57 protein-coding genes, 2 tRNA genes and 4 pseudogenes (1 of these 63 only partly in view) are annotated in these 54423 nt (G+C 70.5%); 33 read left to right on the top strand and 30 right to left on the bottom strand.

Annotated elements, in window-relative coordinates:
- Positions 1 to 249, top strand: partial view of an RICIN domain-containing protein gene (locus P3T34_RS01850; RefSeq protein ID WP_280664179.1) — the final stretch only. 264 nt of this gene lie to the left of the window's left edge; the window shows 249 of its 513 coding nt (coding positions 265–513); its start codon lies off the left edge, out of view; the stop codon is at positions 247 to 249.
- Positions 250 to 341: 92 nt separating this feature from the next.
- Here the strand turns inward: P3T34_RS01850 and P3T34_RS01845 are convergent, their stop codons facing one another.
- Positions 342 to 1061 carry a Tn3 family transposase gene (locus P3T34_RS01845; RefSeq protein ID WP_280671773.1) on the bottom strand — a complete coding sequence of 240 codons (720 nt, stop codon included), beginning with the start codon at positions 1059 to 1061 and terminating at the stop codon, positions 342 to 344.
- 593 nt (positions 1062 to 1654) lie between these two features.
- A pseudogene (locus P3T34_RS01840) lies at positions 1655 to 1858 on the bottom strand (DUF4158 domain-containing protein); the annotation flags it as partial.
- Positions 1859 to 1862: 4 nt separating this feature from the next.
- On the opposite strand from P3T34_RS01840, the gene P3T34_RS01835 reads away from it, so the two are divergent.
- Positions 1863 to 2126: a hypothetical protein gene (locus P3T34_RS01835; RefSeq protein WP_280664178.1), complete on the top strand. Its 264-nt coding sequence runs from the start codon at positions 1863 to 1865 to the stop codon at positions 2124 to 2126.
- A 174-nt stretch (positions 2127 to 2300) separates the two neighbouring features.
- Here P3T34_RS01835 and P3T34_RS01830 read toward each other — a convergent pair whose 3' ends face one another.
- Positions 2301 to 2894 (bottom strand): helix-turn-helix domain-containing protein, encoded by a 594-nt coding sequence (locus P3T34_RS01830; RefSeq protein ID WP_280664177.1) that lies wholly within the window; start codon positions 2892 to 2894, stop codon positions 2301 to 2303.
- Positions 2895 to 3023: 129 nt separating this feature from the next.
- Here P3T34_RS01830 and P3T34_RS01825 point away from each other — a divergent pair, with 129 nt between their 5' ends.
- Entirely contained in the window at positions 3024 to 4133 is a 1110-nt protein-coding gene (locus tag P3T34_RS01825) for an NAD(P)/FAD-dependent oxidoreductase (protein ID WP_280664176.1), read from the top strand.
- Between the two features lie 116 nt (positions 4134 to 4249).
- Here the strand turns inward: P3T34_RS01825 and P3T34_RS01820 are convergent, their stop codons facing one another.
- From P3T34_RS01820 to P3T34_RS01800, 5 genes are all read right to left on the bottom strand, one after another.
- Positions 4250 to 4750, bottom strand: coding sequence for a flavin reductase family protein (locus P3T34_RS01820; RefSeq protein ID WP_280664175.1), 501 nt, complete (start codon positions 4748 to 4750; stop codon positions 4250 to 4252).
- On the bottom strand, positions 4747 to 4908 hold the full coding sequence (locus P3T34_RS01815; protein WP_280664174.1) for a hypothetical protein: 162 nt from the start codon (positions 4906 to 4908) through the stop codon (positions 4747 to 4749). Before P3T34_RS01815 ends, P3T34_RS01820 begins: the two co-directional genes overlap by 4 nt.
- Before the next feature lie 633 nt (positions 4909 to 5541).
- On the bottom strand, positions 5542 to 6003 hold the full coding sequence (locus tag P3T34_RS01810) for a universal stress protein (RefSeq protein WP_280664173.1): 462 nt from the start codon (positions 6001 to 6003) through the stop codon (positions 5542 to 5544).
- Positions 6004 to 6104: 101 nt separating this feature from the next.
- Positions 6105 to 6455: a hypothetical protein gene (locus P3T34_RS01805; protein WP_280664172.1), complete on the bottom strand. Its 351-nt coding sequence runs from the start codon at positions 6453 to 6455 to the stop codon at positions 6105 to 6107.
- 92 nt (positions 6456 to 6547) lie between these two features.
- Positions 6548 to 7402, bottom strand: coding sequence for a LysR family transcriptional regulator (locus tag P3T34_RS01800; RefSeq protein ID WP_280664171.1), 855 nt, complete (start codon positions 7400 to 7402; stop codon positions 6548 to 6550).
- 126 nt (positions 7403 to 7528) lie between these two features.
- Between P3T34_RS01800 and P3T34_RS01795 the strand changes: the two genes are divergently transcribed.
- From P3T34_RS01795 to P3T34_RS01785, 3 genes are all read left to right on the top strand, one after another.
- A complete protein-coding gene (locus P3T34_RS01795) occupies positions 7529 to 8260 on the top strand; it encodes an SDR family NAD(P)-dependent oxidoreductase (protein WP_280671772.1) in 732 nt (243 codons plus the stop codon).
- A gap of 198 nt (positions 8261 to 8458) precedes the next feature.
- On the top strand, positions 8459 to 10582 hold the full coding sequence (locus P3T34_RS01790) for a hypothetical protein (protein ID WP_280664170.1): 2124 nt from the start codon (positions 8459 to 8461) through the stop codon (positions 10580 to 10582).
- A gap of 291 nt (positions 10583 to 10873) precedes the next feature.
- Complete coding sequence (locus P3T34_RS01785; protein ID WP_348534607.1) at positions 10874 to 13621, top strand: PKD domain-containing protein; 2748 nt, start codon at positions 10874 to 10876, stop codon at positions 13619 to 13621.
- A 19-nt stretch (positions 13622 to 13640) separates the two neighbouring features.
- On the opposite strand, the gene P3T34_RS01775 is transcribed toward P3T34_RS01785, so the two are convergent.
- Entirely contained in the window at positions 13641 to 13793 is a 153-nt protein-coding gene (locus tag P3T34_RS01775; protein WP_280664169.1) for a hypothetical protein, read from the bottom strand.
- Positions 13794 to 13866: 73 nt separating this feature from the next.
- Between P3T34_RS01775 and P3T34_RS01770 the strand changes: the two genes are divergently transcribed.
- The 3 genes from P3T34_RS01770 (at position 13867) to P3T34_RS01760 (ending at position 17388) form a co-directional block, all read left to right on the top strand.
- Positions 13867 to 14817: an ABC transporter ATP-binding protein gene (locus P3T34_RS01770; protein WP_280664168.1), complete on the top strand. Its 951-nt coding sequence runs from the start codon at positions 13867 to 13869 to the stop codon at positions 14815 to 14817.
- Positions 14814 to 16184 (top strand): ABC transporter permease, encoded by a 1371-nt coding sequence (locus P3T34_RS01765; protein ID WP_280664167.1) that lies wholly within the window; start codon positions 14814 to 14816, stop codon positions 16182 to 16184. Before P3T34_RS01770 ends, P3T34_RS01765 begins: the two co-directional genes overlap by 4 nt.
- A gap of 205 nt (positions 16185 to 16389) precedes the next feature.
- Positions 16390 to 17388 carry an asparaginase gene (locus P3T34_RS01760; RefSeq protein ID WP_280664166.1) on the top strand — a complete coding sequence of 333 codons (999 nt, stop codon included), beginning with the start codon at positions 16390 to 16392 and terminating at the stop codon, positions 17386 to 17388.
- A gap of 44 nt (positions 17389 to 17432) precedes the next feature.
- Here the strand turns inward: P3T34_RS01760 and P3T34_RS01755 are convergent, their stop codons facing one another.
- On the bottom strand, positions 17433 to 18749 hold the full coding sequence (locus tag P3T34_RS01755; RefSeq protein ID WP_280664165.1) for a Tat pathway signal protein: 1317 nt from the start codon (positions 18747 to 18749) through the stop codon (positions 17433 to 17435).
- A gap of 132 nt (positions 18750 to 18881) precedes the next feature.
- On the opposite strand from P3T34_RS01755, the gene P3T34_RS01750 reads away from it, so the two are divergent.
- Positions 18882 to 19451, top strand: a complete 570-nt coding sequence (locus P3T34_RS01750; RefSeq protein WP_348534747.1) for a tetratricopeptide repeat protein — start codon at positions 18882 to 18884, stop codon at positions 19449 to 19451.
- A gap of 8 nt (positions 19452 to 19459) precedes the next feature.
- On the opposite strand, the gene P3T34_RS01745 is transcribed toward P3T34_RS01750, so the two are convergent.
- Positions 19460 to 20155 carry a lytic transglycosylase domain-containing protein gene (locus P3T34_RS01745; protein WP_280664164.1) on the bottom strand — a complete coding sequence of 232 codons (696 nt, stop codon included), beginning with the start codon at positions 20153 to 20155 and terminating at the stop codon, positions 19460 to 19462.
- A 531-nt stretch (positions 20156 to 20686) separates the two neighbouring features.
- Between P3T34_RS01745 and P3T34_RS01740 the strand changes: the two genes are divergently transcribed.
- The 3 genes from P3T34_RS01740 to P3T34_RS01730 all read left to right on the top strand — a co-directional run bounded on the left by P3T34_RS01740 (position 20687) and on the right by P3T34_RS01730 (position 23672).
- Entirely contained in the window at positions 20687 to 21361 is a 675-nt protein-coding gene (locus P3T34_RS01740) for an SUMF1/EgtB/PvdO family nonheme iron enzyme (RefSeq protein WP_280664163.1), read from the top strand.
- Between the two features lie 186 nt (positions 21362 to 21547).
- Entirely contained in the window at positions 21548 to 22645 is a 1098-nt protein-coding gene (locus P3T34_RS01735) for a MerR family transcriptional regulator (protein ID WP_280671768.1), read from the top strand.
- Positions 22646 to 22703: 58 nt separating this feature from the next.
- Positions 22704 to 23672 (top strand): aminoglycoside phosphotransferase family protein, encoded by a 969-nt coding sequence (locus P3T34_RS01730; RefSeq protein WP_280664162.1) that lies wholly within the window; start codon positions 22704 to 22706, stop codon positions 23670 to 23672.
- Positions 23673 to 23689: 17 nt separating this feature from the next.
- Here P3T34_RS01730 and P3T34_RS01725 read toward each other — a convergent pair whose 3' ends face one another.
- Positions 23690 to 23860 (bottom strand): hypothetical protein, encoded by a 171-nt coding sequence (locus P3T34_RS01725; RefSeq protein ID WP_280664161.1) that lies wholly within the window; start codon positions 23858 to 23860, stop codon positions 23690 to 23692.
- On the opposite strand from P3T34_RS01725, the gene P3T34_RS01720 reads away from it, so the two are divergent.
- Entirely contained in the window at positions 23859 to 24914 is a 1056-nt protein-coding gene (locus tag P3T34_RS01720; RefSeq protein WP_280664160.1) for a porin PorA family protein, read from the top strand. The two genes, P3T34_RS01725 and P3T34_RS01720, sit on opposite strands and share 2 nt — an antisense overlap.
- A 7-nt stretch (positions 24915 to 24921) precedes the next feature.
- Here the strand turns inward: P3T34_RS01720 and P3T34_RS01715 are convergent.
- Positions 24922 to 25326, bottom strand: a pseudogene (locus P3T34_RS01715) (CHAP domain-containing protein); the annotation flags it as partial.
- A 12-nt stretch (positions 25327 to 25338) separates the two neighbouring features.
- Positions 25339 to 25545, bottom strand: a complete 207-nt coding sequence (locus tag P3T34_RS01710) for a hypothetical protein (protein ID WP_280664159.1) — start codon at positions 25543 to 25545, stop codon at positions 25339 to 25341.
- Positions 25546 to 26136: 591 nt separating this feature from the next.
- On the opposite strand from P3T34_RS01710, the gene P3T34_RS01705 reads away from it, so the two are divergent.
- Complete coding sequence (locus tag P3T34_RS01705; RefSeq protein WP_280664158.1) at positions 26137 to 27126, top strand: transposase; 990 nt, start codon at positions 26137 to 26139, stop codon at positions 27124 to 27126.
- Positions 27127 to 27249: 123 nt separating this feature from the next.
- Positions 27250 to 27341, top strand: a tRNA-Gln gene (locus P3T34_RS01700).
- Between the two features lie 265 nt (positions 27342 to 27606).
- Here P3T34_RS01700 and P3T34_RS01695 read toward each other — a convergent pair.
- The gene (locus P3T34_RS01695) at positions 27607 to 28092 is read right to left on the bottom strand and encodes an NUDIX hydrolase (RefSeq protein ID WP_280664157.1); all 486 of its coding nucleotides are present in this window, start codon (positions 28090 to 28092) and stop codon (positions 27607 to 27609) included.
- On the bottom strand, positions 28089 to 28826 hold the full coding sequence (locus P3T34_RS01690; RefSeq protein ID WP_280664156.1) for an NUDIX domain-containing protein: 738 nt from the start codon (positions 28824 to 28826) through the stop codon (positions 28089 to 28091). Before P3T34_RS01690 ends, P3T34_RS01695 begins: the two co-directional genes overlap by 4 nt.
- 214 nt (positions 28827 to 29040) lie before the next feature.
- Here P3T34_RS01690 and P3T34_RS01685 point away from each other — a divergent pair, with 214 nt between their 5' ends.
- On the top strand, positions 29041 to 30663 hold the full coding sequence (locus P3T34_RS01685) for an NAD(P)/FAD-dependent oxidoreductase (RefSeq protein WP_280664155.1): 1623 nt from the start codon (positions 29041 to 29043) through the stop codon (positions 30661 to 30663).
- A 51-nt stretch (positions 30664 to 30714) separates the two neighbouring features.
- Positions 30715 to 31671 carry a serine hydrolase domain-containing protein gene (locus P3T34_RS01680; RefSeq protein ID WP_280664154.1) on the top strand — a complete coding sequence of 319 codons (957 nt, stop codon included), beginning with the start codon at positions 30715 to 30717 and terminating at the stop codon, positions 31669 to 31671.
- 189 nt (positions 31672 to 31860) lie between these two features.
- On the opposite strand, the gene P3T34_RS01675 is transcribed toward P3T34_RS01680, so the two are convergent.
- Positions 31861 to 32514 (bottom strand): hypothetical protein, encoded by a 654-nt coding sequence (locus P3T34_RS01675; protein WP_280664153.1) that lies wholly within the window; start codon positions 32512 to 32514, stop codon positions 31861 to 31863.
- A 430-nt stretch (positions 32515 to 32944) separates the two neighbouring features.
- Here P3T34_RS01675 and P3T34_RS01670 point away from each other — a divergent pair, with 430 nt between their 5' ends.
- Positions 32945 to 33328 (top strand): beta/gamma crystallin domain-containing protein, encoded by a 384-nt coding sequence (locus tag P3T34_RS01670; RefSeq protein ID WP_280664152.1) that lies wholly within the window; start codon positions 32945 to 32947, stop codon positions 33326 to 33328.
- 418 nt (positions 33329 to 33746) lie between these two features.
- On the opposite strand, the gene P3T34_RS01665 is transcribed toward P3T34_RS01670, so the two are convergent.
- Entirely contained in the window at positions 33747 to 34484 is a 738-nt protein-coding gene (locus P3T34_RS01665; protein ID WP_280664151.1) for a VOC family protein, read from the bottom strand.
- 236 nt (positions 34485 to 34720) lie between these two features.
- On the opposite strand from P3T34_RS01665, the gene P3T34_RS01660 reads away from it, so the two are divergent.
- The 3 genes from P3T34_RS01660 (at position 34721) to P3T34_RS01650 (ending at position 38633) form a co-directional block, all read left to right on the top strand.
- Complete coding sequence (locus tag P3T34_RS01660; RefSeq protein ID WP_280664150.1) at positions 34721 to 36064, top strand: cation:proton antiporter; 1344 nt, start codon at positions 34721 to 34723, stop codon at positions 36062 to 36064.
- A 223-nt stretch (positions 36065 to 36287) separates the two neighbouring features.
- Positions 36288 to 37841 (top strand): DUF4173 domain-containing protein, encoded by a 1554-nt coding sequence (locus P3T34_RS01655; protein WP_280664149.1) that lies wholly within the window; start codon positions 36288 to 36290, stop codon positions 37839 to 37841.
- Between the two features lie 162 nt (positions 37842 to 38003).
- Positions 38004 to 38633 carry a class I SAM-dependent methyltransferase gene (locus P3T34_RS01650; protein ID WP_280664148.1) on the top strand — a complete coding sequence of 210 codons (630 nt, stop codon included), beginning with the start codon at positions 38004 to 38006 and terminating at the stop codon, positions 38631 to 38633.
- Between the two features lie 152 nt (positions 38634 to 38785).
- Here the strand turns inward: P3T34_RS01650 and P3T34_RS01645 are convergent, their stop codons facing one another.
- Together P3T34_RS01645 and P3T34_RS01640 are read right to left on the bottom strand one after the other, a co-directional pair.
- On the bottom strand, positions 38786 to 39310 hold the full coding sequence (locus P3T34_RS01645) for an AAA family ATPase (protein WP_280664147.1): 525 nt from the start codon (positions 39308 to 39310) through the stop codon (positions 38786 to 38788).
- Positions 39311 to 39455: 145 nt separating this feature from the next.
- Complete coding sequence (locus P3T34_RS01640; protein ID WP_280664146.1) at positions 39456 to 40070, bottom strand: TetR/AcrR family transcriptional regulator; 615 nt, start codon at positions 40068 to 40070, stop codon at positions 39456 to 39458.
- Positions 40071 to 40139: 69 nt separating this feature from the next.
- Here P3T34_RS01640 and P3T34_RS01635 point away from each other — a divergent pair, with 69 nt between their 5' ends.
- Positions 40140 to 40469, top strand: coding sequence for an antibiotic biosynthesis monooxygenase (locus P3T34_RS01635; protein WP_280664145.1), 330 nt, complete (start codon positions 40140 to 40142; stop codon positions 40467 to 40469).
- A gap of 212 nt (positions 40470 to 40681) precedes the next feature.
- Here the strand turns inward: P3T34_RS01635 and P3T34_RS01630 are convergent, their stop codons facing one another.
- Complete coding sequence (locus tag P3T34_RS01630; RefSeq protein ID WP_280664144.1) at positions 40682 to 41032, bottom strand: hypothetical protein; 351 nt, start codon at positions 41030 to 41032, stop codon at positions 40682 to 40684.
- 101 nt (positions 41033 to 41133) lie between these two features.
- Here P3T34_RS01630 and P3T34_RS01625 point away from each other — a divergent pair, with 101 nt between their 5' ends.
- Positions 41134 to 41406 carry a hypothetical protein gene (locus P3T34_RS01625; RefSeq protein ID WP_280664143.1) on the top strand — a complete coding sequence of 91 codons (273 nt, stop codon included), beginning with the start codon at positions 41134 to 41136 and terminating at the stop codon, positions 41404 to 41406.
- Between the two features lie 67 nt (positions 41407 to 41473).
- Positions 41474 to 42091: an RNA 2',3'-cyclic phosphodiesterase gene (gene thpR, locus P3T34_RS01620; RefSeq protein WP_280664142.1), complete on the top strand. Its 618-nt coding sequence runs from the start codon at positions 41474 to 41476 to the stop codon at positions 42089 to 42091.
- Between the two features lie 392 nt (positions 42092 to 42483).
- On the opposite strand, the gene P3T34_RS01615 is transcribed toward thpR, so the two are convergent.
- On the bottom strand, positions 42484 to 42717 hold the full coding sequence (locus tag P3T34_RS01615; RefSeq protein ID WP_280664141.1) for a hypothetical protein: 234 nt from the start codon (positions 42715 to 42717) through the stop codon (positions 42484 to 42486).
- A gap of 233 nt (positions 42718 to 42950) precedes the next feature.
- Between P3T34_RS01615 and P3T34_RS01610 the strand changes: the two genes are divergently transcribed.
- From P3T34_RS01610 to P3T34_RS01595, 4 genes are all read left to right on the top strand, one after another.
- A complete protein-coding gene (locus tag P3T34_RS01610; protein WP_280664140.1) occupies positions 42951 to 43694 on the top strand; it encodes a restriction endonuclease in 744 nt (247 codons plus the stop codon).
- Between the two features lie 435 nt (positions 43695 to 44129).
- Positions 44130 to 44594 (top strand): SRPBCC domain-containing protein, encoded by a 465-nt coding sequence (locus P3T34_RS01605; protein ID WP_280664139.1) that lies wholly within the window; start codon positions 44130 to 44132, stop codon positions 44592 to 44594.
- The gene (locus tag P3T34_RS01600; protein ID WP_280664138.1) at positions 44591 to 44929 is read left to right on the top strand and encodes a helix-turn-helix domain-containing protein; all 339 of its coding nucleotides are present in this window, start codon (positions 44591 to 44593) and stop codon (positions 44927 to 44929) included. The genes P3T34_RS01605 and P3T34_RS01600 overlap by 4 nt, the downstream gene beginning before the upstream one ends.
- 60 nt (positions 44930 to 44989) lie before the next feature.
- Positions 44990 to 45403, top strand: a complete 414-nt coding sequence (locus tag P3T34_RS01595; RefSeq protein WP_280664137.1) for an SRPBCC domain-containing protein — start codon at positions 44990 to 44992, stop codon at positions 45401 to 45403.
- Between the two features lie 132 nt (positions 45404 to 45535).
- On the opposite strand, the gene P3T34_RS01590 is transcribed toward P3T34_RS01595, so the two are convergent.
- Positions 45536 to 45994, bottom strand: a complete 459-nt coding sequence (locus P3T34_RS01590) for a DoxX family protein (protein WP_280664136.1) — start codon at positions 45992 to 45994, stop codon at positions 45536 to 45538.
- 145 nt (positions 45995 to 46139) lie between these two features.
- The gene (locus P3T34_RS01585; protein ID WP_280664135.1) at positions 46140 to 46643 is read right to left on the bottom strand and encodes an N-acetyltransferase; all 504 of its coding nucleotides are present in this window, start codon (positions 46641 to 46643) and stop codon (positions 46140 to 46142) included.
- Positions 46644 to 46772: 129 nt separating this feature from the next.
- Here P3T34_RS01585 and P3T34_RS01580 point away from each other — a divergent pair, with 129 nt between their 5' ends.
- Positions 46773 to 47648, top strand: coding sequence for a hypothetical protein (locus tag P3T34_RS01580; RefSeq protein WP_280664134.1), 876 nt, complete (start codon positions 46773 to 46775; stop codon positions 47646 to 47648).
- 53 nt (positions 47649 to 47701) lie between these two features.
- Here P3T34_RS01580 and P3T34_RS01575 read toward each other — a convergent pair whose 3' ends face one another.
- Together P3T34_RS01575 and P3T34_RS01570 are read right to left on the bottom strand one after the other, a co-directional pair.
- Positions 47702 to 49087: a glycosyltransferase family 2 protein gene (locus P3T34_RS01575; protein WP_280664133.1), complete on the bottom strand. Its 1386-nt coding sequence runs from the start codon at positions 49085 to 49087 to the stop codon at positions 47702 to 47704.
- Between the two features lie 104 nt (positions 49088 to 49191).
- Positions 49192 to 49923 (bottom strand): NAD(P)-dependent oxidoreductase, encoded by a 732-nt coding sequence (locus tag P3T34_RS01570; RefSeq protein ID WP_280664132.1) that lies wholly within the window; start codon positions 49921 to 49923, stop codon positions 49192 to 49194.
- Between the two features lie 302 nt (positions 49924 to 50225).
- On the opposite strand from P3T34_RS01570, the pseudogene P3T34_RS01565 reads away from it, so the two are divergent.
- Both P3T34_RS01565 and P3T34_RS01560 read left to right on the top strand, forming a co-directional pair.
- Positions 50226 to 50606: pseudogene (locus tag P3T34_RS01565) on the top strand (transposase family protein); the annotation flags it as partial.
- Between the two features lie 275 nt (positions 50607 to 50881).
- A tRNA-Gln gene (locus tag P3T34_RS01560) sits at positions 50882 to 50973 on the top strand.
- A gap of 114 nt (positions 50974 to 51087) precedes the next feature.
- On the opposite strand, the gene P3T34_RS01555 is transcribed toward P3T34_RS01560, so the two are convergent.
- The 4 genes and pseudogenes from P3T34_RS01555 to P3T34_RS01540 all read right to left on the bottom strand — a co-directional run bounded on the left by P3T34_RS01555 (position 51088) and on the right by P3T34_RS01540 (position 53316).
- Positions 51088 to 51555, bottom strand: coding sequence for an adenosine-specific kinase (locus P3T34_RS01555; protein ID WP_348534606.1), 468 nt, complete (start codon positions 51553 to 51555; stop codon positions 51088 to 51090).
- Positions 51556 to 51727: 172 nt separating this feature from the next.
- Positions 51728 to 51904, bottom strand: a complete 177-nt coding sequence (locus tag P3T34_RS01550; RefSeq protein ID WP_280664130.1) for a hypothetical protein — start codon at positions 51902 to 51904, stop codon at positions 51728 to 51730.
- Positions 51905 to 52028: 124 nt separating this feature from the next.
- The gene (locus P3T34_RS01545; protein ID WP_280664129.1) at positions 52029 to 52247 is read right to left on the bottom strand and encodes a hypothetical protein; all 219 of its coding nucleotides are present in this window, start codon (positions 52245 to 52247) and stop codon (positions 52029 to 52031) included.
- Between the two features lie 62 nt (positions 52248 to 52309).
- A pseudogene (locus P3T34_RS01540) lies at positions 52310 to 53316 on the bottom strand (IS5 family transposase).
- 330 nt (positions 53317 to 53646) lie between these two features.
- Between P3T34_RS01540 and P3T34_RS01535 the strand changes: the two are divergent.
- Complete coding sequence (locus tag P3T34_RS01535; RefSeq protein WP_280664128.1) at positions 53647 to 53964, top strand: EF-hand domain-containing protein; 318 nt, start codon at positions 53647 to 53649, stop codon at positions 53962 to 53964.
- The last annotated feature ends 459 nt before the right edge of the window (positions 53965 to 54423 follow it).

The raw sequence follows: 54423 nt of genomic DNA, 5'->3' as shown, positions 1-54423 counted from the left end.
ACCTTCGCGGGCAAGTGCCTGGACGTCTGGGGCGCCGGCGTCAACGACGGGGCCGGCATCGACCAGTACACCTGCACGGGCGCCCCCAACCAGCAGTTCACGATCGTGCCGGCCAACAACAACCAGGTCCAGATCCACACCTTCGCGGGCAAGTGCCTGGACGTCTGGGACGCCGGCGTCAACGACGGGGCCGGCATCGACCAGTGGACCTGCACAGGCGCCCCCAACCAGCAGTTCACGATCGCCTGACACCGATCCCACGCCCCTCGTTGACGGTACCCCGAGGACTGGCCATCGCTGAGCGGGCGAGCCCACGGTACGCGTCCCGGGGCCGGTCGCTGCTACAGCCCGGCTCCGGGTTCGTCGGTGGCCACCGTCCGCAGCGGGCGGTGGCCCTCCTCGTCGAGCTGGGCGAGTTCGCGTTCGTAGTCGACGGTGATTGAGCCGTAGTAGTTCACCGCCGAGCTGCGGGCCGGGGAGATGTGCGCCAGCACCTCGGCGTCCACCTCCCGGCCAGCACCGCGCAGCTCGCCCACCGCCAGGCCCATGTACTCGGTGTGCCAGCTGGTCACGGCGTTCGTCACGACGGTCAGGCACCACGCCTGCTCGTTCTGCTGATCGGGCTGGCGCCGGGTGACCTTGCCCTCGCGGGCGTAATGAAGCTGGCGGCGCAGGGAGTGGAGGGACTCGCCCTTGTTGAGCTGTCGGGCGATCTTGCGCCGGTATGCCTCGTCCGACAGGTACTTCGCTGCGTAGACCGTGCGACGAATGGCCCCGTACTCCTTGAGGGCCGCGGCGAGCGCGTTCTGCCGGGAGGATGCGGACAGCTTGCCGACGACCAGGGAGGCGGTGGCGTGCCCGTACTTGAGCGAGCCCGCGAGCCGCAGCAGGTCGTCCCAGTGGGCGGCGACCAGGTCGAGATTGGCCCGTCGCCGCGCTTGAGAACCCCTTCCAGGTCGCCAAGAGCTGCATCCAGCTCGTCCATCACGAGCGCCAGGGCCTCGGAGGCGTCCGGGCTCTTGCCGACCAGGCGGCAGAACTCGGCGCGGTGCAGCTGCCACTGGGCGGGCACGAACAGCGTCGGCGCCGTGTCGGGGACGTTGCGGGCGCCGGTCGCGTTCAGCTCCCGCAGGATGCCGACGGCCTCGATCAGCGGCTTCGCCTCGGTACCGCCGGCGAGCCGCACCGCTTCGAGGACCTTGGGCGCGAACTGGCGGATGTAGGTGTAGGAGCCCTCCAGCAGCCGCAGGTGCCCGTGATCGCGCGACAGGCGCGCGGTGGCCCCGGCGTACGCGGTCCGCAGCCGGGACATGCCGATCTTGCCGCGCAGCAGCGTCCCGACCGCCTCGTCCGGGATCCCCGCGTCCGCGAGCACCGGCAGGATCTCCTCCAGCAGCGCGAGCCGGTCCTCCGACAACTTGGCGCGCTCGGCGAGCTCGTCGCGCAGCTTGATCCTCGCCCGCGACTCCGATCCCGACAGCGTCTGGTCGAACAGCTGCACCACGGAGTCCAGGACGTCGACCGCGGACTGCGCCAGCAGCGTCAGAAGGATCGGATGGCGCCGGTTCGGCTCCCTGCGCACCAGCGCTTGGGCCGTCAGACGGCGGCCGATCTGGGCCAGGTAGCGGCGGCGCTCGGCGGGCAGCGCGGCCAGCGGAGCCGCAGTCACTTCATCCGGGACGAACCCCAGCCACGGCAACGTGCACAGCTGTACGGCGGCACCCAGGACCGTCTGCGGACGCAGGAACTTCCGCAGGAACGCCTCATCGGCCGGCGTGAGGGTGAAGAAGCGGATCAGCTCGTCCTCGCCGATCGGCGGGAACGACCGCAGAGCCTCAAGTTCCTCATCGGAGAACACCTTCGTGGTCGAAGGCCGGCCGCCCGACTTCGGCGACTACGGCGTCACCCACCCCGACCCGCCGGCCCGCGGCCGCATGCGGGCCGCACCGGCCAACCTGCGCTACACCAGCGGACGCCACTGGCACGTCGTGCCAGCCGTCGGCATGGCAGGTGTCGACGCGCTGCGGTTGTGCCGCCAACTCACCCGAGCCGACGTCTGGCGCAGCACTCGCACCGGTCTGTCCTGGGGCGACGAGGAAATCCGCATCCGAGCCATCGGCTGGTGAACAGTGCCGGCGGCCCAAGCCGGCGCCGTGCCTGGGAGACCTCCCACCACCTCGCCGCGGTCACCGGATCCATCGCCGAGCGGGGCAGACCCTGACGGCGCCGCTCACAGTCATGCTGATGTTCCCGAGAGCACACACCGCATCCGCGCACACCGGGGCTCCTCGCAGACCGGGTCAGCTGTCCGGATGGGAGGCTGCCCAGCCGTGTTCGAGCAGCGCGAAGGCCTCGTCGGCGGCGCGGCGCGGTTCGGTGTGCCGCACGATGAGGCTGCGGGCCTCAAGGGCGAAACGAGCCAGGGCGGCGCAGCTGACGTCGTCCTCGGGGGCGCCGACAGCCTCGGCGATGGCCCTCGTCAGGGCCGCTTCGTGGCGCGTCCACATGCGGTGGGCGTAGTCGCGCAGCGCGGGGGTCTCCTGCACCAGGCGCGTGAAGTCGGCGAACCGCGGGTCCGTGGCGTGGACGGCGAACTGGGTCTGCTTCAGCAGGATGTGCTCGCGCAACGCCTGCGGGATCGACTGGCCCGGGGTGCGCTCGCGCACGGCGGCGACGAGTGCCGCTTCCAGGTCGTCGTCCTGGTCGAAGACCAGGGCTTCCTTGCCGGAGAAGTGCTTGAACAGGGTGGTCACCGAGACGTCGGCGGAGTCGGCGACGTCCTTGACGCCCACCTGCTCGTAGCCGCGCTCGAGGAAGAGCTCAAGTGCGGCGTCGGCCAGGGACTGGCGGGTCTGGGCCTTCTTGCGCTCGCGGCGCCCGGGCGGTTCGGTCACTCGCCCACCATACCCTGAAGTGCATCCGATGCGAAAGTTTAGTCATTGCGCTTATTTAGCGAGTGTGCTTTTGTGGTGATGCCGGCCTCCCGGCGGCTCATCCACATCCACCACTCGAGGGACACCCCCATGAACTCTGCTCGTGATCCCCGCATCGCGATTGTCGGCGCCGGCCTCGGCGGCCTCACCTGCGCCCGAGTCCTGCAGCAGCACGGCCGCACCGTCACCGTCTTCGAACGCGAGGCCTCCGCCGACGCCCGCCCGCAGGGCGGCACCCTCGATCTGCACGCCGACACCGGTCAGGCCGCCCTGCGGGCGGCGGGGCTCCTCGACCGATTCCACGCCCTCGCCCGCCCCGAAGGAGAGGAGTGGCGCGTGCTCGACTTCGCCACCGCCGCCCTCCTGGCGCAGCAGGGGCCTTCCGCCGCCGGCGGCCGGCCGGAGATCGACCGAGGCCAACTGCGGGGCCTGCTCCTGGACTCGCTGACCGAGGGCACGGTGCAGTGGGACCGCGCCGTCAGCGGGGTCACCCCGTTGGCGGACGGCACCTGCCGGCTGCTCTTGGGTGACGGCACCGCCGAGGAATTCGACCTGGTGGTCGGCGCCGACGGCGCCTGGTCACGCGTCCGCCCGGCCCTGTCGCACGCCGCACCCCGCTACAGCGGCGTCACCTTCGTCGAGGCCGGATTCGACCACTGCGACACCCGCCATCCCGACCTCGCGCGGCTGGTCGGCAACGGATCGATGCTGGTGAAGGGCGTCGGCAGGTCCCTGGTCGCCCAGCGCAACAGCAACGGCCACATCCGCGCCTACATCGCGCTTCGCGAACCGCAGGACTGGCACGTGGCCGCCGGTGTCGACCTCGGCGACCAACAGGCCGTGCGGACGCACCTGCTGAGGATGTTCGACGACTGGGACGAGAGCCTGCGCTACCTCCTCAGCAACAGCGACAGCGAGTTCATCAACCGGTCCCTGTTCGTCCTGCCCGCCCCGCACACCTGGGAGCACGTTCCCGGCGTCACGCTGGTCGGCGATGCCGCGCACCTGATGCCCCCGGTCGGGCTGGGCGCCAATCTCGCCATGCTCGACGGCTCCGACCTCGCCCACGCCCTCGTCGCCGAATCCACCGTCGACGACGCCGTCCGCGCCTACGAGAGCCTCATGCTGCCGCGCTCGATCGAGGCCGCGACGGGCAGTGCGCAGGGACTCGACCACCTCGTTCCCGCGACGGCCTCCTGAGCCGGTGTGCGGTTGGTTTCCCGTCCCCGGCCAGCTCTGACTGGACCGGGGACGTGGTGGGTGGCGGAGTTGTCGTCGATGCTGACGGCCGTGAGGGGGCGGTGCATCGGCGGCCGTCAGGGCTCGCGGGGGGCGGGCCCGAGCGAGCGGAACGTACTGGCGTGGAAGACGAGGGGCTCGACGGCCGGGTCGGCGTGCAACTCGTGGACGCGGAGCACGAGGATGTCGTGGTCCCCGGCGCGGACCTCCTGGTCGACCGAGCACTCGAACCAGGCGCCGGCGCCGTCCAGCAGCACGGCGCCGTCCGGTGTCGCCCGCCACGCGACGCCGGTGAACCGTTCGTCGCCGGGACCGGCGAGCCGTCGGCAGAGCGCCCCGTGCTCCGCCCCGAGCACGCTGATGCCCAGACGCTCGGCGCGACGAAGGACCGGCCAGGTCCCCGAGGTGTGCGCCATGCACATCGAGACCAGCGGCGGTGTGAGGGACACCGCCGCGAACGAGCTGGCGGCCATCCCGACCGGGCGTCCGTTGACGAGGGCGGCGAGCGCCGTGACGCCGGTGGGGAACGCGCCGTACACCGCGCGCAGGGATGTCGTGTCGTGCACGAGCGCGGTCATCTCGGGACCTCCGCCGGGGTCGCCGAGGGCAGCAGCCGCGCCGCGTTCCGGCGGTCGGCTTCGATCGCCGGCGGCCCGGACTCCCGCAGCGGCGGGAGAAGCAGGGTCTGCAGGAAGAGTCTTCGGTTCGGGGCGGAGACGCCCCGGAGCGCGGACATGGACGTGTGGTTCCTTCCGGACGGACGCGAACGAGGAACGAGGGACGGGGGACGGGGTCGACCGCAGGACGCGCGAGGCTGCTACACGCCACACGCCACACGGCGGACGCGGAGAAATGCGGCGGCGGAATGCCGGTCAGCAGGCGCGACAGCCCAGCCCGGCGAAGTGGTGCGCGCGGAAGGCGTTCACAGGGAGCCGCTGTGCGGCTGCCCGGATCGTGGCCTTGTGCTGCGCGTCCATGGCTGCAGCCTGCCGCCCGGGCGACCACGCGGACCATGGTTTGTGACGGCGCGGAAGAAACTCGACCTGGTGGCGCCTCACCTGGTGTTGCCAGCCGTGCGCAGTCCCGCCCGGTACTCGACGCGTCGTCACCCTCACCGTCGCGCACGTCGATCCGGGCGCCCCGCGGCTGCTCCAGGAGTGGGACGGGCATCGCTGGGTGCCGGTGGCGCTCACCGACGAGCCGCCCACCCCCCCGTGGTGACCGGCTCCGGCCGGCACCGCCGGTCCTGACCCGCCGGTCCTGACCCGGGCCACCAGGGTCGGACCGCCTCGCCCAGTGGGGACCGGCACACCGCCGGTGTGCGGCCAGCAGTGCTCCAGTCACACTCCGGGCGCAGGACATCAAGACATCAGGGCACCACAGTCACCGGCCAGCGCCCGGCGCGCACCAGCCGCACCGCCAGCGAGCCCACCAGCCGGTGCCCCAGGTGCTCGGAGGCACCGACCACCAGGGCGTCCGCCCGCACCTCCTCGGCGAACCTGGTGATCTCGGTGTACGGGTCGCCGGTGCGGGTGGTCAGGGTGAGCTCCACCCCGCGCTGCCGCGCCAGATCGACCAGCCGACGCAGATCCCCGGCGGTCGCCTCCGTACCCGCCCGCGCCGCCGCGGCGCCTGCTGCGCTGACGCTGGCCAGCGCGCCGACCGCGCCGACGCTCTCGACGTAGATCGCCAGCAGCCGACTGCCCTGGCGCCGGGCCAACCCACCCGCGTAGGCGGCGGCACGCAGCGAGGTCAGCGATCCATCGATAGCGGCCACGATGGTCGCCGGGCCGTCCGTACCGAGTTCGAAAGGGTTCTCAGAAGCCGACATGAGCCCCATTCTCCCGCTCCCGCGGCGGGTTCACCACGCGGTCCGCAGCACGCGGTCCGCACCACGCGGTCCAGACCCGCGCGCGGCCGCACTCCGAGCACTCAGGCCCGGCCCGCCAGTCCCAGCTCAGCAGCCTGGAGCCAGGCTGCCCCCGCGGAGTGGACGTGCAGCTCGACCACGACCTCCTCGCCCTCCCAGCGGCCGCGGTCCGAGATCGCAAGGCCGATCAGTGCCAGATCACCGGCCTGGCCCCGCAGCGCGGACTGCTCACGGGTCTCCTCACCGAGGTCACCGTCCGGATCGTCGCGCTCCCAAGCGGCCACCGCGGCCTCGGCCACGGCCTTGGGCAGTCGCACCGTGACACGGCCGACCTGGGCGTCGACATGCGCCCCGATCGCTGCCAGTACCTTCGACTCTTCCCGATACAGGACGTACCGCCCTTGATCCACCATGGGGCGAGGCTACTCGGACTGCTGGACCTGTTCGACTGGATTAGCCCGGCGAACCTGCGCGGTCAGAGCACCCGCGGTCAGAGCACCCGTGGTCAGAGCACCAGAGCCGTCGCAGTCCGGACGAGGTCGGCGACGGCTCTGGAGCGGCTGTGCGGTGGCCAGGCGATCACGGTGGTGACTGTCGGCGCGTCCAGCACGGGGACGGCGGCGAGGTCGGCATGCAGTTGGGCTCGGCACGACTCCGGTGAGACCGCGCAGGCACGGCCGAGTGCGACGAGCTGCAACAACTGTGCGTGGTCGCGGACTTGCGGGCCCGGGCCGGGCGGGTAGTTGCCGTCGGGGCAGGGCCAGCGGGGCAGCGGCAGGCCCGGCAGCCCGGTGATATCGGCCATCTGCACATGGGCCCGGGCGGTGAGCGGATGTCCGGCGGGCAGGACCACGACCTGGCCCTCCGTGCTGAGCTCTTCGGTGTGGAACCCGGCCGTCGAGTCGAACGGTCGGTGCAGCAGCGCCACGTCGGCCCGGCCCTCGCGCAGGAGCCGCTCCTGCTCGGCCGGGCCGCACAGGAGGACTTCGACGGGGACCGCGCCGGGTTCGGCGGCGTACGCGGCGAGGAGTTTCGCCAGCAGTTCCCTGGACGCGCTGGCCTTCGTGACCAGGGCCAGGCCGGGACGGCCGGTCGCGGAGAGGGCGGCGCGGCGGGTGCGACGCTCGGCGGCGTCCACCGCGTCGAGGGCGGCCCGGCCCTCGACCAGCAGCACCGAACCGGCCTCGGTCAGCGTGACGGTGCGACTGGTCCGATCCAGCAGCGCTGCTCCGAGTCGGCGTTCGAGCTGCTGGATGGCCCGTGACAAGGGCGGCTGCGCGATCCCGAGCCGCTGCGCGGCGCGCCCGAAGTGCAGCTCTTCAGCGACGGCGACGAAATATCGCAGCTCCCGGGTCTCCATGCCGCCACGCTACCCCTGATCAAGGATCAATACCCGGACGGTATCGTTGCCCACCACATCGGTGTTGGACCCCCGCCGGGGTCCGAGCGCAGCATGGTCCCCATGAGCACGAGCATGAGCAAGAACATGAGCGAACGAACGACTGCGCTGGTCACCGGCGCGAACAAGGGAATCGGCTACGAAATCGCCGCGGGCCTGGGCGCCCTCGGCTGGAGGGTCGGCGTCGGCGCCCGCGACGACCAGCGCCGCAAGGCCGCCGTGGAGAGGCTGCGCGCGGCCGGCGTCGACGCGTTCGGCGTACCCCTGGACGTCACCGACGACGCGAGCGCGACCGCCGCCGCACGGCTGATCGAGGACCAGGCCGGGCGCCTCGACGTGCTCGTCAACAACGCCGCCATCACCGGGGGCATGCCGCAGGAGCCCACCCGGGTCGATCCCGCCACCATCCGGACGGTCGTGGAGACCAACGTGATCGGCGTCATCCGCGTCACCAACGCGATGCTGCCGCTGCTGCGCCGCTCTGCCTCGCCACGGATCGTCAACATGTCCAGCGGTGTCGGCTCCCTCACCCGGCAGTCGGGAGCCGCTGTTGAGCAGACGGCAGGTCCGGTGGCCGCGGCGTACTCGCCGTCGAAGACCTTCCTGAACGCCGTCACCCTGCAGTACGTCCGGGAGTTGAGGGGCACGAACATCCTGATCAACCTCGGCTGTCCCGGCTATGTCGCGACCGACCTCAACGGCTTCCGCGGCGTACGCACCCCCGAACAGGGTGCGGCGATCGCCATCAAGCTGGCGACCCTGCCCGACGACGGCCCGACCGGCCAGTTCTTCGAGGACGCGGGCATGGTGCCCTGGTGATGTGAACGGCGGCTCCCGCCCGCCGGCTCTGCTGAGTTCACTGCGACTTCACCGTCCAACTGCTCACGCCTCCTGTTGCGTTCGGTTCGGTTGTGGCAGCCTGTGGCTCGCACGCCGGGGGGCACCGCAGTGCTCCCCGATCGGCGATCTACGCGCGTCCGGTGGCGGGCGCGCGATCGCGTCCAGAGAGGGAGCAGGATGCGCAAGAGCAAGGTGCTGGCACTGTCGCTGGCGGCCGGGCTTGGACTGGGAATGGTCTCGGCCGGCGCCTCGTCGGCCGAACCGTCCCACCACAAGCCGTCGCAGACGACATGTCAGATCTCGGCGGACGGCCGCAAGGTCCAGCACGTGATCTACCTTCAGTTCGACAACGTGCACTTCACCCGGGACAACCCGAACGTCCCCTCCGACCTTGAGCAGATGCCGCACCTGCTCAACTTCCTGGAGAGCAACGGGACGCTCGACGACAACCACCACACCCCGCTGATCGCGCACACGGCCGACGACATCCTGACGTCGCTGACCGGCCTGTACGGCGACCGGCAGGGCCAGGCGGTCGCGAACTCGTACCGGTACTACAACCCGGACGGCACCACCAACTCGGCCAGCAGCTTCGCGTACTGGACCGACGGCGTGGCCGACTCCTCGGTACCGACCCCGTCCGACTCGTCGCCGACCATGGTCGGCGCGGACGGCAAGATCGCTCCGGCGCCGTGGGCCGCCTACACGAAGGCGGGCTGCGACTTCGGTTCGGTCGCCGCGGCGAACACCGTGCTGGAGAACACCACGGTCGACGTCAACAAGGTGTTCGGCGCGAACTCGGCGCAGGCGGCCGAGGCGAAGGCCGACCCGGCGAAGGCGGCGGCCGACTACGAGGGCCTGGGCATCCACTGCGCGCAGAACTCCAAGCTCTGCGCGAAGAGCACCACCAGCCCCGACCTGCTGCCGGACGAGCCGGGCGGCTACAACAACTTCCAGGCGCTGTACGGCGCCAAGAGCGTCGACCCGGCGATCAGCGCGGACGGCGTGGTGCGCAGCACCGCCGGCACGCCGATCACCGACTCGAAGGGCAACCCGGGTTTCCCCGGCTTCGACGGCATGACCGCTGACAACTCGCTCGGCTACGTCGCGCAGATGCAGGAGTCCGGCGTCCCGGTCACCTACGCGTACCTGTCCGACGCACACGACCAGCACGGCGCGGGCTACGGCGCGATGGGCCCCGGCGACGCCAACTACACGGCGCAGCTGAAGTCCTACGACAACGCGTTCGGCACCTTCTTCAACCGTCTGCAGAACGACGGCATCAACAAGAACAACACGCTCTTCGTCGTCACCTCGGATGAGAACGACCACTTCGTCGGCGGCGCGCCGAGCCCGGCGAACTGCGACGGGGTCACCATCCCCTGCACGTACCAGCAGATCGGCGAGATCAACGCGAACGCCAAGGGCCTGCTGGCCACCCAGCAGGGGGTGACCACCCCGTTCGCGGTGCATGCGGACTCCGCGCCGAACTTCTACCTGAACGGCCGGCCGGCCCCGACCGACCCGACGGTGCGCTCGTTCGAGCAGGCCTGGTCCAAGGTGACCGCGGTCAACCCGATCACCGGGAACACCGATACGGTCTCCAAGTACCTGGCCGACCAGGCGGAGCAGAAGATCCTGCACATGCAGACCGGTGACCCGCTGCGGACGCCGACCTTCACCTCCTTCGCCGACCCGAACTACTTCGTCTACTCCGGTGGCAGCAGCTGCTCGCCGACCTGCGTGGCGCTCGGCCCGGCCTACGCCTGGAACCACGGCGACTTCTCGCCCGACATCAACACCACCTGGCTCGGCCTGGTCGGCCCCGGCGTGCGCCACCTGGGCGTGACCAACGCGGTGTGGTCCGACCACACCGACATCCGGCCCACCATGCTGTCGCTGCTCGGCCTGTCCGACCCGTACGTCCACGACGGCCGGGTGCTGACCGAGTTCGCCGACCGCCAGGACCTGTCGCACTCGCTCAAGGACCACACGTACGACTACCAGCAGCTCTCGGTGGCGTACAAGCAGCTGGACGCGGGTGTCGGCGCCTTCGCCGCCGCCACGCTGAAGGCCTCGACCGCGAACGTGGTCTCCCACAGCCCCGGCGACCAGCAGTACCTGACCGGTACCGCGAAGCTGACCTCGCTCGGCGCCCAGCGGGACCAGCTGGCCGGCCAGATCGCGCAGATCCTGGACCAGGCGGCCTTCGGCCACCAGAACATCCGCCACGACCAGGCGGACGACCTGATCAGCCAGGCCCGCAAGCTGATCCAGCAGGCCCAGGCGCTCAGCTCCTGACCCTGACCCTGGTTCTGACCCTGACCTCCTGCGCCTGATGCCGCGAACCTCCGCCCCCGGGAACCGTTTTGGGTTCCGGGGGCGGAGGTTCGCGGCGACCCGGTGTCCGGCCGAGAGCCAGGCCGACCTGTCCAAGAACCGTCGAACCTTCCGGCAACGGGGGACGAACGCGAGACGAAAACCCTCGGTTCTTGAGAAATCTACGCGCATCTACTTGCTCGGCGTCCGTTTCGCCGCGACCATACGGACCGTAGTCATCTGACCGTGCCACGTCATGTACGGAGGGGTTCGATGAGAAAGTGGAAGAAGAGATCGGCGAGTGTGGCTCTGCTCGCCGTCGTCACGTTGGCGGGGGCCTCGTTGGCCACCGCCGAGGGGGCCGCCGCCAAGCGCCCCACAACCGGTGTCGGCTCGTGCACGCTGAAGGGGTGGAACCCGGCGACGAGCCCGGCGAACGCCAAGAACCTGCCGGTCGGTCAGCGTCCGCAGACCTACAAGCCGGACGACTTCGACTGCTCCGGCGCGGTGTTCGCCGCGCCCGGCGTGGAGTTCGCCAAGTTCCCGCAGCCGAAGAACCTCAAGATCACCAACAAGACCGTCATGCAGAAGGTCGGTGACAAGCAGACGGTCGTGGGGAAGCCCGCCACGGCGGTGAACCCGCTGGCGCCGTACTTCCCGCCGTTCCAGCACTTCGTGGTCATCTACCGGGAGAACCACACCTTCGACGACTACCTCGGCGACTGCGCGACCACGATCAGCCCCAGCTGCAACGGCCAGGTGCAGAGCACCAACCACATCAGCTCCGTGCCGGCCCTGCACCAGCTGGCCAAGACCTACTCGCTGTCCGACTCGTACAGCACCGGCGTTCAGCCGCCGTCCGGCCCCAACCACTGGTTCCTGTTCTCGGGGCAGTCCTCGTCCAGCAGCCAGCAGCAGTCGTACCCCTCGAACGGCACCCAGTTCGACCGCTTCCTGCAGAGCTCCCAGGGTCCCACGGACGAGGGCACCAACGCCTGCACGGCTCCGTCCGGCACCAGCAGTGGCACCAGCCCGTACACGTTCATCATGAACGGTGACATCTACTGGATGCTCAACAGCGGCAGCGGCTACTGGAAGAACCCGGCCGATGGCAAGGTCGAAGTCCTGCCGCCCAACCGCCCGGGCACGAACATACCCGAAGAGCTGCACACCAACGAGTACACCTGCCAGAACCAGAGCATTCCCGACAGCACGGTCGCCAACGACTACCTCAACTTCATCAACACCAACGGGATGCCGGCCTACAACTACGTCGAGCTGTTCAACGACCACCCCGGCACCTACCAGGACATCTCCGGTAACGACACCGCGACGAACAACATCGTCAACTCGATCATGAGCAACCCGACCTACAAGAACAACACCCTGATCGTCGTCACCGAGGACGACACCCAGAACGGCAACAACGGCCCGGACCACGTCAGCAACACCTACCGCGTGCCGCTGCTCGTCATCGGGTCGCCGACCTACGTCAAGCAGGGCTACGTCTCGCACGTGGCGTACACCACGGGCAACGTGCTCGCGGCGATGGAGCGCACGATGGAGAACGTGCACTCCGGCGTCATCGACCCGAACGACAACCTCGGCTCGTCCACGTTCCCGATGACGACCGCGGACCAGGCCGCGCTCGGCGACCCGCTCGAGGACTTCTGGGTCCAGGGCTCGACCCCGCTGTCCGCGAGCGCCAAGGGGTCACCGAGCACCGGCAACGCGCCGCTGACGGAGACCTTCACCGGCTCGGCCACCGGCGGTACGGCCCCGTACACGTACAGCTGGAACTTCGGTGACGGGACCTCCAGCACGACCCAGAACCCGAGCCACACCTACAGCACCGCGGGTACCTTCACCGCGACGCTGACCGTCACCGACAGCGCCTCGCCGGCCAACACCGCGACGTCACAGGTGACGACCACGGTCAGCGCCGTCGGCAACCCGCTGGCGGCCACCGCCTCGGCCACGCCGACCTCCGGTCAGGTGCCGCTGAGCGTCGGCTTCACCGGCACCGGCACCGGTGGCACCCCGGCGTACAGCTACAGCTGGAACTTCGGTGACGGGGCCTCCAGCACGACCCAGAACCCGAGCCACACCTACAGCACCGCGGGTACCTACACCGCGACGCTGACCGTCACCGACAGCGCCTCGCCGGCGAACTCCGCATCCTCGACGGTGACCATCACCGCCTCGCCGATCGCCGCGACGGTACCGGGCGCGCCCACCGGCCTGACGGCGACACCCGGCACCGGGCAGGCCGCGCTGAGCTGGACGCCGCCGGCCAACACCGGCGGAGAGAACGTCACCTCGTACAAGGTGTACCGCGGCACCGCCAGCGGCGGCGAGACGCTGCTGACCGGCGGCGGCTGCAGCGGCCTGGGCGCGGTGACCTCGTGCACGGACACGGGGCTGACCGCCGGTCAGGCCTACTACTACACCGTCACCGCGGTGAACGGTGTGGGCGAGGGGGCGGCGAGCAACGAGGCGACGGCCACCCCCACCGGCACGGGCTGCCAGGCGCAGCAGCTGCTCGGCAACGCGGGCTTCGAGAACGGCAGCTCCAACCCCGCTCCGTGGACGGTCACTTCGACGCACAGCCCGGTCCAAGTGATCAACAGCAGCACCCTCGAACCGCCGCGCAGCGGCACCTATGACGCCTGGCTCGACGGCTGGGGCAAGACCACCACCGACACCCTGGCCCAGACCGTCACCCTGCCCAGCGGCTGCACCAACTACAACTTCAGCTTCTGGCTGCACATCAACACGGCCGAGACCTCGAAGACCACCGCCTACGACACCCTCAAGGTGCAGGTGCTCAACAGCGCCGGCACCGTCCTGGGCACCTTGGCCACCTACTCCAACCTCAACCACAACACCGGATACGCGCAGCACACCTTCAGCCTCGGCGCGTACGCCGGCCAGCAGGTGACGTTGAAGTTCACCGGCGCCGAGGACAACCAGTACCAGACCTCGTTCGTCCTCGACGACACCGCGATGAACGTCAGCTGAGTCTGACCAGTCGGACGAGTCAGACGAGTCGGACGAGTTCGCCGAGTCCGATGCGGATCAGCTGATCGCGGCTGATCCGCATCGCGACAGGGGCGCCGGGTGGTGCACTGCGGTGCACCACCCGGCGCCGCGTTCGCGGGCCGGGGCGGATGCCCTCGAGGTTGCGCGTCATGCACCAGGCTCAGCTTCTTCAGGATCGGGTTCTTCAGGATCAGCTGAGTGCCAGCTGAGGGATGGATGAACGGATGGACACACCCGTCGCGGTTCGAGGCCGCGGCATCACCAAAGTCTTCGGTGATGTCGTCGCCCTCGACCATATCGATGTGAGCATGACGCAGGGTCAGATCCACGGCCTGGTCGGCCCGAACGGGGCCGGCAAGACCACGCTCCTCGGCCTGCTGCTGGGCCTGGCCGTCGCCGACGAAGGGAGTCTGGAGATCCTCGGCACTCCGCTGGGACGCGCGCCTGCCGCGCCTGACGGTGTCTCCGGGTTCGTCGACGGGCCCGGCCTCTACCCCACGCTCACCGCGAAGCAGAACCTTGCAACGCTCCTCGCGCTGCGCCCTGACGACGCGCCCGCCACGGGTGTCGAGGAGGCATTGGAGCAGGTCGGGCTCACCGACGCCGCCGACGCCAAGGTCCGCGGCTTCTCCCTGGGCATGCGCCAGCGGTTGGGGCTGGCCGCGGCGCTGCTGACCAAGCCACGGCTGCTGGTGCTCGACGAGCCGTCCAACGGCCTGGACCCGGTCGGCAAGAAGCACGTGCACGGTGTGCTCAGCCGGCTGGCCGCCGAAGGCGTCACGGTCGTGATGTCCAGCCATCGGATGGACGATCTGGAGGCGCTGTGTTCCGAAGTCACCATCCTGGCCACCGGGCGCGTGGTCTTCTCCGGACCGATATCAAAGCTCTCCGATGACAACCGCGAACTCGACTACCGGCTGCGCGCGTCGGATCCGTCCGCCGCTCGCGTGGTCGCGGCCGGAGCGCCCGGTATCCGCATCATCGACGGCGACGGCGACGACGCCCCGGTGCGACCGGACACCGACCTGATCGTCGTCCGCGCACGGGTGGCAGCCATGGACGCACTCGTGGCCCGACTGGTGCGCGACGACATCGCGGTGCGCGAGTTGGCGCCCGTCGTCTCACCGCTGGAAGCCGCGTTCCTCGCCCTGATCGAGCAGGAGGCCGACCGATGACCACGACCGTCGCCCCCGCCCCCGCCGCCGGGGCAGCCGGGGCCGGGACAGCGGGCACGCGCCCGGTCCCGGTGGCCCGCATCCTGCGCTTCGAGTTGATCAAGCAGTTCTCCGCCTGGCGGGTCCGCCTGCTGATCGGGCTGTGCTGGCTCGGTCCGGGCCTGATGGTCTTCGCGATCGACCAGCAGAGCACGCTGCCGTCGGACACCCTGTTCGGCCGGTGGATGCACGCCACCGGCTGGGCCGGGTCGCTGGTGGTGCTCGGCTTCGCCGGCACGTGGGCGCTGCCGCTGGTCACGTCCATGGTCGCCGGCGACGTGTTCGCCTCCGAGGACCGGCTGGGCACCTGGCGCCATCTGCTCATCGCGGTCCGCTCGCACCGGCGCATCTTCGTCGCCAAGGCGATCGCCAGCGTCACCGTGATCGGGCTGCTGGTGACCGGCCTGGCCGTCTCCAGCGTCTTCGGCGGACTGCTCGCGGAGGGGAACCAGCCGCTCGTCGGGCTGGACGGCCACCTGATATCCGGCGGGGACGCGGCCGTAAACGTCCTGCTGGCCTGGGTCAGCGTGCTGGCGCCGACACTCGCCCTGGCGGGCCTCGGGCTGCTCGGGTCCGTCGCCCTGGGCCGATCCCCGATGGGCCTGCTGCTGCCCATGCTCGCCGCCCTCGGGATGCAGGTGGCGCAGATGCTGCCGCTGCCGGTCCCGGTGCGCCTGGCCCTGCCGGGTTACGCCTTCATCTCCTGGAACGGCCTCTTCGCCGATCCCCGGCAACTCGGGCCCCTGCTGATCGGTGTCGGGGTCAGCCTGGTGTGGGCGGTCGTCGCGACGGCGCTGGCCTACCTGCTCTTCCGCCGCCGGGACTTCACCAATCTCAACAACGACGGCGCCGGACGCAGGGTGCTGACCCTGGGTGTCATCCCGCTGGCCGGCGTGCTGGCCGCGACGGTCGCGGTTTTCGCGGTGACGACCGGGGCGAGCGGTTCCGGCATCGACCAGGCCAAGGTGCAGCAGTCGGTGGCCACGGCGTTCGCCCACCTCTACCGGTTCCAGCAGGCGCAGATGCGCCAGCCACCGGTCACCGAAGCGCAGTTGCAGACCTCGGCGGCCTGCGACAAGAGCGAAGGACTCGGCGCCCAGGAGGGATCGGGCAACGACTGGCGCTGCACGGTCACCTGGAACGTCCCCGGTTACAACGCCTCCGCCCAGGCCATCTACCAGCTCGATGTCTCCGCGAACGGGCGGTACACCGCCGACGGGGACGGCCCGGTGGAGGTGAACGGCTACTTCCTGATCGTCAGTGGGGGAAAGCCGGTGCCGAACCCGCTCTGGCAGTTCGACGGCAACGTCGACCTGCTCGCCAAGTGAACGCCGCGGGCGGGCGGCGGCATCCCTGAGAAGGAGGACCAGGTGCTGGACGGTCACCGGTTGGCCCGTGGCCCAGCCGGTGGCCGACCAGGTTACCGTCCAGCAGCAGACCTATGCTCGGTCCTATGCTCGGTACGGCAACCTGGACAGCCGTCGTCACGGACGTGACCCTGTGCCAGGTTCCGCACTCGAAAGGGTCCCGACCGTGCCTTCTGACGCTCCGCTGCCGACCGTCCTCGTGGTGACGCTCGGCGGGACCATCGCCATGACCTCCCCTGCGGGCGCCGGCGGGGGAGTGGTACCCCGGTTGACGGCGGCCGACCTGGTGGCGGCAGTGCCGGGGCTGGACCGATGGGCGCGAGTAGATGTGCTGGACTTCCGGCAGAAGCCCGGCGCCTCGCTCCTGATCGACGACATCGCGGAGCTGGCCCAGCTGCTCAACGAGCGCTCGGCCGACGGGATCGACGGCTTCGTCATCACCCAGGGCACCGACACCCTGGAGGAGACCGCGTTCCTCCTGGACCTGCTGTACACCGGCCAGGCTCCGGTCGTCGTCACCGGAGCCATGCGAAACCCGTCCCTCGCCGGGGCGGACGGGCCGGCCAACCTGCTGGCCGCCGTGCAGACCGCCGCAAGCCCCGACGCCGCCGGGCTCGGCTGCGTGGTCGTCTTCGCCGACACCGTGCACGCCGCCCACCTGGTCCGCAAGGTCCACAGCACCAGCATCGCCGCCTTCGCCTCCCCGAACGCCGGCCCCCTCGGCTACCTCGCCGAGGGACGCCTGCGCCTCCTGCTCACGAGCCTGCGCGGGGCGCTCCCCGTGGGCCTGCCGTTCACCAACGACGGGAAGGTAGCGCTGATTTCGGCGAGCCTCGGCGACGACGGCACGCTGCTCGAGAGCCTGGAAGGCCGGTTCGCGGGCGTGGTGGTGGCGGCCTTCGGCGCCGGCCACCTCCCGGCCGGCTGGGTCGAGCCGCTGGAGAGGCTCGCAGCCACCGTCCCGGTGATCCTCGCCTCCCGCACCGGCGCCGGCCCCGTCCTCACCGAGACCTACGCCTTCCCCGGCTCCGAGCAGGACCTCCTCAGTCGCGGACTGATCAGCGCCGGCCACCTGGACCCCCTCAAGGCCCGCCTGCTCCTGCTGGCCCACCTGCGCGCGGGCGCCGACCGCGCGGCCGTGGCCGCAGCGTTCCAGCAGTTCTGACCACGACCACCGAGCCCTGCGAACCGGACTGAGAGGGGAGCCGGTCAGTTGACGAACTCCATGTCGGGGTAGTGCGCGGACGGCCCGTCCAGCAGCTTCCCGGGGCCGCCGCGCAGCCAGTGGTCGAAGTAGGCGGCGAGGTAGGCCTCGTTGGTGCGGATCGCGGTCCGCGGGTCGATGGTGCCGATGTCGTCGGCGCGGTCGGCGGGGGTCAGGCCCAGTTGCGGGATCAGCGCCTCCGCGTCGGTGAACGAGGCGTGCTCGGCGCCGCGCAGCTTCAACTCGCGTGACCAGCCGGGGGTGTTGGCGCGGAAGGCCTGCCAGCCCGGGCCGGTGTCGATGGTGCCGAGGTCCTTGCCGAGGAGCAGGAACGGCCGGTCCAGGCCGTGCCGGGCCACCGGCATCAGCGAGTTGTCGAAGTTGGTCAGATTGCCGTCCATGTCGACGCCGGCGCGGATCCGGTGGTCGGCGTCCATGGCGACGGCGGCGGCGCTGCCGCCCAGCGAGTGACCGAACATGCCCACCGCGGACAGGTCCAGCGCACCTGCCAGGCCGGCGGGCAGCGGTTGCCCGTCGGCGTCCGGGTCCCGGCCGCTGTCGAGTACGGCGAGTTGGTCCAGCACGAAGCTGGTGTCAGTGGCGCGCACGGCCAGCGCCTTGCGCAGGAAGGCGTCCGGATCGCCCGGCGGGACCATGGTGGCCAGCGAGCCGTTGGGGAACTGCACCTCGGGCGCCTCGTAGGTGCTGTCGACGGTGACCACCACGTAGCCGCGGCTGGCGAGGTCGGCGACCAGGGTGGTGCCCCAGGTCCGCGGCTCGCCGAGGCCGGGAGAGTAGATCAGGACCGGGTGCCCGCCCTGCCGGTCGGCGACCGGTACGCCCTGCAGCACGTGCGTCGCGGTACCGCCCCAGTCCTGGCCGGCGGGCACGTGCAGCCCGAGGTAGTCGTCGGCGGTCACCTGGTCGAAGTGCGCGGCTGCGGCGGGCAGCATGTAGGGGGCGGGCCGGCCGGTCGGGCGGCTCGCGGGGTAGAAGACGCTGACCATCAGCTCGCGCTGCTGCTGCGCGGGCTGCCACGGGTCGGCACGCGTGTGGTCGACCAGGTGCAGAGCGACCTCCCCGACGGGGTGGCGGCCGGTGGGGGCCGGCAGGTGCAGTCGGCCGCCGTGCCGCGCGGCCGCAGCCGGCGAGGGTGGGGACGACGGCTGGGAGGCCGCGGAGGGCGCTGCGGCGCTCGCCGGCCCGACGGCGGTCACCGCACCGAGTGCGAGGACGGCGCCGGCGGTGGCCAGACGAAGGACGGTGGAACGGCGGCGGGAGGTGGAAGGGCCGCAGCTGGGCTTCGGTCGATGCGTCGTCATGATCCCTATGCTCCAAGCCGATCCACCCGTTGACCATCAGGAACGTCCCCCATCTGCGCCTCGGGGGGTTCCCTAGGGACCGCGCGGCCGCTCGCGTCCAGCGGGGCTCTGCTGTGCTGACCGCGGAGAACGATCTGCCGCCGTCTGGCCGCAGGCAACGCTGCTGCCCACGAACCCGACCTCGCGCGGGCACTGTCGAATCTCGGCGCCTACCACGCGATGCTGGGACACGGAGCGGAGGCGGTGGCCGCGGAGCAGGAGGCGCTGTCCGTCCGGCGGCGCCTGGCGCGGGCCGACCCCACTGCGTTCGCGGCCGACCTCGCGACGTCCGTGGGCAACCTGGGCTTCTATCAGGCGGGCATGGGACGCTACGAGGAGGCCCTGGCCGCCACCGAGCAGGCGGTCACTTCCTACCGTCGGTTGGTAGCGGGCGACCGCGCCGCGTACGAGCCCGAACTCGCGCGCTGCCTCTCCCTCTCCGCTTCCGTTCGAGGCCGCCGGCCGCAGGGTCTGCAAGGCGCGCTACGGGAGCTGGAGGAGGCCATCGCGATCTACCGCCGCCTGGCCGCCGAGCTGCCGGAGGCCTTCGAGGGTCAGTTGCGGCGGTGCCTGCGGATGGAGGCAGTGGTACTCGACGGGCTCGGCCGCCATCAGCAGGCAACTGCGATCCGCCGCGCGCTCAGCGGTGACTCCGACCGCTGAGCGCTTGGCTAGTACGCGTGGTGGACCTGCCAGAACGACCAGGCGTCACACGGACTGCCGTAGGTGGTGTTCATGTAGCCCAGGCCCCACTTGATCTGGGTCGCGGGGTTGGTCTGCCAGTCCGATCCGACCGAGGCCATCTTGGAACCGGGCAGCGCCTGCACCAGGCCGTACGCGCCGGAGGAGGGGTTGCGGGCGGTGATGTTCCAGCCGCTCTCGCGCGTGACGATGTTGCTGAAGCACTGGAACTGGGTGCTGTCCATCATCCCGGCCGCGATCGACTGCGGCGAGCCCCCGGCGTACGAGCCGACGGGCGGCGCGGAGTCCGTGGCGGCGAGCTGCGACTTGGCCGCGGCGCGGGCGGCAGCCTGCTGTGCGGCGGCGGCGTCGGCCTTGGCCTGCGCATCGGCGTTGGCCTTGGCCTGCGCGTCGGCGGCGGCCTTCAGCCGGGCGGTCTCCTGCGCGGCCTTCTGTGCGGCGAGGTCGGCCGACTGCTGCTGAGCCGAGGACTGGACAGCGAAGTTGTCGCTGATGGTCTGTGCCTGGGCGGCTGACGGCACGTCCGCGAGGAGGGTGGCTCCCGCGACGTCGACCGACTGGGGCGTAGCGCCCTCGCTGCTCGACGCCACACCCACGACGGCACCGACGGCGGTGACAGCGGTGGCAGAGGCCACAGCAACTCCCCGGACCGAGATCCGAGTCACATGGTTTCCTTCCAGCGTCGACCCCGCGTGACCGTGAGGACGCAACATGCCCTGTTCACTGGCCTCCACCTGCGCTGGTCACGGGAGGCACTGGCCCGCTGCCCGAGTGCCGGACGAGCCGGTGCGGGCAAGGAGTTCGGGCGGCGTACGGACCATCGGTATTCAGTTGACGCCCAACATGCGGGCCGTACGCGGGGCCTGACAGAAGTTTCACCATGCCGCAACCGAACATGGGTACGCAATTCCCGGCTACGTGGCGAAGCTCACATCAACCCCCGCAGGGGAGATCGGCTCTTCGTCGGACTGAACCGGTTCGATCTGCCGACGATCCGCCCGACTCCAGCTGAAGGCCGGGACCCATAGGGATCGTTCGCATGCGCTATGTCGTGCGGTGTGGCCGGATGCCCCCCGGTATCCCGGTCATCGGGGCGGCGATCGGGGAGCACCCGGAGCGCGTGAGGGTGATGTGTGCGGAGAGCGGATTCCCTTGACAACATTGCCCCAGGGGCGTGCCGGTAGGGTCCCCTACCTATGGACGCGAGCGCGGGAAACGAGATGGTCGCTGTCCCGCCGGGGCAGGTGGCGCTGTCGGACCGGCGGACGCAGCGCAGCTGGTCGGTCGAGCTTGCGCCGTACGAACTCGCAGCGTTCCCGGTCACTCAGGCGTTGTACGAACAGATCACCCAGCAGCGGCCGAGCACCGCCCAGGGGGACCGGTTGCCGGTCGAGGGCGTTTCCTGGTGGGACTCGGTCCGGTTCTGCAATGCCCTGTCCCGACGCGACGGGTTCGCTCCCGCCTACCGACTCCATGCCGACGGCGAAGGCATCGAGTGGGACGTGTCCGCGGACGGCTACCGGCTGCCGACCGAGGCGGAGTGGGAGCACGCCTGCCGTGCCGGCACCGCGGGACCGCACTACGGGCCGCTTGACGAGATCGCCTGGTACCGCGGCAACTCGCACGGTCGGATCCACGACGTGGGTGGCAAGCGGCCCAACCCGTGGGGCCTCTACGACATGATCGGCAACGTCTGGAACTGGTGCTGGGACGTCTACGACGCCGAGGTCTACGGCGCCTACCGGGTGCTGCGTGGCGGCGGCTGGTTCGACGAGCACTGGAGCTGCCGGGCCTCCGCGCGACGCCGCAGCCACCCCAGCTTCCAGGTCGACGACGTGGGCTTCCGCGTCGCGCGTTCCACCCTGCGCTGACCCGTGCCGACTTGGTCGGATGAGACACAGGGCCACTCCGCGCGATGCCCGCGGCGCACCTCTGGACGGTCGGCTGTGCCCTGACCGGTGTCGAGCCGACGTCCGCCTCTTGCTGCCGTGAGTGAGGCTCTTGACCCTCACGTGGCGTCAGGCTGCATAGTCGGTGCCGTGGAGGACTACTGGACCGTGGGACGCGTGGCCGAGTTGGCCGGAGTGAGCGTCCGCACGCTGCATCACTATGACCAGATCAAGCTCGTTCGGCCGTCGGCGCGGACCGTGGCCGGGTACCGCGCCTATTCGGCGGGCGACGTGGAGCGGCTGCGGGAGGTGCTGGCCTATCGGCGGTTGGGCTTCGGGCTGCGGGAGGTCGCGGAACTGGTCGGCGACCCGTTCACCGACGCGGTCGCGCACCTGCGCCGGCTGCGGGGCCTGCTGCTGGAGCAGCGTGATCGCGCCGATGCCATGGTCGCGGGCATTGACAGGGAACTTGAGGCACGAGCGAAGGGACTGAAGGTGACACCGGAAGAACAACTGGAGATGCTCGGTGCACGGCTGTACGACGCGATCGGCGGGGCCTACACCGCGACGCGGCGTACCGAGCCGCGGATCGCCGCGCAGATCTGGGACGCGCTCGGGGACGCGCAGACGGTGCTGAACGTCGGGGCCGGCACCGGCTCCTACGAGCCTGCTGATCGCGACGTCACCGCGGTGGAGCCATCGGCGGTCATGCGCGGACAGCGGCCCCCGGGCTCGGCGCCATGCGTGGCCGCCGCCGCGGAGAGCCTGCCGTTCGAGGACCACTCCTTCGACGTCGCGATGGCCGTCTCCACCGTGCACCACTGGGGGGACCCGATAGCGGGGTTGCGCGAGATGCGGCGCGTGGCCCGCCGCGTGGTGGTGCTCACGTTCGACACCGACGAGCCCGGATGGCAGGACCGGTTCTGGCTCACCCGCGACTACCTGCCCGAGTTCGCCGCCGTCCTCGCAGAATTTCCCTCGCTTGCCGGGATGGTCGACGCGATCGGCGCCCGCGCCGAGCCGGTGCCCATCCCGTGGGACTGCGCTGACGGCCTGTTCGAGGCGTACTGGCGCCGACCGGGGGCGTATCTGGAGGATCACGTGCGCCGTGCGATGTCGGTGTGGACGAGGGTCGGGCCGCAGACCGAGCAGCGGGCGGTACAAAGCCTCAGCGACGACCTCGACTCCGGCCGGTGGGCCGAGCGCAACAGCGACCTCGCCGCCCTCGGCGCGGCAGATCTCGGCCTTCGCCTGCTCATAGCCTGAACCATCGCCTCCGACAAGGCTTTTGCACGTGCCGCCGTGCGGGTGATGAGATGGCACGGTGGCCAACCATGATGAGGCGGCAGCTGTCCGACCGTTGACACTGGCTTGGGTGAGCCGGCACCTGGAGGTCGGCGAACGGATCGTCGGAATCGAGGCGCTGCACGGCGGCATCACTGCCGACATGCGCAGGCTGACCATCGGCACGCGGGACGGCGGTACCCGTGACCTGGTGCTGCGGACCTTCGTCGACCCGTTCCGTCTGGAGCACGCCGAGGAGTGGCTGAACCGGGAGGCCGGCGCCCTGACCCTGCTTGCAGGGACCGGCGTGCCGGCTCCCGGACTCGTCGCGGTTGATCCGACCGCCGCGCATTGCGAGTATCCGTCGCTCCTCATGACACATCTGGCGGGCCGGACGGTCCTCGACGATGAGGGATTGGAGACGCGCGTACCTCTGCTGGCCCGTCAACTCGTGGCGATCCACGCGCTGCGACCCTCCGAGCAGCCCCGGCCCCGGGAGTATGTGGCGTTGACGACCGCCGACACCGTTGTGACGCCCAAGGGCGCCGACGCGGCGGCATGGGCCGCGGCGATCGACGTGATCCGCAGGCCCGCGCCGCCCTATGAAGGGCGATTCCTGCACCGGGACTTCCAGCCCGGCAACGTGCTGTTCGACGTGCCGCCCTCAACTCCGGCCGGTGCCCGGATCACCGGCGTCGTCGACTGGGCAGCGGCCTCCTGGGGCCCGGCGGATCTCGATGTCGCGCACTGCTCCACCAATCTCGCGCTGCTGCACGGACCGGCGTGGGGCCTGCGGTTCGCCGAGGCGTACGAGAAGGCCGGCGGGGTGCTGGCCGCGGCCGCGAGCGAGCGACTGTACTGGCGGGTGCGGGACGGGCTGGCGTGCTCAGAAGAAGTGCGGCAGGTGGCGCGGCCATGGCGGGAGGCAGGGAGAACTGAGCTGACGACGCGAGCCGTGGAGGAGCGGCTGGATGCCTATGTCACCGCCCTGATGGACACGCTGGGCTGAGCCGAGTCCGGCGGCTGCTATCGCCTCTTCCCACCCGGAGCCGGCCCGTGCGCGACGGCGGTGTTGACGTCGTCGCGCTGCGGGCGCCGGGCCTGCTCCGCCGGACGGGTGAACCGTGGGTCCGCTCGGCCGTCGTGTCCCCGGTGCTGCCCGCCGCGGAACGCGGCGCGGAGGATCGTGGCTGGCATGCAACGACCGAATATCCTCCGTACCTGCGCCCTGGTGGTCGGCGCGCTGCTGATCGCGGGCGCGTTCCTGACCGCGTTCTGGATCACTCCGACCTACGTGGCCCGGCTGCCTGACAACGTCGACGCGCAGCGCCCGCTGGCCGGCACGTTCAAGACGCTGCTCGACGGCCAGGCGCTGGCCCAGGGCAGTCTGGCGACCGCGCTCAAGCATGACGTCCCGCTCGCCATCGACCGGCAGGTCAAGGTGCTGAAGACCTCGGGGAACACCGCGCTGGTCAGCGACGCGCGGACGACCAGCGCGGCGGGCACCACGGTCGAGCAGACCACCTGGCAGTACGCGGTGGACCGCCGCAACCTGGAGCCCTCGACGCACCACCCGAGCAACTGGTCGGTGGTCGACGCTTCCGGCCTGACGATCAGCTTCCCGTTCGGCGCCAAGAAGCAGGCCTACACCGGCTGGGTGCCGGAGACGGCGACCACCGCCCCAGTGACCTACACGCGCTCGGAGCAGCGGTCCGGCCTGCAGACCTACGTGTACCAGGCGAACACCGCCCCCACCCGGATCACCGACAAGCAGGTGCTGGCCGGTCTGCCCAAGGCACTGCCGCAGAGCGAGCTGAAGCTGCTCGTCCAGTTCGGCCCGCTGACACCCGATCAGCAGCAGAAACTGACGGCGCTGCTCCCCACACTCGGCGATCCGGCCCCGCTCTCGTACACCCTGCAGGGCAGCGACACCTTCTGGGTGGAGCCGGAGACCGGTGCGGTGCTCGACGTCCAGCGCTCCCAGCAGCGCGTGGCCGCGGTCACCGCCCCCGACGGCTCCCTCGTCCCGCTGCTCCCGGTCATCGACGTCGACTACCGGCAGACCCCGAAGGCCGTGTCCGACGCCGTGAGCGACGCGAAGGACGGGCGCGACTCGATCCAGCTGGTCGGCACAACACTCCCGATCATTGCCGGCATCCTCGGCGCGCTGCTGGTCCTCGGCGCACTGCTGATCCCCCGTCGCCGCCGCCCGGCGCGTGCGCCGGGGGAAGACCTCTCGCCTCAGGAGTAACCGTCGATCAGCAGAAGCCCTTCGAACCGTCGCCCGGCGTCGTCGTCCAGCCCGTGAGCCGCAGCGATCTCGTTTGAGACGGCGCACTGCTGCGAGAGTTCTCCAGCAGCTGCGCCGGCGGGACGCCCGCCACCGTCCTGGTCGCCGCAGGGCGCGGCATCCAGACCACCTGCTCCGTCGGACACCGCCAGCCCGCGCCCTGGTCACCGCCAATGGTGCTGACGCTGCCGTCCGAGTTGATGCCAGTGACGATAGAGACGTGATCGGCGTAGCCGTTGCCGTTGTAGTTGAAGACCGCGGCGTCGCCGACGTGCGGGGTTCCCTGCAGCCCGCCGTTGTACTGACCGAAGCTTCCTGCGCCGTTGGTAAGCCCGTTGACGTTGACACCGTCCTGGTTCCAGACCCACTTGGCGAAGTCTGCGCACTACTTCTCGTTGGCGCTTGTGTAGTAGCCAACGCCGCCGGCACTGTTCACGCTGCTTGGGCCATCGGCGAGGTTGGCCGCGGCGATGGCACTGATGCTGCTGCCCACGCTGGCCGAGGCGGTCTGAGCTCCGAGCGTGAGGGAGACGGGCAGGACGGCGAGCGCGATAGCGACCGAGACAGCCGTCCGGCTCCTGCGATGGGACACGATGGTGCTCCTATGATCGGTGATGAGGCGGCTCGCACGATGCGAGCCGAGGAGTGATCGCCGGGACCGAGGTGCAACGGTCCGGTAGGCGTTCTGAGACATGCGTGGTCGGCCATGCGGATGCGTCGTCATGGCATGGCGAAGGGCTGCGACAGAGCGCGGGCCGAGCCCGCGGGATTGGGAGTCGCTCGCAGGCTCGCGCCGTCCGGCGTGCCGCGATGGTCGCCGGAGTCCTGGCAGCGCTGCGGGCGGGCGAGCAAGCGGGCGGGATGAGCAGGGTCGGTGCCGGCTAGGTGCGGCTGCCGCAAAAGTGCCTGCCGATTCGCCTGCGGATGGCACGTCTCGCGGGGGTCGCCGTTGTCGTGGTCCGGGCCCAACTGCCGGGGTGTTGACTGGGCCGAAATTGAGGACGTTCAACTCCGTTCTTCACCGGATTACCTCCAAGGAAGCCCTGGCCTTCGGGCCAGGGAGGAATTGGATTGCCTGCGTAGCAGGGCGAGTTGCGGCGTTTCGCCGCCAGGCGGACCGCAGTGCGGTGGGGTGCGGACGTGGTTTTGCGCTGGCCCGTTTGGGTCTACTAGTGTCTTCGGCGTGAAGATCGTGGCACAGGTGAAGCTGCTGCCTAGGTCCGCGTACGACGCGGATGCGATGGCGGCGACGCTGCGCGCCTGCAACCGGGGCGCGCGCCTCGCCTCGGAGATCGCGTTCCGGACCGGGAAGGTCCGGCGCAACGACCTGCAGGATGAGGTGTACTACCGGCTGAAGGCCGAGTTCGACCTCGGTGCGCAGGCGGCGGTCCGTACCGTCAAGAAGGTGTGCGACGCGTACGCGACGCTCGCGGGGAACATCCGCAGCGGCCGGCTGGCGGGCAAGGCCCGGCGCAAAGCGGAGTCCAAGCCGATCGGCTTTCGCGAGGACGCGGCGCAGCCGTTCGACGACCGGATGCTGACGTGGAACCTGGACGATCGGACCGTGTCCATCTGGACGGTCGCCGGGCGGATCAAGGGCATCCCGTTCGTGTGCTCGCCGCAGGCGTTGGAGCTCCTCGCCTCGCGTAAGGGCGAGTCGGATCTGGTGCTGCGGGACGGCCAGTGGTTCGTGTACGCCACCGTCGAGCTGCTTGAGCCCCCGGTGTTCGAGCCGACCGGTTGGATCGGCGTGGACCTGGGGATCGTCAACATCGCGACCACCAGCGACGGTCGGATCATGTCCGGGCGCCGGGTGGACCGGTACCGCAAGCGGATGCGCGCCACCGTCGCCAACCTGCAGGCCAAGCGCACCAAATCCGCCAAACGCCGACTGAAGGCGCTGCGCCGGCGCGAGTCCCGCTTCGCCACCGACACCAATCACTGCGTCTCCAAGACCATCGTCACGACCGCAGGGGGCACCTCCCGGCCGAAGGCTGGGGGAGGCTCCCGCAACATCGCCCACCGGGCCGACGCTGTGTGGCAGCGGGGCAGAGTCAACAGCCCCCAGCACCGTCAGGCGACACGCCTAGCGGTGCAGGACGCAGGCGACCTGCGGCAGCCAGCCGTGAGTACGGCTTGCCCGCGAGAGCCTGGGGCAAACCCTGTCCAGTAGGCAGATCGGCGAGCGGGGGCGCGAGGCCCGTGACGGTCAGGCAGCGGTCAGCAGCGGGTCAGGGCTGTACCGGATAGTCGGTGGCGCAGGGACGGACCGCGGCGAGCGGGCGGTCGGTTCCGGGGAGAGGTGCCCGGAGTGGTTGATCGGGGGCCGGGGTTCTGGTCCCGGTCGGGTCCTTGAGGCCCACGCAGGTTCGAATCCTGCCTTCTCCGCCCACGTGTGACCCATCGTCTGCCCCAGCCCGCACCTCCGCTTCGCATGGCCAGAGCACAGCAGTGTCGATCCGCAGATGACGAGGCATCGCCGGGTGAGCTGATCGCCCTCCTGATGGAGGGCGACCTGTTGGTGCGAAGGAACCGCAGCGGCTTCCCCCTGTCCGCCTCAGCGATGACAGGGACTCGACCTGGTGAGCCCCTGCCCCCTGCGACACCGTGGCTGTTCCGGAGGATCAGGCCGACGAGGTGCAGATGCTACGGGTCAGTCGACGGCGGTAGTGATGTACGCGGCGACGCCGGTCCGGCGCGCGGCCTCCAGGGAGCACACGAGGTCGTACTGCGAGGTCGGTACGATTCGCTGCCACTCCGCGATGCTCTTCACCGCGTAGTCGGTGTGCTCCCTCGGGTCCAGGGCGATCGCCTCGATCTCGGCGTCCGTCATCACCCCGCCGTCGAAGATGTAACCGAAGCGGGTGGGGAACTCCGCAGTAGGCAGACGGAAGACGGCGGCCAGGAGCTTCGGATCACCGGTGAGGATGCGACCGGTCTCCTCCATCGTCTCCCGGATCGCGGCCTCCCACGGCAGTTCATCGGCGTCGATCATGCCGCCCGCGAGCAGCTGCCAGCGCTTGTGGCGCGACTTGAGCATGATCGGGCGCCCGGCGGTGTCGGTGGTGTAGGTGCACGCCCACCCAAAAGCGCACGGGTAGCCCTCGTACAGCCAGTCGTGCTCAGGGTTGCGGATCACTGCTTTCCTTCCTTCGCCTTCGCCTTCGCGCTCCAAGCCGCTGTGTAGTCGGACAGCACCGATGCTGCGTCCGGGGTCGTTGCCCGCAGCGCGCCCATCGCAGCCGTGATGACGTCGCACAGTTCACCCTGGAACTGCTCCATGGAGTGGCTGTGTCCCTTGCGGGGATTGGCGCCGAGAACGCCCAGAAGCGCCTGCGCCGCCTCGCCGGCCTCCTCCTGGACCTTGAGCATCATCATCGGCAGCAGGGGCTGACCGGTGGCCTCGCAGTGTGCGGCGAATTCACGGTGGACGCGGTCGATCTCGGCCCACACCCGCGGCTTGCCGACCCGCAGGTGCCCCTCCAGCTGCCGGATGTAGTCCTTGATGTGCGGGGGCACCTTCATGCCCTGCACCTCGGCCAGGGGGACGAACCGCAGCTCCTGTCCCTCCCCGCACACCAGCTCTTGCGGGTCGCCGTCCCAGATCGCGTGGAAGTACCGTTCCGCGACGGTGTCGTGGTCGCCGTACGGCACCACGTCCAGTGGCAGCAGCCCCGGCACGTCGATCCCGGCCTCTTCCAGCAGCTCGCGCCGGGCGGTCTCGTACGGGCTCTCACCGGGCTCCCGCCCCCCGCCGGGGGTGTGCCAGTAGCCGGGCCAGCAGATGCCTTCGATGTCGTCCCGCAGCTGGAGCAGGATCTCGCCCCGGCCGTTGGTGATCATGGTGTCGGCGCTGGTGAAGTCGGTGGTCATGTGGTCGGACCCTTCTCGTCGAGGGGTTCCGGACGCTACCGGCCGGGGCAGGCGCCGGCACCGGATTCCAAGAGAACGCGCTCGAACGAGCGACAGCCCCAGCCGGAGCCGGAGCCCGAGCCCCCGCCGGAGCCCGGGCCCCTGCTGGGGGGCGGCGGCCGGATCTCTGCGGACCCTCTCGCCGTCCGAGGCGCGGGCTGGTAGGACGGGGGTCATGACCGATCACCGCGCCGCTGCCCCTGCCCCTGCCCCCGCCGCCCCCGCCCGTACCCGCTACGACGCGGTCGTCGTCGGAGGTGGGCACAACGGACTCGTCGGCGCCGCCTACCTGGCGCGGGCCGGACGCAGCGTGCTGCTGCTGGAACGGCTCGGGCACACCGGTGGCGCGGCCGTCTCCGCCCGGGCGTTCACCGGCGTGGACGCCCGGCTGTCGCGGTACTCCTACCTGGTCAGCCTGCTGCCCCGGAAGATCATGGCCGAGCTGGGGCTCGGGGTGGAGCTGCGCCGGCGCCGGATCTCCTCCTACACGCCCACCCTGCGCGACGGCCGGCCGACCGGACTGCTGGTCGACAACGGCGACGAAGCGGCCACCGCTGCCGCCTTCCGTCAGCTGACCGGCTCGGACCGGGAGTTCGACGCCTGGCGGGAGTTCTACGGACGCACCGCCGGCGTGGCCGAAGCGGTCTTCCCGACCCTGACCGAGCCACTGCCCACCCGAACCGAGCTGCGCCGGCGGGTTGGTGACGACGCGACCTGGGAGGCCCTGTTCGAACGTCCGCTCGGCGAGGCGGTCGAGGCCGCCTTCGCGGACGACCTGGTGCGGGGCGTGGTGCTGACCGACGCCCTGATCGGGACCTTCACCCACGCCCATGACCCCTCGCTGCGCCAGAACCGCTGCTTCCTCTACCACGTCATCGGCAACGGCACCGGCGACTGGGACGTTCCGGTCGGCGGGATGGGCGCGCTCACCGACGCCCTGGCCGCGACCGCGCGGGCATCAGGCGTCGAGATCCTGACGGAGTGTGAGGTGACGTCCATTCAGTCGGACGGGGTCCGCGCCGAAGTGGTGTTCCAGAGCGTGGGCGGGACGGAGCACACCGTCGCCGCCGACCAGATCCTGTGCAACGCCGCACCGACCACCCTGGCCCGGCTGCTCGGCGACGCACCGTCCGGACCGGCGCCGGAGGGCTCGCAGCTCAAGGTGAACATGCTGCTCACCCGGCTGCCCCGGCTCCGCGACCGTACGGTCGACCCGCGTTCCGCCTTCGCGGGGACCTTCCATATCGCGGAGTCCTACCGGGAGTTGGAGACCGCCTATCGGGAGGCGGCGAACGGTTCGGTGCCCTCGGTCGCACCCTCGGAGATCTACTGCCACTCGCTCACCGATCCGTCGATCCTCGGCCCCGAGTTGCGCGAGCAGGGGTACCAGACCCTGACCCTCTTCGGACTCCACCTGCCGGCCCGGCTGTTCGCCGGCTCGGACCACGACGCGGTGCGGGCCACGGCGCTCGCCGCCGTCGTCGCCCAGCTCGACGGCGTCCTGGACGAGCCGCTGGCGGACTGCCTGGCACTGGACGCCGAGGGTCGGCCCTGCATCGAGGCCCGCAGCCCACTCGACCTGGAGCAGGACCTGGGCCTGCCCGGCGGCAACATCTTCCACCGCGACCTGGCCTTCCCCTTCGCCGAGGAGGCTGCGGCGGACGACGGCCCGGGCGCGCGCTGGGGCGTGGCCACCACCCGCGCCAACGTCCTGCTCTGCGGCGCGGGAGCGGTGCGCGGCGGCGGCGTCAGCGGCATCCCCGGACACAACGCCGCGATGGCAGCGCTCGGCCGGTGATGCGGCCCGAACAGCCTCGCTACCATGCGCGTTGTGAATCCTCAGCAGCTGATGGCAGAACAGATAACCCTTCGTGATGCCCCGGCCGTCGTGGCGGGCTCGTCGCTGGCGGGTGTGCGCACGACGGCCGCCCAGGGGCCGGACACGGTGACAGACGACTCGTGCTTCCGGATCGCGTCGCTGACGAAGGTCTTCACCGCCACGGCGCTGCTCCGCACGCTGCGGGACAAGCGCGTCCCACTGGCCACCCCCGTCGTCGAACTGCTGCCCGGCCTCGCGGCCGACTGGCGGGCCGACAAAGGCCTGACCGTCGAACAGATCCTGGGGCAGGTCTCCGGTCTGCGTGAATCGGTGGACGCGGCGACGGTGGCGGCTCTCGGGGACGGCGACGAAGCGCTCCTGGAGGCCGCCCGGCTGGTGGTCCGCGCCGGGAACGAGCGGGAGCCCGGCCGGCGGTGGTCCTACTACAACGGCAACTACTTCCTGGCCGGCGCGGTCCTGGCAGCCGTGGGCGGCACGACGTACGAGAGCGCGTTGGGCCGAGAGCTGCTCGCCCCCTGGGACCTCGCGCGGACGGGTTTCGAGACCCCGGCGGTGGCCGTCGCCGGGTGGGACGGCACGACCGAAGTCCCGCTGAGCGGGTACCCGCGCACCCGTCGGCCCAGCGGCGGCCTGTGGTCCTCGGTCTCGGAGCTGCTTGCCGTCGGCGAGAGCCTGCTCGCCGACCGGGCCCTGCTGGACGAGATCCGCCGTCCGCGCACCCGGTCCGACGACCCCATGGCCTACGGGCTCGGCTGGGCCCTTGGACCGTCGGGCCAGATGTATCTCAACGGGCGACTGCCGGGCTACCGGGCCGCCATCGTCCTCGTCCCGGACCGGGACTACGTGAGCGTGGCCCTCGCCGCCCAGGAGCACGCCCTCCCCGCCCTGGCGCGACTGCTCAGCGACATGCAGCATCCCCTGACCGGGGACGACATCGCCGAGGAGGTCGACGGCTTCGCCGCCTGACACCTCGGCGGAGCGAGCGCGGTGGCAGGAGCCGGCGCACCAGCGTCCGGCCGTGCCCTCCCGCGCCGCCGTTCGTTGATCCGGCCGAGCGCCTCCACCGGGGCGCGGCACGCCGCCGCCCGCGCCCCCCGGACGGTGCTGACAGGAGCAGCCTGGTCCCGCCATCACAGCGCGCAGGCCGGCCGGTGCTCAGCAGGCCGGCTGCCGGGGGCGTCCCGGTACCCACAGTGGCGCGGGGCCGTCGAGCGGCATGGACCGGGCCGCGTGCTCCTCGAGCCGCTCGCCCGCCTGGCCCGGATCCTGGTCGCTGAGCTCGACCAGGGCGGCGGCGGCCAGTCGGGCGCAGGCCAGCATCAGGGCGAGGGTGTCCTGGCGGCGGTGCCGCTCACGGATGTACGCCTCACACCTGTCGTCGATGCGCCGGCCGTGGCTGCACCCGCCTTCCGCGGTGAGAGCCTGGACGCCGTGCCAGACCAGGGTGAGGGCCGTGGACTCGGCCGGGTGTGCCACGTGTGCCCGGTGGGCCTGCTCGCCGACTTCGGCCGACCGCACGCCCAGCCATTCCAGCGCGGCCGGACCGTCCCCGCCGCGGACCTGCAGGAGCAGCTCTGCGGCCCGGTGAACGAGTGACCGCAGGACGGGCTCGGCCGGCACCCGCAGGCCCGGCGCCGACAGCTCACCGAACGCCAGCCACGCGTGCGCGAACGAAGCCGCGCGGATCCGCCACGCCGCCGCCCCCGCCGCTCCGTCCAGCCACTCCTGCACACTCAGCCGAACCAGGCCTGCGGCGGCGAGCTGCACCGCGTCCTCGTCCAGCGCGAGCAGCCGTCCACTCCTCAGCACATCGCACCCCCACCAACGACCCATGACCGTGAGCGCACATCTCACCACATCGGGACGTGGGCGAACCAGAGGGGGCCTGCGACGTTGGCGCCCGCGGACCGCGTGATCATGCGATCCGTGCCCCGGCTATCAGGCCACCCCGAGCGCCTGGAGCCGGCGCCGCCCGCGGCCACGCAGTAACGCACAACAAATCTCCCTCGACCTCGACGGCCACCACGTCGACCGCCGCAAGACAAGGCAACAGCACACTCACATCGATGTCACACAGTCACAGCGTCCACCCGGCTCCGGCAACCTGCCAGGACCAAACGTCCCGACGCTACGAAAATCTTGTCAGAGCCATATAGAGAATGCATGGAGCTTCCGGCTTCAATCGGTCGTGGTCGCCCATTCCGGGGCAGCTGACCCGACTAGTCCAAGGAGATGGAAGATGAGCAGCGCGACGAAGAAAGCTGCAGCACTGGCCATGGCAGTCGCCGGCGGACTCCTACTCGCGGTTGTGCCAGCAGCCGCACACGCCAGTACCAGCACCAGCCTCCGCCCCGCTTATGCCAGTAATTGCTCGAATGGCGCTGTGGACATTCACCGCTACGACGGCACCGACGAGTGCTTCCCCAGTCTCACGGGGTCTCACGATATGTACACGACTAACGTGCAGTGGGTCAACAGCGGAAACAACTGGATAGCTTTTACGTGGGCGAACGGCCAATGCGCTGGTGGGTCCGCACCTTTTTACGCACCGGGGATGCCGCCCGGGTCGACATGGGCCGCAGGCGAGCCATTCTGCATCGGCAGGCTCGATATCAACACGTGACAAAGACCGCCCCGCGCTGAGCTCCGGGAACCAGAGATCCAGCTGCCCCCTGACAAAGGGGGCAGCTGTTCGCGTCGGGCTGCGAAGCCCCGGCTCCGGCTCGTGGGCCGGGGATGACGCTGTCGGGGGCGCCGCGCGAGGTTCCCTCGCAGCGCCTTACCACGGTGTCCGCGAAGGACTTCGCGAGGCGGGCGCAGGCGCTGGCCGGTGTCCCTGTCCAGGCACGGTGACCGGTCGGCCGAGTCGCCCCGGGCTCCCGTCTCCACAGAGCGGTGCAAGCCGGCCTGAAACCGAGCGCGGCACCCAGCGAGCATGGTCGGGTACCGTGCTCGATCCGAGCACGGGGGTGGCGCTCAGGCGGAGCTGCGCACGTGGGCTTCGTCGCTGACCTGAAATCGGCCGGAGCCGTTGGTCGAGGTCAGCGCGGGGTGAGGAGGCAGAACTCGTTGCCTTCCGGGTCGGCCAGAACTGTCCAGGAGATTGCGGACTGGTCGATACCGGGGTCGGTGGCGCCCAGGGCGCGCAGTCGGGCTTCCTCTGCTGCCAGGTCGTCACCGGGGTAGGGGCGGACGTCGAGGTGGACGCGGTTCCACCCGCGCTTGGTGTCGGGGGTGCGGACGAACTCCAGGTAGGGGCCGACGCCTTGGGCGGAGCGCATGCCCGCGTAGTCGTCGGTGACCTCGTGCAGCGTCCAGTCCATCGCCTCGCCCCAGAACCGGGCCATCGCTCGTGGGTCGGTGCAGTCGACCACCACCGCGGCGATCGGCCCGGTGTCCTGGTAGATCGGACGGGGCTCCAGGACGCAGAACTCGTTGCCCTCCGGGTCGGCCATGACCGTCCAGGGGACATCGCCCTGACCCACGTCGGCGAGCGTCGCGCCGAGATCCTTCAGGCGCGCGACCAGCTCCGCCTGATGGGCGGTCGAGGTGGTGGCCAGATCAAGGTGCACCCGGTTCTTCACCGTTTTTGGTTCCGGCCGGGTGACGATGTCGATGCAGACGGCCGCGGGGTCGGGGTAGGCGAAGCCCACGGGTTCGAGGTTGGTCACACCGGGCCCCTCGCTGTCGACGCCCCAACCGAGTGCCTGCGCCCAGAACCGGCCGAGCACGGAGTCGTCCTGAGCCTTCATATTGATCTGCACGAGTCTTGTTGCCATACCCCAGATCCTAGAAGCTGCTGCCGCCGACTCGGGCCGTCCCGACCGGACATGTGCCCGACCACGTACGGAGCTTGGCGATCAGCTCGGCCCGCCATCGACACACGCCCGCGGGGACGACTTCACCGCGTTCGCCTCCAGCGCGGCCCGCCTCGGGGTCAAGAGCCGCCAGGGTCGTTAGCATCGTGTCCGCTCCACTGCCGTCCGGCCGCGACCGGGGGAAGACAGGTACGCGTGTGATCGCGCTGCTGGTCAGCATGGGGACCCTGTTCGTCTGGGCCGTGGTGGCCGGCCGACTGACCCGCTGGAGCATCACCGCGCCCGTCGCGATGACCGCCGCGGGCGTGGCCCTGACCGTCGGGCCGCACCCCCTGGTACGGATCAGCCTGACCACCTCCGACGCCGAACACGCCGTCGAGATCATCCTCGCGGTGCTGCTGTTCGTCGACGCCACCGAGGTGCCGGCTGGTGTCGTCCGGCGCCAGCGCGGGCTGCTGGCCCGACTGCTGGTGATCGCCCTGCCGCTGACCCTGGCCGCCGGGGTGCTGACGGGACGTCTGCTGTTCCCGGACGTCGACTGGTGGCTGGCCGCGCTCTTCGCCGCGGTGACCGTGCCCGTCGACCTCGCCCCGGCCGACCAGCTGATCCGCGACGCCCGGCTGCCGTCCTGGCTGCGCGGCGTGCTCACCGTCGAGGGCGGGGTGAACGACGGCGTCGTCGCGCCGGTCTTCCTGCTCTGCCTGGCGGGCGCCGAGGCGCACGGCGGCGTCCCCGAGCCCGCCTCCGACTCGCTGGGGGAGGCGCTCGGCATGCTGATGTGGGCGGTGATCGCGGGCGTCCTGGTCGGCAAGCCCGGCGGCTGGCTGCTGCGGCGCGCCTGGCGGTCGGGCTGGACCCGCCCCGCCGCGGCCCGGCTCGGGATCCTCGCGCTGCCGTTGATGGCGTACGCGCTGGCGCTGGAACTCGACGGCAACGGCTTCGTCGCCGCGTTCGTGGCGGGCCTGTGCTTCACCCCGTACTCGCGGGCGCTACCGCCCAAGACCCTGCACCTGGTGGAGGACACCGGGGCGCTGCTCGCCCTGGCCCTCTGGTTCGTCTTCGGACAGCTCGTCACCCAGGCGTTCACCGGCGACTTCGACGGCCGGGTGGTCGCCTACGCCGCCCTGTCGCTGACCGTGGTGCGAATCCTCCCGGTCCTGCTCAGCCTGACGGGCAGCGGCCTGGCCCCCGCCGACCGGCTGCTGCTGGCCTGGCTGGGGCCGCGCGGTCCGGCGTCCATCGTCTTCGGCCTGCTCGCCTTCATCGCGCTCGCGCCCCTCGAACCGCACGCCGCCGACCTGGTCGGCCAGGTGATGACGATGACCGTGCTGATGAGTCTGGTCCTGCACGGCCTGACGTACGGGCCGCTGGCCGCGCGCTACGCCGCCGCGAGCGAGCGGGCCGGCCGCGGGCCCGGCTCGGACCCACCGGCGGACCCACCCGCCGACCAGCCGCCCGACCAGCCGCCCGACCGCCCTTCCCCACCGGCGGCGTCGGCCGTCGCCGTCGCTGGTCCGTCTGCCCGCCGGGCGACGGCCTGACGACCGCTCACCCGCACCGTCCCTGGCGCTTGCCTGGCGGTTGCCGGGCTGTGTCACAGGTCGGTGACACAGCCGTCCGAGCTAGATTTGAACCTGTTCAAAATGGTCTTGATTGACCTAGAGTCACGGTGGTCGCGCGCGCCGCTTCGGCGCTTGACGACGGACTTCGCCATGCGCGGACTCCGTCTGTCCGATGACTTCTGATGACTTCTGAGGGGGACTCATGTCCGATTCGTCTGCACCCTTGCCGACCGGTGACGGGCCGTGGGCCTGGGACCGGCCCGCGTGGCCGGTGGGCCCACCGAAGGCGAGTAGGAGAGCCGACTGGCTGAAGGCCGTCGAGCCCGGCACGTTGCGGGCGCCGACTCTCGGAATGCTGGTCGCGGCGGCCGTCTGCGGAGTGCTGGCGACGGTGGTGCTGGGGGACGGGGTGGGGGTCAACCTGCTGCTGTGCGCGCTGGTGTGCGCGGTCGGCGGCGGGCTGGCCGCCCGGGCCCGGGCAGGTGGCCGGCGGCCCCGGGCGTGGACGGTGACCTGGGCGCTGGCTTCGCTGGTGCTGCTCGTCGTCCCGGTCGTGTCGGCGGCCGGTGGGCCAGTGCTGCTGGCGGTGCTGCTGGCTGTCACGGCGGGCGCGTTGGCCCTGCAGGGCGGGCGCCGGTGGGCGGGGGTGCTGTTGGCACCGCTCGGCCTGGCGGCCGGTCTGCTGCAAGCTCCGTCCTGGGCGCTCAAGGCTGTGCGGGGGCGGTCCTACCCGGGCCGGGACCGGGTGCTGCCGGTGCTTCGAGCGTCCTTGGTCGCACTCGTCCTGGTGGCGGTCTTCGGCGCGCTGTTCGCCGGGGCCGATGAGGCCGTCGGCCAGTTGCTGGGGGATCTGACGCCGAGCGTGGATCTCGGTCAGGTGCCGCTGCGGGTGGCGCTGCTGGTGCTGGGCCTGGCCGTCGCCCTTTCGGTGGCCCGCACCGGGTCGGCCCCGTTCCGGTGGGACCGTCTGCCGGTCGGGCCGGGCCGCGAGCGCGGCCGACTGGAGTGGGCGGTGCCGGTGGTCGCGTTGAACCTGCTCTTCGCGATCTTCGCCGGGGTGCAGGTGTTCGTGTTCTTCGTCGGTTACCAGGGGCTGGTGCGCCACACCGGGGTCAGCCCGTCGGTGTACGCCCGACAGGGTTTCTGGCAGTTGCTCTGGGTGACGCTGCTCGCGCTGGTCGTGGTCGCCCTGGCCAGGCGTTGGGCGCCCCGCACCACCGCAGCGGAACGTCTGATGGTGAAGGTGCTGCTCAGTACGTTCAGTGGGCTCACCCTCGTGGTGGTCTGTTCGGCGATCCGCCGGATGCAGTTCTATGTGGACGCCTCCGGGCTGACGCGGCTGCGGCTCTGCGTGCTCGGGGTGGAGGCATGGCTGGGCGTGGTGTTCCTGGTCGTCCTGGTGGCCGGCCTGACGAGGTCGGCCGAGTGGCTGCCGCGTGCGGTGATGCTGAGCGCGGTGGTGGCGGTGGCGGGGTACGGCCTGGTGCGTCCGGACGCAGTGGTCGCCGAGCAGAACGTGGCCCGCTTCGAGCAGACCGGGCAACTTGATCTGCGCAACGTCCGCGGGCTCTCGGCCGACGCGGTCCCGGCGCTGGATCGGCTCCCGTCCGGCACGCGGTCCTGCGCGCTGGAGCTGATCGGCCGGGACCTGGCCGCTTCGCCGGCGCCCTGGTACGCGATCAGCGTCGCGGAGGACCGGGCGCGGGACATCCTGCGCGCCCGCCCGCCGCAGGACGGCGAGCCGATGTCCTGCTAGGTGCCGCGCCGGAGATCCGTCGGTAGAAGCGCGCGATTCCTTCCGGCCTCGTTGCGGAGCCGGGTGGTGGTCAGCGTCCGCGGCGACGGGCGCGGGATTCGGCACGGGGCGGGAGAAGAGCTGCGAACGGCGGGTGTGAGCTTCGGTGTTAGCTTTCTTCCCGTGGTGGAACACCAGGACGAGACCAGGGCGGCCTACGACGGGGTCGTCGAGCTGTATGCGTCGATGTTCGCTGATCGGCTGGAGACGCGGCCGTTCTCACGGAACATGATCGGTACCTTTGCCGAGTTGGTGCGCGGGACGGGGAACCTGCGGGCGGCCGATGTCGGCTGCGGGCCCGGGCATCTGACGGCCATGCTGCACGACCTGGGGCTGGATGCCTTCGGGCTCGACCTCTCCCCAGCGATGGTCGACCACGCCCGGCGGGCTCATCCGGCGCTGCAGTTCGACGAGGCGCGGATGGAGGCCCTTCCAGTTGAGGACGGCGCGCTCGGTGGCGTGCTGGCCCACTACTCGATGATCCACACTCCTCCTGGGGAACTACCCGCGCTGCTGGCCGAGCAGGCGCGTGTCCTGGCACCGGGTGGCCTGCTCCTGGTCTCGTTCTTCGCGACCGACGCGCCCGAGCCGGTCCGCTTCGACCACAAGGTGACGCCCGCCTATAGCTGGCCGGCGGACCGGTTCGCCGAGCTGCTGGCCGGAGCCGGGCTTGTCACGTTCGCCCGGCTGCTTCACGACCCGGCCTCTGATCGGGGCTTCCTCGATGCCCACGTGCTGGCCCGCCTCCGCTAGAGCATGGCCGCGTCCGTCGGGGTGGGCGTCCCCTGGAGCCCGGATAACGGCCCCGTTCACCCCTGGTGAGCCTGGCCCGGGTCGCGCACCCAGGTTCCGCGTCTCGGTGTCCAATTCCGGGCCGCTATGTCCAAGAGGGCCGTGATCAAGCCTCAGCCGTTGATGGCCTCCACGATCTGCAGGGCGGCCTGGGCGGGCGTGAGGTGCGTGGTGTCGACGACTTCGGCCTCGCTGTGCAGCCACGTGCGGGCCGCCTCGGCGTAGGGCTCAAGGTACTTGAGGCGGAACCAGGAGTTGGGACCGACAACAGTGTCCCCTGCGATGCGCCCGCGGAGGGTCTCCTGGTCGGCGTGGAGGACGAAGTGCCGTACCGGAATGGCGTGTTGGGCGAGGCCCGTGCTGATCTCGCGCCAGTACTGCTCGACCAGGACAGTCATCGGCATCACCAGAGTCCCGCCGGTGTAGTCGAGCACGCGGCGGGCGGTCTCGACCACGAGTGGCCGCCACGGCGTCCAGTGCTGGAAGTTGTCCGTTTCGGGCAGCCCCGGCGTGATGTCCATGAGCGTCTCGCCGACCTTCTCGGCGTCGAACACCCGTGAATCCGGGATCAACTGCTGCACGAGGGTGCTGGTCGTCGTCTTGCCTGCGCCGTGGGTGCCGTTGAGCCATACGATCATGGGCCTGACGCTAGCGGTGTTCAGGCCGCGGTCTGGTGGCAATCACGTCACAGAACTGGCACAGCAGAACATCGCGAAGAGTCGGACTCGCTGTCAGGACGCTGCACAGAGCAGTGACACGAGACTTGGAACGATCAAAGTGCCGTTATCGGGGGTGGACTTGAAGCGCGGCTGTGCGCTGCGGGGCGTCTGGCCACACGTGTCGCAGGGTCCGTTCTGCCCAGTCATCGGGGATGTCGGAGGTGGCGATATACCGTGCGTAGAACGAACCGATCAGCATGCTGGCGAGGGCGTCGGGGTCTGCTGAGTCCGGCAGTTGCCCGGAGCTGATGCCCTCGGCCAGGGCCTGGCGCAGCGCTTCTCGGCGCGGTTCGACCAAGCGGCGGCGGAAGGCGGCGAGCAATTCCGGATGGCGGTGCTCTTCGGCCAGCAGCGTGCCGACCACCGCCATGGAGTTGCTGCGCAGCAGGTTGGCACGGAAGTTCCGCAGGACCGCGAGGGCGCGGCCGCGGGGCGGCCCTGACTCGGCGGGCATGCTCTCGACCCGCAGCGAGTCGATGACCGCGACGGCCACACTGGCCTTGCCGTGGAACCTGCGGCGCACGGTAGGGACTGTCGTGCCGGCGGCGGCTGCTACCGACTCCAGGGACATCCCGGCGTAGCCGGCCTCGCGGAGCTGCTGCTCGGCCGCTGCCAGGATCGCCCGGTCCAGCTCGGGGTCTCGCGGCCGCCCCGCAGGCCGCGGTGCGACAGGGCTCACTGGACATCCTCCCGGCGAACATTATATTCTGATGCTCCATCATATCGTAAGTATCCCAGGGGGCTTACTGTGACCACCGGCCCGATCCCTCCGACCGCGGTCGTCCGCGTCTCACGCGGCAACTTCGATCCCGCCCGGTTCCCGGAAGTCCAGGAGGCGACCGCGGCGATCAGCGGCTTCCTGATTCCGGCCATCAAGGAACTTCCCGGCCTGATCAGCTACCACTGGGCTACCTCGCCCGACGGTTCCTTGGTCAACGTCAGCATCTGGGAGTCCGACGAGCACGCAGAGCAGATGAGCCGGCTCACGGAGATGACCGTGGACGCCCGGGCGATTACCGAGAAGGCCGGCGTCGTCTTCATCCCCATCGTCAACTACCCGATCGACTGGACGATCTGACCGCTCACTCGGGGTGGTTACGGTCCATCACCCACAGACGGCCGGGGTGAGCGCATCACAGGCAGCGGCGCCGCGCGAGCCGAGGCGGCCTGGACGCGCGGGTGCTGTGCCTCTCCGGGAACGGGTTCGTCGGCGCCCGTCCTGCCGGCTGGGCGCCGGCCAGGTGGGAGAACCAGCCGGGTCTGGCCGCCGTGGCGCCAGGGCGTCCTCCTTCACAGTGGGGTGAGGATGTCCTGGTGCGCCCCGTCCAGGACGAAGCCGTTGTCCCACCGGACCCGGACCGTCACCCGCCTTCCGCGCTCCTGATACGCGGCCCACTCCGGCTCCAGCGCGGCGATCTCCGTCTCCAGCCGCTCCCGGCTCGCCGCCGGCATGGTGTGCCCGTAGTCCTCGAACAGCGCTCTGAGCCGCTGGTACTCGCGGACCTCCTCGCTCTCCGCGAGCTCCCCGTCCACGTGCTCGACGGTGCCCTCGATCCCGGCTCCCAGCGAGAGAAATCCGACGACGGCTTCGGGCTCCCCGGCGACAGCCTCACCGATCCCGAGGTCCTCAGCCAGCCTCACGCGCCGGCCCTTCTCCAGGGTCATCCGTCCTCTGCCTCTCCATCGATCGGTGCCGCCGACGCATCCGGTCTGCGGCTCGGCCATTATCCGCCGTCCGGGGCGTGGTCGAGCCGACCGCCGCCGCCAAGGCGGTGCTCCAACAGGTCGCCGAACGGCCGGGTGGCCGGCCGGAGAAGCTGCGACAGGTGCGCAAGCACCAACTGCGCCCAGCCGAAGTCGCTCCAGGGGAACTGCCCGAGCTGCTGCGCGGCGCAGGGTTGGAGATCCTCGACCAGGGCGAGTGCGACCTCGCGATGAGCCGGCGCCGCCCGGACGGCGCCCGGGTCGCGCTGCCGGCCCACTGGTTCGTGGTTGCGGCGGCCGCAGCGGAGTAGCGGGCGACGATCGGCGCGTCGGCCCCGGCGAGCGCAGGCGACCTGTCCTCGGCTAACCTCCCCCTTCGTGGACGATCACTCCGAGCCCTCGACCCTGCGCCTCTTCGTGGCACTGGCTCCGCCCGACGACGCCAAGGACGAACTGGCCCGCGCCCTGCAGCCTGCCTACGCCAGGTACCCGCGGCTGCGGTGGAACCGGATCGAGGACTGGCACATCACACTGGCCTTCCTCGGTGAACTGCCGTCCACGGCAGTGCCGTTGCTGCGGTCGGCGCTGGCCGGTCGGACCGCGTCGCACCCCGCCCTGCGCCTGAGATTGCGGGGCGGCGGCGACTTCGACCAACGACTGCTGTGGAGCGGGATCGAGGGGGACCTGGAGGGACTGCACCTGCTCGCCGCCGACGTCCGGGACCTGGTCAGGTCCTGCGGGATCGAGTTCAGGGACCGCCCGCTGCGCCCCCATCTGACCCTGGCACGGTCGCGCCGCGACGATCCCACCAGCGTGCCGCAGGCCGCGGCCGGGCTCACCGGGTTCGTGGGACGGCCCTGGTGGACCGAACGTCTCCACCTTGTCGGCAGCAACATCGGCCGTGGCCCCGGGCCGATCCACTATCGCGACATCGAGGCGTGGCGATTGGCCGCCGCCGTCCGGGCTGGGGGCGACGGCGCTCTCACCGAGCTGTAGCCGACGGCGAGCGCCTGGGTGGGCGGGCGGTTGTGTGACGGTCCGTTGATGACGGAACCCCGGATCGGGGTAGCGCTGCGCCGGGCCGGGTCAGGCCAGGTTTGCTGTCCTCGGGTTCGTTGTCCCCGCCCTGGCCCGGCCCGAATGGGCCGGTCCCCTCCATAACGGGCCGGCTCCATAACGGGTCGGCGCTTGGGGGCGTGGGCGCCGGCCGACGCAGGGCTGTGCACGGCTGCCGGTGGTCGTGTTCCCGCTCCGCGTCCGCCCGGGCTGACGGCTCACCGTAGCGGTGGAGGCGGCCCGGCCGCAGCCGCCTCCACGTCTACAGCACCCCGCCCGTCTCGCACACTTCCCAGCGGGTGGGGCGCCGGTGCCCCAGGTCCTGTCCGGGTCTAGAAGCCGCCGCCGATGAAGGGGCCGTTGCCGCCACCCCGCGACATCCTGTTGAGGTCGGACCGGAACGTCGCATAGGCCGCCTCCGGCGACGGGGCGACAGGCCTGGCGTCCGGGGAGGCGGGGCGCGCCTTGGCGACCTGGGCCACCGCATGGCCGATCGTCTGCAGTGCTGTACGGATCTTGCTCATGGCAACCCCCCGGGTGACGCCTTCGACCTGTCTGGCAGGCATGACGCGAGTGTACGACCCACCTGAGCGGGATTGGCTTCCGCTTGAGCGGAATATGAGGTTCCCCGCAGGTCTGTGCCCGATCGGGCACAGACCTGCGGCTGCCCGGTTGTGCCGTTAGGCCGTCCTGCTGCGGCCCTGTGCTCCCGTGCGCTCTTGTACGCCCCAGCCGGCGCACCCGAACCTGGGGCGGTCCAGCGCACCGCTGGCCGATCACCGGGGGAGAGGGGGCGCGGGTGCCACCGCGTTCGCGCACCGTCAGGCGCCGCACGGCCAGGAAGCCCAAGAAGACCGCCCAAGCGCTCCTCTACCGGGCAGTGCGCCGCCACCCCGCCCGCGCCGCCGCCACCGTGATCGCGGCCGTCCTGCTGCTCGCCGTCGCCACCGACCCCGGCCTGTGGTGGACCGCGGCCCTCGTCCTCCTACTCGCCGCCGCGACCCGGTGGGCCACCCGCCTCTACACCGCGCACCGCGCAGCGACCGCCGGCCACCAGGCATGGCCCACGGAACAGGAACAGCTGCGCCGCGAGAAGTCCCTGGCCGCGGTCGACGCGATGACCGGCACCGAGTTCGAGCACCACGTCGCCGCCCTGTGCCGCCGCGACGGCCTCACCGGGGTCCACACCGTCGGCGGCCGCGGCGACCTCGGTGCCGACGTCATCGCCCACACTCCCACCGGCGCCAAGATCGTCATCCAGTGCAAGCGCTACGCACCCCATCGCAAGGTCCGCTCAGGGGAGATGCAGACCTTCGTAGGCACCGCCCGCCCCGAGCACCACGCCGACATCGCCGTCTTCGTCGCCTCCTGCGCCTACACCAAGGACGCCGAGCACTACGGACGCAAGCACCGGATCACCCTGGTTGACCGCGATCTGCTCGCCATGTGGAAGAACGGCACCACCCTGGAGGCCATCGTCGCCATGTGGCAGGCGGCCACGCCCCCGCCTCCCCGCAGGACCCCCTCCGCTCCTCGCCGGTAGGAGTCAGCCAGACCGGCTCGGCGAACGCGGCGTCGATGCGGCTGTCGGCGCCGCCCGCCGTGACGGCCACGGTGAGGAGGCGCAGAACTGCACACCCCGGGCGGGATCGTGGAGCGCGCGCTGCGCGATCTGCCCGAGGGCGATCCGCCCCGCCGCACCGTGCTGCAGGTGGCGCGGACGACTGGCTCGAGGACCGCCTCCACGACTGCCAGGACGAGGACGAGGACGAGGACGAGGACGAGCCGTTCGGTGTCGGGGCGAACGACCCGCGGTGGATCCGCGCCGGAACGGCCGGAGGCGCCGCGTAGGTAGCGCACGCGCACGCGCACCGGGACAGCCTTGCCAGGTACAAGCAACCAAAGGTTGCACATGGCCGGGCTTCGGTCTACCGTTACATGCAACCAAAGGTTGCGTGAGTGTGGACGAGGAGCGGTGATGGAGTACGGCAGCATCGAGCGGGAGATCCACATCGAGGCCACCCCCGAGGTGGTCTACGAGGTCATCACCACGCCGGAGCACCTGCGGGAGTGGTGGCCCGACGAGGTCGAACTCAAGGCGGTGCCGGGGGCTACCGGATCCGTCAGCTTCGGGAGCAGCGCCTCGCCGGACATGAAGGTCGCGCCGCTCACGGTGGTGGAGGCCGATCCGCCGCGGCGGTTCTCATTCCGGTGGGTCTACGAGGAGGGGGAGACCGCGAGGGCGGGTAACTCGCTGCTGGTGACCTTCGATCTGGAGCCGTCCGGTGCGGGCACGCTGCTGCGCTTCTCCGAGGCGGGGTACCGGGAGGGCGGCTGGGAGGCCGCCGTGCTCGAGGAGATGTACCAGGACCACGCCCGGGGTTGGGACTACTTCCTGCCGCGCCTGGTCGGCTACGCCGCCAAGGTGGTGTCGACCCGGTGAGCGCAGCGGTGGACGACGAGCTCTGGTCCGCGGTGGGGGATCCCATACGCAGGCGGATGCTCGACCTGCTGCTGGCCGACGGTGGCGGGACGGCGACGACGCTCAGCGAGCGGCTGCCGGTCACCCGGCAGGCGGTCGCCAAGCACCTCGGCGTCCTCGGTCGGGTCGGGCTGGTCCACGACACGCCCTCGGGGCGCGAGCGCCGCTACGACGTGGACGAGGCCCAGCTCGCCCGCGCGGTGGCGCAGTTGTCATCGGTTGGGGCGGCCTGGGACGCACGACTGCACCGCATCAAGCGGATCGCGGAGGCGATCCAGCGCAGCCGCGAGGACTGAGTCCTCACGAGAGAGAGGGAGAGAGGGATCGAGATGGTGGACATCTTGCACAGGATCGGCGTGACGTCGTCTCCCGACGAGGTATACGCCGCACTGACCACGGTCGACGGGCTTGCGAACTGGTGGACCAAGGACACGGACGGCGACAGCGATGTCGGCGGCGTGCTCCGATTCCGCTTCGCCCCCGGTGGCTTCGACATGAAGGTGCTGGAGGCGAAGCCCGCCGAGCGTGTGCTCTGGGAGGTCGTCGACGGGCCCGAGGAGTGGATCGGTACGAAGGTAGGCTTCGACCTCAAACAGGAGGACGAGTACACGATCGTCCTGTTCCGGCACGAGGGCTGGCGGGAGCCGGTGGAGTTCATGTACCACTGCAGCACCAAGTGGGCGACCTTCCTGATGAGCCTCAAGCACCTCGTCGAGACCGGCAAGGGCGAGCCCGCGCCGGACGACGTGAGGATCAGCAACTGGCATTGAGCTCATTGAAGGAACCGCCCGCAGGTCTCGGCATCATGCCGAGACCTGCGGGCGGTCGTGCACGCCTGCCAGCTGGAAGCCAGGCGAGACGGTGCGCTTCAGCTGGGGCTGTGGAGGGTGAGGCGGGTCCGGTCAGCCGGCGTTGGCCGGGATCGGCGCGGTCCCGCCGACGGCCCGACCGCGCCGGAGCAACTGGTCGAGCGAGGCGCTGCCCGCTCCGCTGACGGCGATGGACAGGAAGATCCAGCAGAACAGCACGGACAGCTCACCGCCGTTCTGGATCGGCCAGAGCGCGTGCTCCTGGTGCACCGAGAAGTAGGCGTAGGCCATCGAACCGGAGCAGAGCAGGGCTGCCGGCCGGGTGCCAAGGCCCACCAGGACCAGTGCACCGCCCACCAGTTGGATCAGCGCGGCCCACCAGCCAGGCCACTGCCCGACGGGCACGGAGTGGCCGTGGGCGCCACCCAGCACCCCGAACAGGGAGGACGCGCCGTGGCAGCAGAAGAGCAGAGCGGTGACGATCCGCAGTAAGGCCGTGGCGTGCGGCCTGGCCTGCTCGGCAAGCGAGTCGGTACCGGTGCTGAAGGACATCGGAACTCCTTGATGGCTGAGGTGTTCTGGACATGTCGACTGCTGGTACGCAGCCGACCGCACCGGCGTTCAGCCCCTCCTGCGGAATTCTCGAATCCTCTCCTGACGAGGCCTCCAAGCTTGGCCCCTGGGCCTCGACCGGGTGTTACGCGTCGGGGTGCGCCGGCAGCGCGAGCCAGCTCGACCAGGAGATCTCGCGGCCGATGAAGCGCGGCTGCTCGAACGGCCAGTCGGCGGCGATCCACTGCGGCACCAGCGCGTCCAGGGACTGCTCGACCTTGCTGCCCACCAGCTCGTCCACCACCCACCAGGAGATCTCGCCGTCCGCGCCGGTCCGCTCCGGCGGGTCGATGTAGACGCAGCCGAGCAGGGCCGTCTCCGCCGCGTCGAACAGCGCGTAGTTGAAGGACTGGTGTGCGGCGATCTCCTTCTCGTGCCGCAACAGGTCGGCCTGGTCGGCCTCGTAGGTCATGGTGGCCGCGGGCCAACCCCAGGCCGGGCCGAAGATGGTCCACAGCCGCTCGCGCGAGCCCATCACGGCTGGATAGTCGAGCGGGGTGTCCGCCTCCCGGATCGGCCGCAGGTGATGGCCGCCGCCGGGCAGCGGTACAAGGACGGGGTGGACGAAGTCATCGGGAAGCCAGCTCATGGCGCCCGACCGTAGCACCGCGCGGGCGCTTGTTCCCCTGGATTTATGATCGCTCTGGTTCGTCGGAGAGGCCGACGAGCGGGACTGCACGAGAGCGCCAACGCGTCTCGTGGGACAGGAGATCGGCGCATGCCGGCAAGCGAGACCGGTGCACTTCCCAGGCCGGTCGTCTTCGTGCACACCAACGACGAACAGCTCCTGGCGGCGCGGGTCGCCGCTCATTCGCTCAAACTCCGCTCGGCGCAGGCCGACGCGTTCGAGGTGCGGTTGCTGCGGGTGGAGGAAACCCCGCGCCTGCACACCCGACTCCACGGCCGACAGATCCGGTACGCCGGCGAGCTCATCAACTGGAACGGTCGGACCTTCAGCCCGCTGCGCCTGCTGGTGCCACAGATCATGGGCTATCGCGGGACCGCCCTGGTCCTCGACCCCGACATCGTCGCCGTCGGTGATGTGGCCGTGCTGCTCCAGCAGGACATGGCGGGAAAGGCGATCTGGTGCCGCGAACGCGACGACTGGGAGATGGGAGTGCCCGCACGGGTATGGTCCACCTCGGTCATGCTGCTCGACTGCCGGCGTCTGTCGCACTGGCGGTGGGACACCGCGATCGAGGAGGTCCGCGCCGGGCGTCTCGACATGCTCCAGTGGCTGCGACTCGCCGACGAGGCGCCGGAAACCATCGGCCGGCTGCCCGAGGAGTGGAACCACCTCGACACCTTGACCGACCGGACGCGTCTCCTGCACTACACCGATGTCCGCACCCAACCATGGCGCAGCGGACTGCCGTTGGACTACGAGCTGCACTCGCTCGGAGCCGCGGCCGTCGAGCCTCGGGTCCACCGGCCCCATCCCGACCAGCGCCAGGAGTCCCTCTTCTTCGAGCTGCTGCGCAGCGCCCTGGAATGCGGTGACATCAGTGCCGAGTTCGTGGAGGCGGAGATCCGAGCACGTCGGGTGCGCCCCGACGTGTTCGAGCTGGTGCGGGCGGTCCGTCGCGCGCCGTGACCGCGTCCGACCGTCCTGCCGTCCGATCGTCTGCGGGAGGCGATCCGACAGCGTCAGCCGGGCGCGGGGGCGGGCGTTTCCTGTCGTTGGACCCTGTTCCAGCGCACCGGGGCGCCGGTCACGGCAGCCGCGATCGCTCGGACGAGTACCGCGAACACCAGGTGCCCGTACAGGAATTGCAGCACCGGCTGGGGCGCTATCAGGCCAGCCGGCTCGTCGGAGAGTCGCAGGGCCAGGTACGAGTAGGCCAGCGGTACGGCGAAGACGCCGACGCAGAGGCCGGCCGTCACGAGATCGCCGTGCAGGACCGTCAACACGAGGGCGAGGTCGACCAGGGGCGTGGCCAGAGGCAGCAGCAGGTGGAACACCAGCATGTAGGGCAGGCCTATGCGGTTCAGGCGGTTGCCCGCGTCGCGCGGGGAGCGGAGGTGGCGCCACAACGCCTGCAGCGTGCCATAGGACCAGCGGTAGCGCTGCCGAGCCAGATCACGGTGGGTGAAGGGGACCTCGGTGTAGGCGTGGGCGGCCGGCTGGTGGGCGATGCGCCAGCCCTGGCGCTGCAGGGTCATGGTCAGATCGGTGTCCTCGGCCAACGTCCGCTCGCCGACACCGCCCGCGGCGAGCACCGCGGTCCGACGGAAGGCGCCGATGACACCAGGCACCGTGGGCATCCCGCCCAGGCGGTCGAACATGATGCGCTCGAAGTTGAACGTCGCGTAGTCGAGCCGCTGCCAGCGTGCCACGACCCCCGTCCGGTTGGTGACCCCGATCTGGCCGGAGACCGCTGCGACGCCCGGATCGGCGAAGGACTCGACCAGTGCCCCGACAGCGGTGGGCGCCAGAACCGTGTCGGCGTCGACCATCACCACCAGGTCGGCGCGCGCCACGGCCAGCCCCGCGTTGAGCGCTGTCGCCTTTCCCTGGTTGGCCTGGTGGATCAGCAGCACGTCGGGAAACCCCTCCTCGACGATTGCCCGGGTCCGGTCGGTGGAACCGTCGTCGACCACCACGATGTCGACCGGATGCAGGGACGCGGCCGCCGCCTGGATGGCCGCGGCGATCCCCGCCTCCTCGTTGTAGGCCGCAATGATCACGGTGACGGGCTCAGCGCGTCCCGCGCCGGTGACCACGGACCGAGTCCGCGAATGCCCCAGCGCTATCCAGCCCATCACGGCCACGCGCAGAGAGCTCAGCACCACCACGACGACGAGCATGGCCCAGGCCGCATCGCACACACCCGCGAGCAGATCCGACCAGCCGGTCGCAGGCAGCACGGCCAGGCCGAACAGCAGCAGAACCGGGACGAGAACGGCGGCTGCCCGGCGGATCCACCGGGCCCGCCGCCCAGTGGGATCGAGGAACACCGGCGCTGCCGCCTCCGGCACGGGAACGGCGCCCGCGACCTGAGGTGGTCGCGGCGAGTCGTGCAGCGCGGCCATACGGAAAACCACTGCCTTTCGGGCGTCGAGAACTGATGCTTCATCGGCCCCGGCCCGCGTTCACCCGCCGGACCGGGACCGGGACCGTTCGACCGCTGCGCCGGCTAACGGCGCAGCGGCCACCACTGCAGCCGGTCGCGGGCCTTGGCCGGGTTCCAGTGCAGGCCCGAATCGTCGCCGGTGATGTGGAAGACCTCGAAACCCTGCCGGTACTCCAGTGCGGCCAGCAGCGCCCGCGACAGGTCGCCGGCTGCGGTCGCCGCGATCAGCGTGCCGTCAGCCGACCGGTTCACCACCGGCTCGCCGCCGGGCAGGGCCCAGGCCGGCCACGCTTCCTCCGTGGTAGGCCACGCCAGACGCAGCACGGTCACCGACATCCCCCACTGCGTTACGGCCGCCGCGCACACCTGCTCGGCCAGCCGTTTGGTCAGTCCGTAGAGATCGGTCGCATCGGCCGGCACCGACTCGTCCAGCCGACGGTCCGTAAGTTCCTGATAGACCGACAGGCTGCTGATGTGCACGGCATGGCGGACCCCGGCCTGATGCGCGGCGAGCAAGGTCAGATGGACCGAGCTCACGTTGACGTCGAACGCACGAGCCGCATCGGTGAAACCGCCCTCACCCACGCCGGCCATCGCCGCGTGCACCACCACGTCGACCCCCTGCATGGCCTGAGCCAGCATCACCGGATCATTCGCCGTACCCACAACGTGATCGTGATCGTGATCACCGATCGGCGGACGTGGGTCGAGCACCCGGACCTCGTACCGCTCCGCCAGAGCCGGCAACACAAGACCAGCAACGTACCCCGACCCACCAACCACTAGAACCCGCATCCGACGAAGCTAGCAGCACGTCGATCCGACGGTCGAGGTTCTGCGGTCCGGTGCCGACCCGTGAGTAGCGCCACGGGCACTGACGGCCCGGCACGACGGCCTCTCCACAGCCCGCGGTCCGTTCGAGTGACACCCCGGCGCTGCCGCGCTGACCGGATGGATACCTCGCCTGAACACATGGGAAAGGGTGCCTCTCCCGAGGGGAGTATCAGGAATTCGGCTCTGTTCCGTAGTCGGTGGTGACGCTGCGTCTCTGCCTGCGATCATGGGGCGTGCTTGACGTCAACGTCCTTGTGGGAATGGTGGTTTCGGGGTTGTCGGCGCTGGTCGTCAAGGATGTGGCGGATGGCGGTGAGGTGGTCCGGGTCGTGGCCCGGACTCGGGATGTTCGGGTGTCCTCCCCGGTGTGCGGGCTGCCGACGGGCAAGGTGCACGGGTATCACCGCCGGACGGTGGCGGATGTCCCGGCGGACGGCCGCCAGGTGGTGATCCCGGTGAAGGTGCGGCGCCTGGTCTGCCCGGTCCTGGGCTGCCGTCGGCACACCTTCCGCGAGCAGATCCCCGGGCTGCTGGAGCGCCACCAGCGCCGCACCACTCGCCTGGCCGGGCGGGTCTCGGCAGTGGTCAAGGAGTTGTGCGGCAGGGCGCCCGCCAGGCTCGCCCGCGTCCTGGCCGTGCCCTTGGATAGACCCGCCGCTGCGCACCGCGGTGTCGTAGGTCCAGGTGGTCCTGCGCCGAGACGAGGAGGGCCAAGAGACGGTCGGGGTCTTGCTGGGCGGCGTGGAGCAGGACCTGGTCGGATCATGGCGAGGGCGGCGGGGCCGGTACCCGTCCGTGGGGCAGCCGGCTGAGCCCACCGGCGGGCTGGGTCAGCAGCGAGTCAGGTGGTTGTCAGGGCTGGGCTGGATAGTTATGGCTACGAGGGCGGACCGTGGTGAAGGCGGCGGATCGGTCCCGGGGAGAGGTGCCCGGAGTGGTTGATCGGGGGCCGGGACTCTGGTCCCGGTCGGGTCCTTGAGGCCCACGCAGGTTCGAATCCTGCCTTCTCCGCCGAACCGGATCGCGCCGTACGGCAGGATCGGCAGGGTCGGCGGATCAGTCGGAGTCGGCGGGGTTGCTGGAGCAGATCGAGCACGGGCCAGGCGCCGAGAGCTCTCGGCCTGTTCAGAGCTTGTAGCCGATCCGGCGCAGCAGGCTGTGCCGGTCCGCGACGTCGGCGTCGGTCTCGACTCCGACCGGTGGGACGCCGTCGATCACGCCGATCACGCCGCGGCCCCGCTCGGTGACGGCGACCAGGACATCGAGCGGGTTGGCGGTCGCGCAGAAGATGCCGCACAGCTCGGGCACGAGCTTCACAGCGTTCAGGACGTTGACCGGGTAGCCCTCGCGCAGCAGGATCACGAAGGAGTGGCCGGCCCCGATCGCCTGCGCATTGCGCACGGCCAGCGCCTCCAGCTCCTCGTCGTTGCCGGATCGTCGGACCAGGCAGGCACCGGAAGCCTCGCAGAAGGCGAGGCCGAAGCGCAGGTGCGAGCCGACTCCGATCATTGCCTCGTGCAGGTCCTCGACGGTCTTGATGAAGTGCGACTGACCGATGATCACATTCGCGTCATCCGGTTTCTCGATACTCACCACATCGAAGGACAATCCGGCAGCGGCCACCAGGAAACCTCCCGTTCTCGCGCGGCATCGGACGATGCACGTCGTCCCGATCATGACCACCGCCCGCGGCCGACGGCCGGACGGCACGCAGGCGGAGCGGCGCCAAGTCAGCCGGGAAGACGTGGCACGGGCTCGCCACCGATCACGGACCGGAGGCGAGCGATCCAGCCCAAGGCCAAGCGGCCTCGTCGGGGTGGGGTGGGTCGCAGCCGTTGGTGTCGGCCGGGGTCGTCGTGGTGGTCAAGCCCTCGGACTTGTTGGCCGCGACGGCGAAGTCGTCGGTGAAGGTCGGGCCGAGGTTGACGGAGTCGGTCTTCACGCCGACCGCTTCTCGGTCGCCAGGACGGTCAGTTCTGCCCGCCAGCGGGCCCTGGCGGGAATGACGCCACGGCCGGGACAGCGGCCGTCGTGTCGGCCGGACGCTGCCAGCCGACGGGGGCAGGCTACGTGTGCAGGGCCGCCAGCAGCTTGTGGGTGAAGCGGTGCATGTGAGGGTCCATGGCCTCGATCGGCTCGTCGAGCACCTCGTCGAGCGTCAGCCATCGCATCGAGCGGTACTCCCGCTCGTCGAACGCAGGCAACCTGCCCGCGTCGCCGGCCAGCACGTGCCACAGCGAGACATCAGTGTGCGAGTGCGGGCCGCGGGTCGGGGTGACGGTCACGAACAAAGGCCGGTCACCGCACACGTCGCTCGGCACGGCCTAGGGCCTGTTCTGAGTTCAGATCATGTGGCGGGCCGTAGGCTGCGGAGCCAGATGACGGCGCCGCGTAGGTGGAGTCCGGCGAGGTAGCTGTCGGGGGTCTTGTCATAGCGGGTGGCCAGACCGCGCCACTCCTTGATCTTGTTGATACAGCGCTCGACGGTGTTGCGGTCCTTGTAGAGGTCGGCGTCGTGCGTGACGGGACGGCCGCCGCGCGAGCCCTTCTTCCTGCGGTTGGCGGCCTGGTCGACCTTCTCCGGGATGACGGCCTTGATCCGGCGTCGGCGCAGGTAGGCGCGGTTGGCGCGGGAGGAGTACGCCTTGTCGCCAGCGATCGCGTCCGGGCGGGTGCGGGGCCGGCCCACCGGAACGCGGACCTTGATCCGCTCGATGACCGGGATGAAGCGGGGGCTGTCGGCGGCCTGCCCAGGCGTGAGCACGAAGGACAGCGGCCGACATTGGCGTTCGGCCGCGAGGTGGGTCTTGGTGGTCAGCCCGCCGCGCGAGCGTCCCAGCTCGGCCGCGCGGAGCCGGGCCTTGCGGCGACGGCGGACACGGCGGCGTTCCTCGCGAGTCGCGTCGTCCGTCTCGCCGGCCGGGCCGGGCGCCGCCACTACTGGATCGGTTTGCCCCTTTTGTGGAGCCCCTTTTCCTTCGTGGCGGCCTTCTCCAGATCCTGCAGCAACTCCGGGTCGACGACCATCCCGGCCGCGTGGTGGTGCGCGCGGGCGACCGTGGAGTCCACGCTGACCAGGCTGAGATCGACCTGTCCACGGGCTGCGGCCTCGGCGATCATCCCCTCCATCAGCGCCTGGAAGGTCCCCGTGGTCGCCCAGATCTGGAACCGGCCGTAGACGGTCGACCAGGATCCGTAGCGCTCAGGGACGTCCCGCCATGGACTCCCGGTCCGAAACCTCCACATCACCGCATCGAGCTGTCGGCGCAGGTCGGGGATCGGCCCACGCTCGCCCAGCGGCAGGAGCGGCTCCATCAACTCCCATTCGGCATCGCTCAGATCACCACGCGTCACACCGCCGTTCTACCGGGCCGAGACCGTCCGGCGTCGGCGAACCACCAAACCGTGATCTGAACTCAGAACAGGCCCTAACCGCAGCCCCGACCAGTACCCACCCCGCACGGGAGGAAGACCCGCCAATGCCGCTACCTTCGACCAAGCCACACACGGCCCCGGCCGACCCCACCACCGCGAAGGCCCGCATCTACGCCATGCTGGACACCGACGGAGACGGAGTCGCCTCCCGCCACGACTACTTCGTCCGCATCGAACGGGCTCGGCAAGCCACCGGACGCGGCGACGACGATCACCGCACGCACCACGGGCGAACGCGCCTGGGCCGCGATGGACGCCAACGGCGATGGCGTGATCACCTACCAGGAGTACATCGCCTGGCTGGACGCCGAGAAGTTCGACAACATCTGGCAGTACGCCCTGGGCGCCCTGTTCGACCTCGCCGACGCCGACCAGGACGGAACCCTGGACCGAACGCACTTCACCACGCTGCGCCAGGCACTGGGCAACCGGGCCGACAATGCCGACGCGGCTTTCGACGCACTGGACAACGACGGCGACGGACGCGTCAGCCGCCAGGAGTACCTGGCGTCGATCCGCGCATACGTCACGGGCGACGACTCCGCCATGGGCGACGCCCTGTACTGACCGCCCATGCCCGGGGCACCGAACCGGCTCGGCCCCAGGCAGCAAGTGCACGGCGAGGGCGGTTCAGCGGGCTGGTCGGATTGCGGCGAGGTGGTGGTCGCCGGGGTGGCGGGCGGGTTCGGTGCGTACCACACTCGTCGCTGGCCGAGGCACTGGAAAGGGGGCTGCTGCCTTCGTACGCCGCCTGCCTGGGGTACGACGCGCTCCCGAGTGGGCAGTGATCCACTCATCGTTTCATCGTCGAAATCGTTTCCGGCGCGTCCGGACGGGTGAATGACAATCAGTTCACCCAGTATCTGCGAGCGTTGCGGGATTGATGTTGTTCGTATGCGACCGTGATCGGCGAAAGGATCACCGCTGATGTAAGTCTGCACGATAAGGAAGCCCATGACGACACGAGGCATCACAGGCGTCGTCCGCAGGATCGCTGGTCGATCCCGGTCGGCGTCGTTGGTTCTC

Origin of the sequence: Kitasatospora sp. MAP12-44 (assembly GCF_029892095.1) — a bacterium.
GTDB lineage: Bacteria > Actinomycetota > Actinomycetes > Streptomycetales > Streptomycetaceae > Kitasatospora.
This window is presented reverse-complemented; position numbering and strand designations above follow the sequence as displayed.

What these genes read in the sequence shown, in the direction of transcription:
- P3T34_RS01645 (WP_280664147.1), bottom strand. Translation starts at nt 39,310, where the DNA reads ATGATCGTATGGCTCAACGGCACCCACGGCGCAGGCAAGACGACGACC.
- P3T34_RS01575 (WP_280664133.1), bottom strand. Translation starts at nt 49,087, where the DNA reads ATGGCCGCGCTGCACGACTCGCCGCGACCACCTCAGGTCGCGGGCGCC.
- P3T34_RS01755 (WP_280664165.1), bottom strand. Translation starts at nt 18,749, where the DNA reads ATGACGACGCATCGACCGAAGCCCAGCTGCGGCCCTTCCACCTCCCGC.
- P3T34_RS01825 (WP_280664176.1), top strand. Translation starts at nt 3,024, where the DNA reads ATGAACTCTGCTCGTGATCCCCGCATCGCGATTGTCGGCGCCGGCCTC.
- P3T34_RS01690 (WP_280664156.1), bottom strand. Translation starts at nt 28,826, where the DNA reads ATGACCACCGACTTCACCAGCGCCGACACCATGATCACCAACGGCCGG.
- P3T34_RS01810 (WP_280664173.1), bottom strand. Translation starts at nt 6,003, where the DNA reads ATGTCGGCTTCTGAGAACCCTTTCGAACTCGGTACGGACGGCCCGGCG.
- P3T34_RS01605 (WP_280664139.1), top strand. Translation starts at nt 44,130, where the DNA reads ATGGAGTACGGCAGCATCGAGCGGGAGATCCACATCGAGGCCACCCCC.
- P3T34_RS01535 (WP_280664128.1), top strand. Translation starts at nt 53,647, where the DNA reads ATGGACGCCAACGGCGATGGCGTGATCACCTACCAGGAGTACATCGCC.
- P3T34_RS01580 (WP_280664134.1), top strand. Translation starts at nt 46,773, where the DNA reads ATGCCGGCAAGCGAGACCGGTGCACTTCCCAGGCCGGTCGTCTTCGTG.
- P3T34_RS01785 (WP_348534607.1), top strand. Translation starts at nt 10,874, where the DNA reads ATGAGAAAGTGGAAGAAGAGATCGGCGAGTGTGGCTCTGCTCGCCGTC.
- P3T34_RS01820 (WP_280664175.1), bottom strand. Translation starts at nt 4,750, where the DNA reads ATGACCGCGCTCGTGCACGACACGACATCCCTGCGCGCGGTGTACGGC.
- P3T34_RS01685 (WP_280664155.1), top strand. Translation starts at nt 29,041, where the DNA reads ATGACCGATCACCGCGCCGCTGCCCCTGCCCCTGCCCCCGCCGCCCCC.
- P3T34_RS01720 (WP_280664160.1), top strand. Translation starts at nt 23,859, where the DNA reads ATGCAACGACCGAATATCCTCCGTACCTGCGCCCTGGTGGTCGGCGCG.
- P3T34_RS01805 (WP_280664172.1), bottom strand. Translation starts at nt 6,455, where the DNA reads ATGGTGGATCAAGGGCGGTACGTCCTGTATCGGGAAGAGTCGAAGGTA.
- P3T34_RS01670 (WP_280664152.1), top strand. Translation starts at nt 32,945, where the DNA reads ATGAGCAGCGCGACGAAGAAAGCTGCAGCACTGGCCATGGCAGTCGCC.
- P3T34_RS01795 (WP_280671772.1), top strand. Translation starts at nt 7,529, where the DNA reads ATGAGCGAACGAACGACTGCGCTGGTCACCGGCGCGAACAAGGGAATC.
- P3T34_RS01775 (WP_280664169.1), bottom strand. Translation starts at nt 13,793, where the DNA reads ATGACGCGCAACCTCGAGGGCATCCGCCCCGGCCCGCGAACGCGGCGC.
- P3T34_RS01655 (WP_280664149.1), top strand. Translation starts at nt 36,288, where the DNA reads ATGTCCGATTCGTCTGCACCCTTGCCGACCGGTGACGGGCCGTGGGCC.
- P3T34_RS01740 (WP_280664163.1), top strand. Translation starts at nt 20,687, where the DNA reads ATGGACGCGAGCGCGGGAAACGAGATGGTCGCTGTCCCGCCGGGGCAG.
- P3T34_RS01765 (WP_280664167.1), top strand. Translation starts at nt 14,814, where the DNA reads ATGACCACGACCGTCGCCCCCGCCCCCGCCGCCGGGGCAGCCGGGGCC.
- P3T34_RS01570 (WP_280664132.1), bottom strand. Translation starts at nt 49,923, where the DNA reads ATGCGGGTTCTAGTGGTTGGTGGGTCGGGGTACGTTGCTGGTCTTGTG.
- P3T34_RS01800 (WP_280664171.1), bottom strand. Translation starts at nt 7,402, where the DNA reads ATGGAGACCCGGGAGCTGCGATATTTCGTCGCCGTCGCTGAAGAGCTG.
- P3T34_RS01770 (WP_280664168.1), top strand. Translation starts at nt 13,867, where the DNA reads ATGGACACACCCGTCGCGGTTCGAGGCCGCGGCATCACCAAAGTCTTC.
- P3T34_RS01615 (WP_280664141.1), bottom strand. Translation starts at nt 42,717, where the DNA reads ATGCCTGCCAGACAGGTCGAAGGCGTCACCCGGGGGGTTGCCATGAGC.
- P3T34_RS01665 (WP_280664151.1), bottom strand. Translation starts at nt 34,484, where the DNA reads ATGGCAACAAGACTCGTGCAGATCAATATGAAGGCTCAGGACGACTCC.
- P3T34_RS01725 (WP_280664161.1), bottom strand. Translation starts at nt 23,860, where the DNA reads ATGCCAGCCACGATCCTCCGCGCCGCGTTCCGCGGCGGGCAGCACCGG.
- P3T34_RS01585 (WP_280664135.1), bottom strand. Translation starts at nt 46,643, where the DNA reads ATGAGCTGGCTTCCCGATGACTTCGTCCACCCCGTCCTTGTACCGCTG.
- P3T34_RS01815 (WP_280664174.1), bottom strand. Translation starts at nt 4,908, where the DNA reads ATGTCCGCGCTCCGGGGCGTCTCCGCCCCGAACCGAAGACTCTTCCTG.
- P3T34_RS01590 (WP_280664136.1), bottom strand. Translation starts at nt 45,994, where the DNA reads ATGTCCTTCAGCACCGGTACCGACTCGCTTGCCGAGCAGGCCAGGCCG.
- P3T34_RS01680 (WP_280664154.1), top strand. Translation starts at nt 30,715, where the DNA reads ATGGCAGAACAGATAACCCTTCGTGATGCCCCGGCCGTCGTGGCGGGC.
- P3T34_RS01790 (WP_280664170.1), top strand. Translation starts at nt 8,459, where the DNA reads ATGCGCAAGAGCAAGGTGCTGGCACTGTCGCTGGCGGCCGGGCTTGGA.